At 50.3% G+C, this 45,852-nt stretch carries 44 protein-coding genes and 1 tRNA gene; 9 read left to right on the top strand and 36 right to left on the bottom strand.

Annotated elements, in window-relative coordinates:
• Positions 1-178: 178 nt before the first annotated feature.
• Together ispF and ispD are read right to left on the bottom strand one after the other, a co-directional pair.
• A complete protein-coding gene (gene ispF / locus JHL22_RS06925) occupies positions 179-664 on the bottom strand; it encodes a 2-C-methyl-D-erythritol 2,4-cyclodiphosphate synthase (protein ID WP_200235335.1) in 486 nt (161 codons plus the stop codon).
• Between the two features lie 194 nt (positions 665-858).
• Positions 859-1,557: a 2-C-methyl-D-erythritol 4-phosphate cytidylyltransferase gene (gene ispD / locus JHL22_RS06920; protein ID WP_200235345.1), complete on the bottom strand. Its 699-nt coding sequence runs from the start codon at positions 1,555-1,557 to the stop codon at positions 859-861.
• Between the two features lie 307 nt (positions 1,558-1,864).
• Between ispD and mfd the strand changes: the two genes are divergently transcribed.
• Positions 1,865-5,299 (top strand): transcription-repair coupling factor, encoded by a 3,435-nt coding sequence (gene mfd / locus JHL22_RS06915; protein WP_200235333.1) that lies wholly within the window; start codon positions 1,865-1,867, stop codon positions 5,297-5,299.
• A gap of 57 nt (positions 5,300-5,356) precedes the next feature.
• Positions 5,357-6,202, top strand: a complete 846-nt coding sequence (gene serB, locus JHL22_RS06910; protein ID WP_200235331.1) for a phosphoserine phosphatase SerB — start codon at positions 5,357-5,359, stop codon at positions 6,200-6,202.
• A 214-nt stretch (positions 6,203-6,416) separates the two neighbouring features.
• On the opposite strand, the gene ccmI is transcribed toward serB, so the two are convergent.
• From ccmI to JHL22_RS06765, 29 genes are all read right to left on the bottom strand, one after another.
• Positions 6,417-7,358 (bottom strand): c-type cytochrome biogenesis protein CcmI, encoded by a 942-nt coding sequence (gene ccmI / locus JHL22_RS06905; protein ID WP_200235329.1) that lies wholly within the window; start codon positions 7,356-7,358, stop codon positions 6,417-6,419.
• Positions 7,355-7,879 (bottom strand): cytochrome c-type biogenesis protein, encoded by a 525-nt coding sequence (locus tag JHL22_RS06900; protein WP_200235327.1) that lies wholly within the window; start codon positions 7,877-7,879, stop codon positions 7,355-7,357. Before JHL22_RS06900 ends, ccmI begins: the two co-directional genes overlap by 4 nt.
• Positions 7,876-8,406, bottom strand: coding sequence for a DsbE family thiol:disulfide interchange protein (locus tag JHL22_RS06895; RefSeq protein ID WP_200235324.1), 531 nt, complete (start codon positions 8,404-8,406; stop codon positions 7,876-7,878). Before JHL22_RS06895 ends, JHL22_RS06900 begins: the two co-directional genes overlap by 4 nt.
• The gene (locus JHL22_RS06890; protein ID WP_200235322.1) at positions 8,403-10,421 is read right to left on the bottom strand and encodes a heme lyase CcmF/NrfE family subunit; all 2,019 of its coding nucleotides are present in this window, start codon (positions 10,419-10,421) and stop codon (positions 8,403-8,405) included. The genes JHL22_RS06895 and JHL22_RS06890 overlap by 4 nt, the downstream gene beginning before the upstream one ends.
• Positions 10,422-10,425: 4 nt before the next feature.
• A complete protein-coding gene (gene ccmE, locus JHL22_RS06885) occupies positions 10,426-10,875 on the bottom strand; it encodes a cytochrome c maturation protein CcmE (RefSeq protein WP_200235320.1) in 450 nt (149 codons plus the stop codon).
• The gene (gene ccmD, locus JHL22_RS06880) at positions 10,862-11,083 is read right to left on the bottom strand and encodes a heme exporter protein CcmD (protein ID WP_200235318.1); all 222 of its coding nucleotides are present in this window, start codon (positions 11,081-11,083) and stop codon (positions 10,862-10,864) included. Before ccmD ends, ccmE begins: the two co-directional genes overlap by 14 nt.
• 12 nt (positions 11,084-11,095) lie before the next feature.
• The gene (gene ccmC / locus JHL22_RS06875) at positions 11,096-11,920 is read right to left on the bottom strand and encodes a heme ABC transporter permease CcmC (protein WP_234041168.1); all 825 of its coding nucleotides are present in this window, start codon (positions 11,918-11,920) and stop codon (positions 11,096-11,098) included.
• Positions 11,921-12,580 (bottom strand): heme exporter protein CcmB, encoded by a 660-nt coding sequence (locus tag JHL22_RS06870; protein ID WP_234041172.1) that lies wholly within the window; start codon positions 12,578-12,580, stop codon positions 11,921-11,923. It lies immediately after the preceding gene.
• Between the two features lie 2 nt (positions 12,581-12,582).
• Entirely contained in the window at positions 12,583-13,227 is a 645-nt protein-coding gene (gene ccmA, locus JHL22_RS06865) for a heme ABC exporter ATP-binding protein CcmA (RefSeq protein ID WP_200235314.1), read from the bottom strand.
• A gap of 43 nt (positions 13,228-13,270) precedes the next feature.
• Complete coding sequence (gene torD, locus JHL22_RS06860; protein WP_200235312.1) at positions 13,271-13,957, bottom strand: molecular chaperone TorD; 687 nt, start codon at positions 13,955-13,957, stop codon at positions 13,271-13,273.
• A gap of 77 nt (positions 13,958-14,034) precedes the next feature.
• Positions 14,035-16,560: a trimethylamine-N-oxide reductase TorA gene (torA, locus tag JHL22_RS06855; protein ID WP_200235309.1), complete on the bottom strand. Its 2,526-nt coding sequence runs from the start codon at positions 16,558-16,560 to the stop codon at positions 14,035-14,037.
• Between the two features lie 15 nt (positions 16,561-16,575).
• Positions 16,576-17,811 (bottom strand): pentaheme c-type cytochrome TorC, encoded by a 1,236-nt coding sequence (torC, locus tag JHL22_RS06850; RefSeq protein ID WP_200235307.1) that lies wholly within the window; start codon positions 17,809-17,811, stop codon positions 16,576-16,578.
• A gap of 130 nt (positions 17,812-17,941) precedes the next feature.
• Positions 17,942-18,109, bottom strand: a complete 168-nt coding sequence (locus JHL22_RS06845) for a periplasmic nitrate reductase, NapE protein (protein ID WP_200235305.1) — start codon at positions 18,107-18,109, stop codon at positions 17,942-17,944.
• Between the two features lie 346 nt (positions 18,110-18,455).
• Positions 18,456-18,959 (bottom strand): DUF2818 family protein, encoded by a 504-nt coding sequence (locus JHL22_RS06840; RefSeq protein WP_200235303.1) that lies wholly within the window; start codon positions 18,957-18,959, stop codon positions 18,456-18,458.
• A gap of 12 nt (positions 18,960-18,971) precedes the next feature.
• Complete coding sequence (nuoN, locus tag JHL22_RS06835; protein ID WP_200235301.1) at positions 18,972-20,456, bottom strand: NADH-quinone oxidoreductase subunit NuoN; 1,485 nt, start codon at positions 20,454-20,456, stop codon at positions 18,972-18,974.
• A gap of 9 nt (positions 20,457-20,465) precedes the next feature.
• Positions 20,466-21,947 (bottom strand): NADH-quinone oxidoreductase subunit M, encoded by a 1,482-nt coding sequence (locus JHL22_RS06830; protein WP_200235299.1) that lies wholly within the window; start codon positions 21,945-21,947, stop codon positions 20,466-20,468.
• A gap of 10 nt (positions 21,948-21,957) precedes the next feature.
• Complete coding sequence (gene nuoL / locus JHL22_RS06825; RefSeq protein ID WP_200235297.1) at positions 21,958-23,967, bottom strand: NADH-quinone oxidoreductase subunit L; 2,010 nt, start codon at positions 23,965-23,967, stop codon at positions 21,958-21,960.
• Between the two features lie 13 nt (positions 23,968-23,980).
• On the bottom strand, positions 23,981-24,307 hold the full coding sequence (nuoK, locus tag JHL22_RS06820; RefSeq protein ID WP_200235295.1) for an NADH-quinone oxidoreductase subunit NuoK: 327 nt from the start codon (positions 24,305-24,307) through the stop codon (positions 23,981-23,983).
• Positions 24,304-24,930, bottom strand: coding sequence for an NADH-quinone oxidoreductase subunit J (locus JHL22_RS06815; protein WP_200235293.1), 627 nt, complete (start codon positions 24,928-24,930; stop codon positions 24,304-24,306). The genes nuoK and JHL22_RS06815 overlap by 4 nt, the downstream gene beginning before the upstream one ends.
• 18 nt (positions 24,931-24,948) lie before the next feature.
• A complete protein-coding gene (gene nuoI / locus JHL22_RS06810) occupies positions 24,949-25,437 on the bottom strand; it encodes an NADH-quinone oxidoreductase subunit NuoI (protein WP_169294048.1) in 489 nt (162 codons plus the stop codon).
• Positions 25,438-25,451: 14 nt separating this feature from the next.
• On the bottom strand, positions 25,452-26,546 hold the full coding sequence (nuoH, locus tag JHL22_RS06805) for an NADH-quinone oxidoreductase subunit NuoH (RefSeq protein ID WP_200235291.1): 1,095 nt from the start codon (positions 26,544-26,546) through the stop codon (positions 25,452-25,454).
• The gene (nuoG, locus tag JHL22_RS06800; protein WP_200235289.1) at positions 26,546-28,855 is read right to left on the bottom strand and encodes an NADH-quinone oxidoreductase subunit NuoG; all 2,310 of its coding nucleotides are present in this window, start codon (positions 28,853-28,855) and stop codon (positions 26,546-26,548) included. Before nuoG ends, nuoH begins: the two co-directional genes overlap by 1 nt.
• Positions 28,856-28,864: 9 nt before the next feature.
• Entirely contained in the window at positions 28,865-30,223 is a 1,359-nt protein-coding gene (nuoF, locus tag JHL22_RS06795) for an NADH-quinone oxidoreductase subunit NuoF (RefSeq protein WP_200235287.1), read from the bottom strand.
• Entirely contained in the window at positions 30,220-30,711 is a 492-nt protein-coding gene (gene nuoE, locus JHL22_RS06790; protein ID WP_200235285.1) for an NADH-quinone oxidoreductase subunit NuoE, read from the bottom strand. The genes nuoF and nuoE overlap by 4 nt, the downstream gene beginning before the upstream one ends.
• A gap of 26 nt (positions 30,712-30,737) precedes the next feature.
• Entirely contained in the window at positions 30,738-31,994 is a 1,257-nt protein-coding gene (locus tag JHL22_RS06785; RefSeq protein ID WP_200235283.1) for an NADH-quinone oxidoreductase subunit D, read from the bottom strand.
• A 2-nt stretch (positions 31,995-31,996) separates the two neighbouring features.
• Positions 31,997-32,605, bottom strand: coding sequence for an NADH-quinone oxidoreductase subunit C (locus JHL22_RS06780; protein WP_200235281.1), 609 nt, complete (start codon positions 32,603-32,605; stop codon positions 31,997-31,999).
• 32 nt (positions 32,606-32,637) lie between these two features.
• Positions 32,638-33,123, bottom strand: coding sequence for a NuoB/complex I 20 kDa subunit family protein (locus JHL22_RS06775; protein ID WP_169294041.1), 486 nt, complete (start codon positions 33,121-33,123; stop codon positions 32,638-32,640).
• Between the two features lie 21 nt (positions 33,124-33,144).
• Positions 33,145-33,504 carry an NADH-quinone oxidoreductase subunit A gene (locus JHL22_RS06770; RefSeq protein WP_200235278.1) on the bottom strand — a complete coding sequence of 120 codons (360 nt, stop codon included), beginning with the start codon at positions 33,502-33,504 and terminating at the stop codon, positions 33,145-33,147.
• Positions 33,505-33,693: 189 nt separating this feature from the next.
• Positions 33,694-34,074 carry a porin gene (locus JHL22_RS06765; protein ID WP_200235276.1) on the bottom strand — a complete coding sequence of 127 codons (381 nt, stop codon included), beginning with the start codon at positions 34,072-34,074 and terminating at the stop codon, positions 33,694-33,696.
• A gap of 360 nt (positions 34,075-34,434) precedes the next feature.
• Between JHL22_RS06765 and JHL22_RS06760 the strand changes: the two genes are divergently transcribed.
• Entirely contained in the window at positions 34,435-34,626 is a 192-nt protein-coding gene (locus JHL22_RS06760) for a hypothetical protein (protein WP_200235274.1), read from the top strand.
• On the opposite strand, the gene JHL22_RS06755 is transcribed toward JHL22_RS06760, so the two are convergent.
• The 5 genes from JHL22_RS06755 to JHL22_RS06735 form a co-directional block, all read right to left on the bottom strand.
• Complete coding sequence (locus JHL22_RS06755) at positions 34,627-35,994, bottom strand: porin (protein WP_200235272.1); 1,368 nt, start codon at positions 35,992-35,994, stop codon at positions 34,627-34,629.
• A 479-nt stretch (positions 35,995-36,473) separates the two neighbouring features.
• Positions 36,474-37,358 carry a formylglycine-generating enzyme family protein gene (locus tag JHL22_RS06750; protein ID WP_200235270.1) on the bottom strand — a complete coding sequence of 295 codons (885 nt, stop codon included), beginning with the start codon at positions 37,356-37,358 and terminating at the stop codon, positions 36,474-36,476.
• A gap of 172 nt (positions 37,359-37,530) precedes the next feature.
• Complete coding sequence (gene nirK, locus JHL22_RS06745) at positions 37,531-39,024, bottom strand: copper-containing nitrite reductase (protein ID WP_234041167.1); 1,494 nt, start codon at positions 39,022-39,024, stop codon at positions 37,531-37,533.
• A 589-nt stretch (positions 39,025-39,613) separates the two neighbouring features.
• Positions 39,614-40,969, bottom strand: a complete 1,356-nt coding sequence (locus JHL22_RS06740) for an esterase-like activity of phytase family protein (RefSeq protein WP_407926762.1) — start codon at positions 40,967-40,969, stop codon at positions 39,614-39,616.
• A gap of 303 nt (positions 40,970-41,272) precedes the next feature.
• Positions 41,273-41,349: transfer RNA gene (locus JHL22_RS06735), tRNA-Arg, on the bottom strand.
• A 162-nt stretch (positions 41,350-41,511) separates the two neighbouring features.
• On the opposite strand from JHL22_RS06735, the gene JHL22_RS06730 reads away from it, so the two are divergent.
• The 6 genes from JHL22_RS06730 to JHL22_RS06705 all read left to right on the top strand — a co-directional run.
• Complete coding sequence (locus JHL22_RS06730) at positions 41,512-42,135, top strand: L-threonylcarbamoyladenylate synthase (protein ID WP_200235268.1); 624 nt, start codon at positions 41,512-41,514, stop codon at positions 42,133-42,135.
• A 154-nt stretch (positions 42,136-42,289) separates the two neighbouring features.
• On the top strand, positions 42,290-43,192 hold the full coding sequence (dapA, locus tag JHL22_RS06725) for a 4-hydroxy-tetrahydrodipicolinate synthase (protein WP_200235266.1): 903 nt from the start codon (positions 42,290-42,292) through the stop codon (positions 43,190-43,192).
• 18 nt (positions 43,193-43,210) lie between these two features.
• Positions 43,211-44,347, top strand: a complete 1,137-nt coding sequence (bamC, locus tag JHL22_RS06720) for an NlpB/DapX family lipoprotein (protein WP_200235263.1) — start codon at positions 43,211-43,213, stop codon at positions 44,345-44,347.
• 76 nt (positions 44,348-44,423) lie between these two features.
• Positions 44,424-44,798, top strand: coding sequence for a tautomerase family protein (locus JHL22_RS06715; RefSeq protein ID WP_200235261.1), 375 nt, complete (start codon positions 44,424-44,426; stop codon positions 44,796-44,798).
• A gap of 105 nt (positions 44,799-44,903) precedes the next feature.
• Positions 44,904-45,428, top strand: coding sequence for a helix-turn-helix domain-containing protein (locus JHL22_RS06710; RefSeq protein ID WP_200235259.1), 525 nt, complete (start codon positions 44,904-44,906; stop codon positions 45,426-45,428).
• A partial coding sequence (locus JHL22_RS06705; protein WP_200235337.1) for an IS3 family transposase occupies positions 45,371-45,852 on the top strand: 482 nt, incomplete at its 3' end. The genes JHL22_RS06710 and JHL22_RS06705, both read left to right, overlap by 58 nt.

Genomic DNA, 45,852 nt, shown 5'->3' with positions numbered 1-45,852 from the left:
GTATCCCAGCGGTGCGGTGTTTCCTGATCTGCGATTCTGCCCAAAGGGCGGTTGGAGCAGGGCAGGAAACACCGCACCGCTGCTGCTTATCATTCACTGCCTATGATTCATTGCTGATGATAATTACCGCTTGCCTAATAGCCCCCTGGCCCCCTAGCCATCAAACATTCCCTTCCCATCACCCCTTAGCCAGCAACACCACCACCGTCGCGGCAATCCCTTCTTTTCTACCCAAATACCCCAAATGCTCGTTGGTTTTGCCTTTCACATTCACGCAATCTTCGGGCAAGCCCAAATCACTCGCGATATTAGCCACCATGGCCGGTGCATGCGGCATGATTTTAGGTGCCTGAGCATGAATCGTGGCATCCACGTTTACCGCCTGCCAGCCGGCCTCTTGCACTTTGGCATAGGACGCCCTTAGCAGCACACGGCTGTCCGCCCCCTTATAAGCAGGATCGGTATCGGGAAAGTGCCGGCCAATATCGCCCAGGCCCGCTGCCCCCAACAAAGCATCGGTAATCGCGTGCAACAGGGCATCGGCATCAGAATGCCCCTTAAGCCCGTGCGTATGCGGTATGGTTACACCGCCTAAAATCAAGGGCCGGCCTTCAACCAGTGCATGCACATCAAACCCCTGACCCACTCTGAAAGGTACTGTCATTTCTTTTCCTGTTCAATTAATCTATTTACTTTATTTTCACACTGATTTAACGGCTTTGCCATCTTCCTCTGGCTATCAGAGCCTGTCAAAATACCGGGTACACCAGGCCACTTCGCCAGACCCAGCCATACCAAGCTAACCCAGACTCTTTCAGCCAGGCGGCACCTTCAATACAACTGCTCGCCCGGCCTGCATTATAGCCAGTGCGCCATCATGTCAAAATCACCGGGCCAGGTCACCTTCATATTCTCTAGGCTACCCTTGACCAGCAACGGCGCGTACCCGGCAAACTCCATGGCAGAGGCCTCATCAGTCACTTCAAAACCCTGCGCTTTGGCCATTAGCAGTGCATCACGCAACAGGCCAACCCTGAACATCTGCGGTGTTTGCGCCAGCCATAGGCCATCACGTGGCACCGTGCTTTCAATCACATCCAAACCACTATCCACCACCGCCCTTTTAACCGTATCGGGAACGGGTGTCGCCAAAATACCCCCACGGTCATGCAACAGACAGGTTTGAACCAACGCTGCCAGGGAGTCGGCCCGCAACCCCGGACGGGCCGCATCATGCACCAGTACCCAGTCATGATCAGCCGCCTGGCTGGCCAGCAAGGTATTAAGTACCGTATCGGCCCGGCTGGCACCGCCGCTGCGATGGATGCTAAGCCGTGCAGGCTCTGGCATGACGCAATCAGTGATATAAGCATCGCCAGGTGCCACACCAATATGCACCTGGCTAATACCGGCATGGCTTAACAAAGCCTTAACCGTATGCACCAGCATGGGCACGCCGTTAATCACGCGATACTGCTTGGGGCCCGAATGTCCGCCACCCAGTGCACGCGCACCAATACCCCCGGCAGGAATCAGGGCAATTATTTTTTCATCCATCGCTTTTATATGGAAAAATTCCATCAATACACCAAAACAGCATTATTGCATACACAGGACCACGTCATCACAACGCCATGAACTACCGCCACCTAACCATTAAGGCTCAGGTGGGGAATGCAACGGAATTTACTCAAACAGGCTTTATACTGCTTGCGTAATAAAAGCATTATGAAGATAAAACCAAACCGACATTCCAGCCAGGAAAAGTCACTAATGGTTAAAAACCCAGAGAACAACATTCACCTTAAAAGCACACAACATCGCTGTTAAAATAAACTCTTTGCATCCCCACTTTCCGACTGCTGTGTCTTTACCTTCAACATCCAAACTGCTTTCCAGCCTGAAGCCCGGCCAACGATTCAACCATCCGTGCCCGGCCGGCTCCGGAGACGCCTGGCTATTGGCTGAACTGGCCCGGGCCGCCCAAAAAACCATTGTCGTGCTATGTGCCGACCCGTTACAGGCGCAACGGCTGGCCGAAGAAACCAGACGTTTCGACCCGCAGGTAAAGGCACGCCAGCTACCCGACTGGGAAACCCTGCCCTATGACGGTTTTTCGCCGCACCAGGACCTTATTTCAGAGCGCCTGAAAACCCTGCATGCTCTCATGCTTGAAGACGTGGACATCCTTACCGTACCCGTTACCACGGCACTGTACCGGCTGCCCCCACCTTCATTTCTGGCTGCTTATTCCTTTTCTTTCAAAAAAGGCGATCGCGTTAATGAATCTGCCCTGCGTGAGCAGCTCATGCTGGCCAACTACAGCCATGTCACCCAGGTTACGGCTGCCGGTGAGTTCTGCATCCGAGGCAGCCTTATTGACCTGTTCCCCATGGGCTCAGTGCTGCCTTACCGGATAGACCTCTTCGACGACGAAATAGACTCCATCCGCAGTTTTGACATTGATACCCAGCGCAGCCTGTACCCGGTGAATGAAGTCCAGCTGTTGCCCGGCCGTGAATTTCCCATGGATGAAGCCGCACGCACCCGCTTCCGCTCACGTTTTCGTGAAATATTTGAAGGCGACCCGTCCCGCTGCCTGCCCTATAAAGACGTAGGTAACGGCATTGCCTTTGCGGGCATAGAATACTACCTGCCGCTTTTCTTTGATGAAACCGCCACCCTCTTCAATTACTTGAAGCCTGAAACCATCACGGTAACCCTGGGTGACCTGGAAGACACCATTGCGCGTTTTCACAGCGACACCAGCAGCCGTTATAACTTCATCAAGTCAGACCGCGAACGGCCGGTACTGCCGCCCGAACAGCTATTCCTGTCGCGTGACCAGATTTACCAACAATTCAAAAGTTTTGCCCGCCTTAACCTGGACAGCAAGCAGGCTTCAGAAGAAATCACCGCCGCACCCAATGTCGCTGTTGCCCGCCGTGCCGAGCACCCCTTTGCCAAACTGCAGGAAATGGTAGCCAATGGGCAGCATAAAATTTTACTCTGCGCCGATTCGGCCGGCCGCCGTGAAACCCTGCTGCAAATGCTGCAAGAACACAAGCTGGCTCCCGACACAAGCCAGGAAACCGTCCACGAATTTATTAAATCCGAGTCCGGTTTCGGCCTGGTGGTGGCCCCCATCAATACCGGCTTTCTGGTTAAGCACCTTAATTTTGCCCTGCTCACTGAAAATGACCTGTACCCCGGCACGGCCACCTACACCCAGCGTCGGCGCCGACAACAAGAACGCAGCAGCGATGTTGACGCCATGGTGCGGGACTTGTCCGAGCTGCGCGAAGGTGACCCGGTGGTCCATGTCCAGTACGGCATTGGCCGCTATCATGGCCTGGTCAATATGGACTTGGGCGAAGGCAATGTAGAACTGCTGCACCTGGAATACGCCAACAAAAGCACCCTGTACGTGCCGGTTTCACAATTGCATGTGATTGCCCGCTATAGCGGTGCCGACCCCGAGCAGGCTCCCCTGCACCAGCTGGGCTCGGGCCAATGGGACAAGGCCCGTAAAAAAGCAGCCAAACAAATTCGCGATGCGGCGGCTGAACTGCTTAACCTGTATGCCCTGCGGGCCGCACGCCAGGGTTATTCTTTCAAGCTGCCCTTTAGCGACTACCAAAGCTTTGTGGAAGGCTTTGGTTTTGAAGAAACCGCCGACCAGGCAGATGCCATTGAAGCCGTTCTTAATGACATGACCTCGGGCAAACCCATGGACCGGCTGGTATGCGGTGATGTGGGCTTTGGCAAAACCGAAGTGGCCCTGCGTGCGGCTTTTCTGAGCGTAGCCAATGGCAAACAGGTGGCCCTGCTGTGCCCAACCACCCTGCTGGCCGAACAACACGCCCAAACCTTTGCCGACCGTTTTGCCGACTGGCCTGTTAACGTGGCCGAGCTATCCCGCTTCAGGTCTGGCAAAGAAGTGTCCGCCACCATCGAAGGCATTACCAAAGGTACGGTGGACATCGTCATTGGTACCCACAAAATACTGTCCAAAGACGTCCAGTTCAAGGAACTGGGCCTGGTGATTATTGATGAAGAGCACCGCTTTGGCGTACGCCAGAAAGAAGCCCTGAAGGCACTGCGGGCCGAGGTTGATATTCTTACCCTAACCGCCACCCCCATTCCCCGTACTCTGGGCCTATCGCTGGAAGGCATTCGCGACTTTTCAGTGATTGCCACCGCACCGCAAAAACGGCTGGCCATCAAAACCTTTGTGCGCCGAGAAGACGGCAGCACCATCCGCGAAGCCATTCTGCGCGAACTCAAGCGTGGTGGGCAGGTTTACTTCCTGCATAATGAAGTGGAAACCATCAACAACCGCAAGGCGCGCCTGCAAGAGCTGGTACCCGAAGCCCGCATTGCCGTGGCCCATGGCCAAATGCCCGAGCGCGAACTGGAAGAAGTCATGAAAGGCTTCTACCAGCAGCGCTTCAATGTACTGCTGTGCACCACCATTATTGAAACCGGGATTGACGTGCCCAGTGCCAACACAATTATTATCCATCGTGCCGACCGCCTGGGTCTGGCCCAGCTGCACCAGTTGCGTGGCCGGGTTGGCCGCTCACACCATCAGGCCTATGCCTACCTGTTAACGCCGGGCGAGGATGCGATTACCAACAATGCCAAAAAACGCCTTGAAGCGATCCAGTCCATGGAAGAACTGGGTTCGGGCTTTTTCCTGGCCATGCACGACCTTGAAATTCGGGGCACCGGTGAAGTGCTGGGTGAATCGCAATCGGGTAATATTCATGAGATTGGCTTTTCCATGTATACCGATATGCTTAACGAGGCGGTACGCGCCCTGAAAGCCGGCGAAGAGCCTGATCTGGATTCCCCCTTTGCCCCAGTCTGTGATGTCAAGCTGCATACCTCTGCCCTGCTGCCTTCTGATTATTGCGGTGATGTACATGCCCGCCTGTCCATTTACAAGCGCCTGGCACACGCCAAAAACGAAGACGAGCTACTCACCATACAGGAAGAACTGATTGACCGCTTTGGCAAACTGCCCGAACCGGCCATCATGCTGATGACCACCCACCGGTTACGGATTCTTGCCGAGCCGCTAGGCATTACCCGCCTTGATATTAGTGATGAGCAGGCCATGCTAAACTTTGGCCCTAAAGCCAATATAGACCCGCTACGCATGATAGAGCTGATACAAAAACAAAAACACATCCGCTTTAGCGGTGCCGACAAACTGCGTATGGAACTGGCTAAAATGCCCGATATCAAGCAGCGCGTGAATGCGGTACGCCAGCTGCTGAAATCCTTATCCTGACTGTTTACTTACACTTAAAATTATTCAAGCATAAACCAATTTATTTTAAAACAAGCCATGACCACACACCTTATCTTGCAAACTTCAAGCATTCTGGGCACCCTTATTGAACATGCCGCTGCCATTTCAAGTGCCAACGGTATTCATCACATCAACAGCTGTGCCGCCCGCCTGATAGACGTAGATCCTGCCTGCCGGGAAGAAATCGTGCAATGGGCTGCCGCCAACCGGGTTGATACGGCCTTCATCAATGATTACAAACCCCTTGCCGACATGAAAGTGCTGGCCATGGACATGGATTCCACCTTAATCAATATTGAATGTATTGATGAAATTGCCGATATGGCCGGCCGCAAGCAACAAGTGTCAGCCATTACCGAAGCCGCCATGCGGGGGGAAATCAAGGATTTTTCAGAAAGCCTGCGCCGTCGGGTGGCTTTGCTGGAAGGCGTGCCAGCCAGTGCGCTTGAAAAGGTGTATGAAGAACGCCTGCGCCTGAATCCCGGGGCAGAAAAACTGGTCCAGGGTGCGCAAGCAGCGGGCTTGAAAGTATTGCTGGTTTCTGGTGGTTTTACGTTTTTCACGCAACGTTTGCAAGAACGTCTGGGGCTTGATGAAACGCATGCCAATACACTGGAAATTGAAAACGGTGTGTTAACCGGCCGCGTGTTGGGAGATATTGTAGATGGCCAGGCCAAGGCAAACTATCTGCAGGCATTGGCTCAAAAAGAAAATGCCACACCAGAACAATGTATTGCCATGGGTGATGGCGCCAATGACTTGATTATGATGGGGCATGCGGCTTATTCGGTGGCCTACCGGGCCAAGCCGGTGGTGCAGGAACAGGCGGCTTACAGTATTAATTACTCTGGGCTGGATGCAGTGTTGAACTGGTTTTCTTAATTGCAAAAGGGGAATAATCACCCGCTGGGGGTGCGATTCTGCCCGCAGGGCGGTTGGAGCAACACAAGCGGGTGATTATTCCCCGCTTTATAACGAAGCCGAAATCCCAATCACGGCATACCCCGTTTCATCACAAAGCCGCAATCCTCATTTTGGCCTCACCCTAATCCCATGATGATAGAGCATACTGCCTATTCAAAGATAGAAGCCGCACTTAATTACTTTTCATAAACTTATGTTCAGGAATATCCTCAACAGAACGAATAGGCGGATGCGGTAAATCGTCCATTTCGTCAGCCAGGTCGCCATCTACCGCTTTAGTCGGATCGGCTTCCACGGCTTTGGTATCTTCAATCTGGCGCACTAAATCACTTCTTTCCTCGCTACCTGCCGGTAACAGCGCCAGCAGCTTTTCCCAGGTTTCAATCGCCTTACGGTAATCACCCTTCTCGTAATAAGAACCGCCCAAAAGCAGCAAAGCATCATGGTCTTCAGCATCAATCGCCAAAGCCTGTTTAAGCAACTCATCGGGCTTGCCTTCAAAGCTGCCCCGATACAAGGCCAACACACCGGCAAACAGCGATAATTCGGTTGGATTATCCTTGATCACTTCCCAGGCACGACCATAAGCAGCGACAGAATCGCCATGCCGCCCCATCGCACGATAACTGCGTGCCAGCATCAACTGCTGCGTCAAGTCTTCGGGGTTCGCGGCGGCTTTTTTCTCCAGTTGCTCAACCGCCCCCAAAAACTGTTCTACATTACCATTCATGCCAAAAGTAGCGGCCGGATTAAGTGCGGCCAGGTTACCCAAATAGTAATAACCGGCTGCGGCCACCAGTGGCACGGCCACAATCGCCCACGGCATGTACTTTGCCGAGCTGCCAGCAGGTGCCTGTGGCTGGGCTTCCAGGCGTCGCATATCTTCAACCAGCTGGACTTGCGCTTCAAGCTGCGCCTGCCGGTAATTGTCCTCGCTCATATTGCCAGCGGCCAACTCTTGCTGGAGCTCCTGCAAGGTTTGCTCATGCACCATGTAGCGTTGCTCAAGAGCCCGTTTTTGCAATTTTTCATATTTGCTTTTTTGCATTACCCAAAACAACAAGGCAACCACAATGGCACTAATGAATAGTCCCAGTAAAATTAATTCTGTCATTTTTTATTCCCGAAATCTTTTTCCCAACGTTGTATATCTTTGGCAATATCCTGTTCATCAAGGACTGTCGCTGTCGCCTGCTGAGCCTGACGACGAATATGACGCCACAGGGAAAACAGCAGAAACACCAATAAGGCAAACGGACCCAGCCATAACAAATAGGTTTTTGGGCTGAATACGGGCCGATAGTGAACAAACTCACCATAACGCAGAACCAGATAATCAATAATTTGCTCATCTGTTTTATGGATGGTAATTTGCCCCCGGATTTCCTTGCGCAAATCTTGTGCCAAACCGGCCTGTGAGTCGGCAATCGACTCATTCTGACAAACCAGGCAACGCAATTCTTTCGCTATTTCGCGTAGCCGTTCTTCTTCGGCCACACTCAGTCGTGTTTCAATTTGCGCCCAGCCCGTACCTGAAAAAAACAAACCTTGCCCGGCAAGCAGCAGGGTAGCCCCCAGTAAAGCCAGGGCCAAACCTTGCAGCGGTCTAAAAAAATGTATAAAGAAATTTCTCATGGTGTTTCCAGCGCCTTGGCAAGCATGGGTTTGAGCTTCTTCTCAAGGGCTTCTTCAGTTAAGGCACCGGTAAAGCGCTCAACAATTTCTCCTTGCCGATTGATAATAAACGTCTCGGGCACACCATACACGCCCAGATCAATGCCCACCAGTCCCTTCATGTCAACAGCAATACGGTCATAGGGATTCCCTCCCATATCCACCAGCCAGGCACGGGCAGCGCGTGAGTCATCCTTGTAATTCAGGCCCACCAGATCCACCCCTTCGGGGCGTTGCCACTTAAGCAGCAAATCGTGTTCTGCCTGGCAACTGACACACCAGGAGGCCCAGACATTCAAGACCCAAACCCTGTTTTTAAAATCCTGCCCGGTCACCTGCTTTTGGGTATGCATCAAATCAGGCAAGGCAAACTGGGGGACGGGTTTCCCCACCAAAGCCGAAGGCAAATCCCGTGGGTTCATGCCCAAGCCAACCCCTAACAGCACCAGCAAACCGGCAAACAAAATTAATGGCAACCAACGTTTCATACTTTCACCTGCTTGCTGTCCGGATTCACTATGGTGCTTACTGGCGGCATCGTTGAACTGGCCTGGGTTTTCCTGACACGATAACGCCGGTCACGCAAACTCACCCAGCCACCCAAAGCCATTAACAGGCAGCCTGCCCACACCCAGTTCATTAACGGCTTCCAGTACACGCGAATCAGCCAGGGGCTGGTTTCCGGATTATCGCCATGCATTTCACCCAGAGAAATGTAGACATCCCTGAACAGGCCACGGTTAATCGCGGCCTCGGTCATGGGCTCCCCCCCCGAGAAATACTGACGCTTTTCAGGTTTCAACACGCCAATCGGCTTACCGTTGGCACTTAATACAAAATGACCAATCAGGGCTTCGTAATTTTGTCCGCGATGACCTTGCAAACTGCGAAAACGCACTTCGTAATCTTCCACCTGTACAGTTTGCTGCGGATCAATCATCACATCACGCTCCCACTCATAGGCCGAGACCACGGTGGCACCAATCGCAAACACGGCCACACCGATATGCGCAATATGCATGCCAATAAACGCCCTGGGCTGCTTAAACAAAGTGGGCAAATAGGCGTTGCCAGCCTGGGTAAGCCGGACCCGATGATGAACCGCCCACATACTGGAAGCCACTACCGCCCAGCAAATACACAAGGCCAACGCCACGCCCCAGCGCCACTCACCAAAAAACAGGGGCATGGGCAAACCCAACACCATGCCAGCGACCACAATACCTATAGTGGCCCGACGTATTTTTTGCCATTGATTCTGTTTCCAGTGCCAATGAACGGAAATAGCCATTAGCGCCATCATGGGCAACCAGATAGGCACCAAGACCTGGTTGAAATACGGTGGCCCAACCGAGATCTTGCCCCCGCCAATGGCATCCATCAACAAGGGAAACAGAGTACCCAACAAAATGGTGGCGCAAGAGACAACCAGGAAAATATTATTCAGCAATAAAGCGGTTTCTTTTGAAAACAGACTGAATTTTGCACGACTGCTTAATAAAGGTACGCGCCAGCTATACAGGGCCAATGCCCCACCTACAACCACCATCAGATAAATCAAAATAAACGTACCGCGCGATGGATCGGTGGAAAATGCGTGAACCGATGTCAGCACGCCCGAACGGACCAGGAATGTGCCCAACAGCGACAGGGAAAACGTGGCAATCGCCAGCAGTATCGTCCATTGCTTGAAAATATTGCGTTTTTCGGCAACCGCCAGCGAATGGATCAGGGCCGTTCCCGCCAGCCAGGGCATGAACGAAGCATTTTCAACCGGGTCCCAGAACCACCATCCGCCCCAACCCAGCTCATAATAAGCCCAGGCACTACCCAAAAAAATGCCAATGGTTAAAAAGACCCAGGCAAGAAGGGTCCAGGGGCGGCTGAATTTTGCCCAGGCCGCATCAAGCTGGCCACTAATAAGGGCCGCAATGGCAAAAGCAAAGGCCACCGCAAAACCCACATAGCCAAGATATAAAAATGGTGGATGGAAAATCAGGCCAATATCTTGCAACAAAGGATTCAGGTCAGTGCCATCAGCCATGGGCGGCAACTGTCGCACGAAAGGGTTGGAAGTAAGTAAAATAAACAGTGCGAAGCCAAAAATCAACAAGGCCAACACACCCAATACCAAATTCTGGATATTGGAAGGCAAGGCTTTTGACCCTACGCTAACCGCCCAAGTCCATAAGCCCAACATGAGCACCCATAACAGCAAGGAACCTTCATGTCCGCCCCAGACAGCCGCCACCTTATAAAAAACCGGTAATTGGCTATTGGACTGTTGCACCACATAGCGTACCGAAAAATCGTCTTGTACAAATGCATAGCTTAATAAAACAAAGCTGACGACCAATAAAGCGGCCATTAGTTGTGCGCTCATTCTTACCGAAGGCAGCAGGACATTACGGTGTGTAGCGCCAGCCCAAATTCCCAGTGAACCACTGAACAAGGCAATGGTTGCCGCTAAAATAAGTGAGAAATGCCCCAATTCTACCCACATACGCTTACTGCTCCAATTTTAAAGTTTTAGCGGTTTGATGCTGCTGATCAATCGCCATTTGCGCCTCGGGTGGCATATAGTTTTCATCATGCTTGGCCAGCACCTCTTTGGCCGTAAAAACCTGGCCATTCCAATAGCCCTGTGCAACGGCACCCTGCCCCTCTTTAAACAAATCGGGCAAAATACCCTTGTAGTGCACTGGAATCCGGGTGGCACCATCGTCAATGGCAAAAGCAACCGTAATCCCGTCTGTTTGCCGCTGCAAACTGCCTGCTGTTACCATGCCACCAATCCTGAAATACTCCTGGCTGCCAACTTTACCCTGCTGCACTTCTGTTGGGGTGTAGAAAAACACCATGTTCTGACGTAAGGCTTGCACGACAAAAATGGAAATAATGCCCAATACCGCCACTGCAGCCACTACCCATAGCAAGCGTTTTTTACGTGGACTCATGTTGTTGTACTCCTGTTTTATGCACAACAGTGCCTGTGGCATCCTGTTGCCGATCCAATTGTTGCAGTTTCTTCAGCGCCTGGCGCCGTTCCCTGGCCAAAACCAGTAACTCAAAACCAATCAAACATACGCTTGCCAGCACACAAGACCAGACATAAAAACCATGTCTGCCCATTTGTATGAAATCTGTCCAGCTTTCCCAATACATACTTTATTCCGCCTACTCTTGCTGTTGCGCCACGGTACTGGCATAACGTTGCCGGGCCCAGCGATTGCCGGCCTCGCGCTGCAACACAATGACCCGTGCCCGTGCCAGTGCCACGGCAATGCAATACAGCCAGCTGGCTGCCACCATTAGCAATAAGGCCCAAAACATGCTGTTATGCATGCTCACACCCGATTTGAAGGAGATGGATGCGCCCTGATGCAGGGTATTCCACCACATCACGGAAAAATAAATAACCGGCACGTTAATCGCTCCTACAACCGCCATAATGGCGCCGGCCTGGTCTGCCCGCTTTTGCTGTGTAATGCTGCGTGTTAGTGCAATAAAACCCAGATACAGAAAAAACAGCAAGAGCATGCTGGTTAAACGCGCATCCCAGACCCAATACGTGCCCCAGGTGGGACGTCCCCACAAAGCGCCTGTCAATAATGAAAGCATGGCCATCAGGGCGCCGGTTGGCGCCAGCGCCTGCATCATTACTGCTGCCATTTTAGTGCGTAAAATCCAATATACAATCGCCCAGAAAGCCATGGCCAAATACACAATCATGGCCATCCAGCTACTGGGCACATGCAAAAACAAAATACGATAACTGTTGCCCTGTACCGCATCAGGTGGCAGTATCAACAAGCCCAGCGCCAGGCCTGCCAACGCACATAACATGGCTGCCAGCATCAGGGGCCAAAACAGTTTTCCCACCAGGCGATCAAACATGACCGGACTGGCAAACTGGCGCCAATTTCCCTTTGCTGTGGCAGAATCTGAAGACGCGGAAAGAGAGGGTAAGGACCTTTGGCGATTCATATTTTTCTTCATCATTTACTCAACCGCCAGACGTAATGCCGCTGCCGCCGCAACCGGAATAAAAAACCAGGTTCCCAACAATAAAGCACCCAGCAACCACCATTCGGCAAAACCGTTTTCAGCGCTACTGTAAACGGCGCGACTGGCAAAAATCAAAACGGGCGCACACAAAGGTAAATGCAGTAAAGACATCAGCAGCCCTGCCTGACGTAAACCCAGCGTTAACGCACTACTTAGCGCCCCCAATGCCGATAAAATACCCATCATTAAGACAATGGCAGCAAAAATAGGCCACATCAAACCAGGTGCCAGCTGATATTGCGTATGCAGCAGCAAGGAAACAAGGCTTAGGGGAATACCGATAGTCAGGTAATACGCGATCATTTTAGCCAATACCATCAAGGCATTGGGAATTGGTAACAACAATAATTGCAGCAGGCTCCCGTCCGCCCAGTCTTCCTCGAACAGGCGGTTAAGCGTGAGCAAATTGGCCAACAAGCCGCATACCATAATCACGGCGACCCCAATCTGCTCAAGCAGCTCGGGGCTGGGCTTGATGGCCAAAGGGAACAAGGCCGCCACCACCACGAAAAACACCAGGCCGATACTCACATCCAGGCGGTTGCGCCAGGCCTGGCGAATATCCCGTTGTATCAGACTGAAAAAAACGGGCATGGTCACGCTTCCCCCCCAGGTTTGCCAAAAACCACCTGATGGTTTACCTTCAAATGGCCTGGCCAGGCAAAATGACTGGTGAACAAGACACTGCCGCCTTTTTCACAATGCCGGTTCATCCAGTGCGCCAGTTGGTGGCGTCCGGCTTCATCCAGAGCGTTAAAGGGTTCATCAAGCAACCACACAGGGCGCGGAACAAGCTTGAGTCTCAATAAGGAAGCACGCCGTTTTTGCCCCTGTGACAACTGCAACACCGGGGTGTCCGCCAAAAAAACCAGCTGCATTTCCTGCAGGGCTTCTTCAAGGAAATTATCGGTAACGCTTACCCTACAAAGACGGGCAGCAAGCAAGGCATTTTCAGTCACGCTTAGCGCCTCTTTCAGGGCATTGTCATGGGTGCAATAATGCCATTGCCGACGCACCGCATTACCTGCCTTGGCCAATGCCTGGCCGTGCCAATACACGTCACCCTGCTCGGGTTGCAACAGTCCTGTGACCGCCTGAAAAAAACTGGTCTTGCCACATCCATTAGCGCCAGCCAAATGAACACACTGCCCCGCCTGTAAACGCATCTGCCATTGATGGCAAAGCAGCAACTGGCCTCGCATAAGAGAGAAATTATCAACCGATAAGGCAGCAGGACTCATACAACTTTATGACCACGACCCACAATGAAAGGATGAAAAAGCGTTAATCAGCCTGCTCACCGTCGTCTTGCAGGCAAGACAACAGGTAATCGGCATCTACGGTTACAAAGGCCAGCAAGAGCTGTGTGATGGCCGGATAAAAATCACTGCTGGTGGGAATTAGCTGACTGCGCCGGGCAAACTCGGGCAACCAGACCAACAGCATTTTCTGCACGAAATCATACTGGTCCTGCACGGTTTTACGCCATTGTGCACAAGCGCTGTCATGCGATTGCTCACGCTCGATCCACTGCGCCATGGTGGCCAGAATCACGGCCAGGTGATCGGCAGGCTCATTAAATTCACGCGGAATTTCCAGGCAATTTTCACGCAAAACATCACGCATTAACCGCTCGACAGAGCCATACATTTGTTTTTCGTCCTGGTAAGCAGAAGCATAAGGAATCGCGGCTGATTTGGCATCAAGCAAAAACTGCTGCGCAAAATCCGCCGCCAGTTCGATACGCAAGTGGGCAAAAGCCGGCCAGGCCGCAACAGCCTGACGCACACGTTTCACTTCGGCTTCCAGGCCAGTTTGCCCAAGACTTTCGTACAAGCCATCAAGTTGCCCGCTTTGGTACAACTGCACCTGCTCTTGCGTTAACTCTAACGACAAAAGATTGGAAAACCAGCGATACAACAAGGCGCGACTCTGGCTAACAGAAGTCCAGCTATCTACAACATCTACCATAAAAGGTTTTTATCCTGAGTAAAATTGATCTGCCAAACAACAAGTGCGAGCGCTTACCTGCTCGCACTTGTGGGTGACTAAGCGCGGTCTTTAGGTGCCGGAGAACCATCGGGCAAGACTTCATTGGGTCCGCCAAACGACGTTACCGGAGGTGCCACACCCTCAAACTTCTCTATTTCCACCAGGCAGGTATTTGCACTTGGCCCTTGGGCAAGCTTGGAAGTACCCACATCCAGTGTCAGGGTGTTGGGGTCACCGTAAGTATCCAGCGAGCCAATTTCAGGGCCAACCGGACCATACCACGCGCCCTCTTCAATCCTGATAATCCCTTCGGGGTAGTTATCCGACACCACGGCACCGGCCAGCAGCTGCCCACGGTCATTGTATACACGCACCAGATCACCGTGTTTAATACCACGACGTTCCGCATCTACAGGGCCGATATAAACAGGCTCACGGCCTTGTACTGTATATTCGGCACGCCTTTCCTCGGATTCGCAGGTTTGCGAATGAAGCCGTTCATTGGGGTGACAGGACTGCAGCCACAAGGGGTATTTATCAGAGTTGGGGCCACCATGAGAGCGTTCGGCTTTTTCCATCCAGATTGGATGCCCCTTGCAATCATCGTATCCGTAGCGTGCAATCTTGCGGCTGAAAATCTCGATAAAGCCCGATGGCGTACCCAGGGCATTCACCTCGGGATCTTCACGAAAGTCTGCGTGTCGAACCCATGGCTTGCCTTCGGGAAACAGGACATAACCAATGTCCCAGAATTCTTCAAAGGTGGGCATGGGGAAATCTTTTTTAGCATTATCAATGCGGCAGTCATTATAAAGCTGTTCAACCCATTGCATTTCCGTCATGCCGCGCGAGTATTCAATATCACGCTTGAAGCGTTTGCAGAACTCACGCCAAATATCAAAGTCTGAACGGGAGTGATACAGCGGGTCTACCAGCTTGTGCATGGCAATAACGCCACGGTTACTATAAGAACCGTAGGCATCAATATCGTTACGTTCAAACGGGGTACATGCCGGCAATACAATATCGGCAAAACGGCAGGTCGCCGTCCAGTTGTAATCTACCGCAACGACCGTTTCAATATTACGGTAGGCAAGCTTCATGCGATTGCGATCCTGGTGACGATGCCACTGATTGCTACCGGTAAAGATGCCCATTTTGTACGGCGGCAGTTTTACCTTGTGACCGTTGAAATCAATCTCTTTCCCGGGTTCCAGCAAGGCATCAACGGCACGCGCCACCGGAATCACCGAGCTGTAACCATCATAGTTCGTATTATCGTGCTTGGGGGTACGACCGGTATCCAGGTTAAGCGGGAAAGCACCAGGCATGGAAGCCCCCGAGCTGGAAACACCCACCGAGCTATAGTGGTGAGAGTAACTGACCCCGCCACCCGGCAAGCCAATTTGACCCAGCATAGCCGCTAAAATCGCGCCCATCCAGTACGGTTGCTCACCGTGCTGCTGGCGCTGAATGGCCCAACCAAAGATAATCTGCGTACGGTTTTTGGCAAACAGGCGGGCCAACTCACGAATACGGTCAGCACTCACACCACAAATAGGCGCAGCCCATTCGGGTGTTTTTTCTACCATATCTTCGTTTTCGCCTTTCAGGTAAGGCAGAAAATCATCAAACCCAAGGGTGTAAAGATCCAGAAACTTCTTATCGTATAAATCTTCTTTCCACAGGGTATGAGCCAGTGCCAGCATCAGGGCAACATCGGTCATGGGATTCACGTACTGATGGTCGCAATCCAGATAATTTTGGGTTTTACTCTTGACGGGGTCAATAGAAATAACCTGAATCTCTTTATTGGCGACTTTGTCCTTGAGCTGCTCCAGGTAGGCATAAGCCTCATGGGTTTCGGTATTCCAGCCTACCTGCAAGTTCTTGTTCAAGTCAGTGGCCCACAGCACAATGACGTTACTTTCCTTAAGAATAATATCCCATGAAGTTCCTTGTGAATATACTTCGGTAGAACCCAGGATATAGGGCAAAATCATTTGCCCTGCGCCAGTAGAATAGTCACCTGCGGTACCCACACTACGGCCATGCATACCCACGGCACGCAACATATGGTTGCCACAGCTATGCATCTGCCCTACCGAGCGCCAGCCTACGTTGGCCGTATGTAAAGCCCATGGTCCGTAAGTATTTTGAATGCGCTCCAGCTCATCATAAACCAGGTCCAGTGCCTCATCCCAGGAAACGCGCACGAAGCGGTTATCACCACGCTCGGCGGTATTACTGCGATGACGGTTCTTGAACCAGTCAAGACGAACCATTGGATAACGCACGCGAGACGGGCTGTAAATAACCCCCATCGTGCCTTTTAAAATATCACTGGGGTGTTTGTCAAACTCGAAAGGACGGATTTCCATCACGCGGTCGGCCTCGACCCGGGCGCGGAAAGCCCCCCAGTGAGCGCCTGACATTTTCCAACCTTTAAAATCTTGTGCCGCCGCCGTATTTGCCTTGGCGGGTGTAACCATTAAGGTATTGATTAAAGCGGACGGCAACACGGCGGTTGCACCTAAACCAACCATTCCGGTCAGAAAGCCTCTTCTGCTAACGTTATTCATAATAGCCTCTTTTCCTTATGGCCTAGCCGATTGCACAGTACTTTCTGGGGAGCCTGGAGCTTGTGAGCCAGTGGCAAAATCAGAAGAGTGCATTTGTAAATATTTCAAGACCAATTTCGATGTATCTGCATCCATGTTGGTAAAGCCAACCATCCCGGCAAACAATCCAGGCCATTGGTTAGTATCGTGGCCCGACTCAACCGGTTGACGATGGCACACACTGCAGCTGTTTTGATAGCTGGTACGCGCGATATTCCAGATGGTTTCAGGACTATTCAGCACGGCACCCGTGCTAACCCACCCCTGGACCGCCACTTTTTGCCATTCAAGACCGGTCAGGTCATCAACCTTGGCTTCCAGCACTTCAATAAGAGCGGGATCCTGGGAAACTGTTTTTTCAAGAATGGCGCTGGTAATGTTCAAACCAAACTCACTGTTCAGGACACGACCGAAACCTTTGTTTTTACGCCACAAATCCAGTTCTATTTTCTGGACATCACCCTTGACCTCTACAATACGAACCGGCGTTGCCACTTCAAGGCTACCCAATTTTTGAGTCAGGCCTTCATCAGCAAAAAGATCTTGCGGTGCTGCGCTGTAATAAGTCACGCCAGACTCAACAGAAACACTACGCGCCTCGGACATGAGCGTATCAAAGGCAGGGTTACGTGATCCTTGCAAGTCAGGCAGCGAGTGGGCAATACCACGGTGACAGTCAACACAGCTGGCATCACGCTCGGCAGCGCTACGCATGATCATTTGAGAAGTCACGCGCATTTTGCTGAAATCCATACTGTTGTAATCGTGGCAGTTGCGGCACTCTTTAGAGTTGTTCGCTTTAAAGCGTGCCCATTCACGTTGCGCCAGTACGATACGGTGCTCTTTGAATTTTTCGCGAGTACCGATGGTTCCCGTGATGTGCGCCAGCACCTCGCGTGAAGCCTGCATTTTACGGGCTACCTTGTCGGTAAACTCATGAGGTACATGGCAGTCCGGGCAACGGGCGCGCACACCCGAGCGGTTTTGCCAGTGCACTGTTTTTTGCAGTTCTGGCAACAGGTTGTCTTCCATCGTATGACAGGACAAACAGAATTGTTCCTCGTTGGTTTTATCCATGCCGAGATTAAACATATGCCAGAACAGAGCCCCGGCAACAAAACCACCAGCAACCAATACACCCAAACCGATTTTGGCGGCAGGACGTGTAAAGATATCGTAGGTCCATTTGATAAAATTTATTATAAAGCGCATGGGCTCACCGTTTTTTAAAATTCAGAACAATATCACGTCCCTGAACGCTAACCTTTACGCAAACCATTGCCGTAAAAACGCAACAGATGCAAAAACAAGACATTCAACGTGAAAACCGGGTTGATAAGCGTTAGTTTGGAGGACCCCAGAAAAGAATTTGCATAAACCAGATGATGAAACCGTAAGCACAGACTGCCAATAAAATAGCAATGGGCAGGCCTACAAATCCCAACATGAAAAACCGCTTCCACTCGCCTTTAGCACCAATCTCTGTTGGTGGTTGATAATTTTTTGCCATGGCTTGTTCCCTTTACAAACATTAAACTGTCATGTTTAATGCATTAATTGATTTTATTGAATGAAACCGATACTACGATAACACCGAAAAACAAATGTAAATTAATGTAAATAATATTTAAACACATTAAATTATTTTCATTAATCATAGTAAATATTTATTAAAGCTTATAGTATCACAAGCGCTATTCGAACAGAATAATCAATAGCCTCTCTCAATTCAAAATTGCCACACTAATGAACACGATGATTGACATGCGTCAAACAAATACTATTTATATAAAAACGAAATAAAAAAGCCGGTTATTTTTCAATAACCGGCTTTTTGTTTTCTTATCTAAAAACAACTAGGCATGTTCATGTTTTTTAGGATGCCGCAATAAATGCCGGTATACAAACCCCGGATAGGCCAGCACAATATACAGGCAAGCGAAAATCGCCCAAAACTCCCAACCTTGGGCAATCGGGTTGGTATAGTAAGCCTCAAGTGCAAAACCCACCGCAGCCACCACAAAGAAAAACACAGTCACTTCAATAAGGCGGTTAAAAAAGGTTTTTACCTTAAGGCTTTTGGCCATGACCTGGCCGGGAAAGTAAACACCCGCCACAATCAATACCACGGCGATCACCTGCATAAGGCTATCTACTGCGGGCCGGGACAGCAAATAACAACCTGCCCCAACCACCAGATAACTTAACAAAGCCCGCAGAAAATAAAACAGGCCGTTTCGATCAGGTTCACCCTGCTGCTTCCAGGGAACAAATGCAAACGCCCTTTCGGTTAGGAACGGAAGCAATGCTGTGGCAAAAGCCAGAATAATCAGCAACCAGATGGAAGAGGCAGGAAACATACTTATAAAACCCTAAAATTTCAGTGATGCGTCAATAACCTGTACACATAATGTCATTAAACCGCCTGGCAAAATACCCAACAGAATAATAACCAGACCGTTTACAGACATGACGCCACTACGGAAAGTCAGCTGATTGCCAATAACCGGTGCATCGGCTGCCGGTTCGTCAAAGTACATGACCTTGACAACGCGCAGGTAATAATAGGCACCAATTAATGAAAACAGCACAGCAACGATAGCCAGATACATATGGCCGGCGGCAATGGCAGCCTGCAAGACAACCAGTTTTGCATAAAAGCCCACCAGCGGCGGTATACCTGCCAAAGAGAACATCAGGATAAGTACCCCAAACGCCATCAGGGGACTGCGGCGGTTAAGGCCTTTCAGGTCACTGATTTCTTCGCATTCGAAGCCCTGACGGCTAAGCAGCAAGATAATACCAAAACTGGCCAGCGTGGTTAATACATAAGTAATCATGTAAAACAGGGCTGAACCGTATGCACCAATAGCCAGTGAACCATCCGCATTCACACCCGACAGCAAGCCCAGCAGAACAAAACCAACGTGTGAAATGGTTGAATAAGCCAGCATGCGCTTGAAGTTGGTTTGCATAATGGCGGTCAGGTTACCGATTGCCAGCGACAGAACGGCCAGAATCATCAACATTTGCTGCCAGCTGTCAGCCAAACCATGCAGGCCTTCTATCAGGAAGCGAAGTGTAATGGCCAATGCTGCCAGCTTGGGCGCTGCACCAATGGTTAAGGTAATCGCGGTAGGCGCACCCATGTAAACGTCGGGAAGCCACATGTGGAAAGGCACGGCACCCAGTTTGAACGCCAGACCGCACACCACAAACACCATACCCAGTGTCATGGCCATATAGCTGACATTGCCGGCCTTGATCGCCCCGGCAACACCGGCCAGGTCAATATGACCGGTTGCACCGTAAACCATGGAAATACCATACAGCATGAAACCGGATGCCAGGGAACCCAGCACGAAGTATTTCATGGCAGATTCAACCGCCACCAGCGAATCGCGACGAACCGCAACCAGTGCATACAGGGCCAGTGACATGAGCTCCAGACCCAGATAAATGGTAAGCATGCTGGAAGCGGAAATCATGACCATTTGGCCAACCAGCGCAAACAGGGTTAGAGAATAAAGCTCTCCGCCCTTGACCATGCCACGATCAATCACATACTGGCGGCTGTAAATCAGGGTTGCCATGACCGCCAGGTATGAGGCTACTTTCATGAGGTGAGCAAGCGGATCGGTAACGTAATTACCATAAAAAGTATGGCCAGCCACACCGGCATTCCACTGATACATCGACACCAAAGTGACAATGACCAGTGCGCCCAGCGAGAGCATATAGGTAAGTGACCTGTTTTTGGAAGGAATAAACACATCCACCAGCAGGATCAACGTTGCCAGAATACTTAACGTAATTTCCGGCAAAGCGAGTGCAAAATTAAATTGATTTTCCATCATTGTCCAGACTTACAGTTTAGAAATTGCAACATGCTCCAACAATTGTTGGAGAGAAACGTGCATCACATCGGTGAAGGGCTTCGGATGAATACCCATGTACAGCACAAAAATAGCCAGCAAGCCCAGAATCAGGAATTCGCGGCAATTGATGTCTTTCATTTCACGGACATGGTCATGTTTGATTTCGCCATAAGCCACACGTTTGACCATCCAGAGAGAGTACGATGCACCCCATAACAGGGCGGTTGCGGTTAACAGACCAATCCAGAAGTTGTATTCAACGGCACCCAGAATAACCAGGAATTCGCCAATAAAACCGCTGGTGGCAGGCAAACCGGCATTCGCCATGGAAAACAGCACGAAGAAGGTGACGAATTTGGGCATCACATTGACCACACCACCGTAATCGGAAATCTGGCGGCTATGCACGCGCTCATACAGCAGCCCGATACACAAAAACATGGCGCCTGAAACAAAACCGTGGGAAATCATCTGCATCACCGCGCCTTCAAGACCGGTGATATTGAACATGAAAAAGCCCAGGGTGACAAAACCCATGTGAGCAACCGATGAATAAGCCACCAGTTTTTTCATGTCATCCTGGACAATCGCTACCAGGCCAATATAGATAACCGCAATCAGGGACAGGGCAATCATGATACCAGACAGGCTTTGTGAGGCATCGGGGGCAATCGGCAGTGAAAAACGCAGGAAACCGTAAGCACCCAGTTTTAGCATGATCGCTGCCAGCACGATAGAACCACCGGTAGGGGCTTCAACGTGGGCATCAGGCAACCAGGTATGCACCGGCCACATTGGCACCTTCACGGCAAAGGCGGCAAACAAGGCAATAAAGATCAGTAACTGTGGTGTATAACCCAGTTGGGCTGCCTGCCAGGTGGCAATATCAAAGGTACCGGTAACGGTATACAGATAGATAAAGGCAATAAGCGTAAGCAGTGAACCCAGCAAGGTATACAGGAAGAACTTGAACGCGGCATAAACGCGGTTGGGACCACCCCAGACACCGATAATAATATACATCGGGATCAGGGTTGCCTCGAAGAACACGTAGAACAGCAGGCCGTCAAGCGCCACAAACACACCCACCATCAGGCCTGAAAGAATCAGGAAAGCAGCCATGTATTGGGCAATACGGGTGGTTATCACTTCCCAGCCGGCCAGCACCACAATGATGGTGATGAAGGCGGTTAACAGCACAAACCAGATGGAAATGCCATCAACCCCTAAATGATAGGCAGAATTGAATGCCGCAATCCAGGAAACGTTCTCAACGAACTGCATATTGGCCGTTGAGGAGTCAAACCCGAAGTAAATGGGCAGGGTCACCAGAAAACTGACGATAGCGCCAACCAGAGCCATCTTGCGAGTATAGTCGGCCCGGTCATCTCGACCGAATATCAACACCAGTATACCCGCAACAATTGGCACGAATATCGACAAGGAAAGCCAAGGAATAGTAGTAGTCATTTCGCCCATCTTAGTTTACCAGCACAAATAAAGTAATTAATGCAATCACGCCAGCAATCATCGCAAACGCGTAGTGATAGATATAACCGGACTGCAAGTAGCGGCTGACGGCGGCAATCCAGCCTACCAGCCTTGTACTTCCACCAATAATTGCGCCATCAATAATACCTTTATCACCAACTTTCCAGAAAACGCCACCCAGCCCACGAACAGCACGGGAAACCACGTTTTCATTAAACCAGTCTGCATAGTATTTGTTTTCCAGAATACGGTTGATACCGGAAAACGCCTGATACAGTTTGGCAGGAAGCTTGGGATTAACGATATAGCAGTACCATGCGGTGACCAGACCGGCAATCATTAGCCAGAATGGCGCCGTTTGGAAAGCGTGCAGGCCATAAGCAACCCAGCCATGATAAGTGCTGGCCAGTTCTGCCATCGCAGGGTGTTCGGCCAATACCACAATTGAATTGCCAAAGAAGCCATTGAATAGCAAGGGATCAATTGCCCACGCACCAATGACCACAGAGGGAACCGCCAGCAGGATCAGGGGCAAGGTAACCACCCAGGGCGACTCGTGCGGCACGCCACCGTGATGACCATGGTCATCGTGTTTCTTGCCATGTGTAGGCTTGGTATTGAAACGCTCTTTTCCGTGGAAAACCAGGAAATAAAGACGGAATGAATACAGCGACGTGACAAAAACACCGATTAGCGTAGACCAGTAAGCAAAATTGGCACCCCAGATATTGGCCAGACCAGCGGCTTCAATCACGTGCTCTTTGGAATAGAAACCCGAGAAGAACGGTGTACCGACCAGTGATAGCGTACCAAGCAGGAAAGTAATCCAGGTAATGGGCATGTATTTACGCAGGCCACCCATGTTACGGATATCCTGGTCATGATGCATGCCGATAATGACTGAACCCGCACCCAGGAACAACAGGGCTTTGAAGAAGGCGTGTGTCATTAAGTGGAAAATAGCAACCGGATAGGCTGACGCACCCAATGCCACCGTCATGTAACCCAGCTGAGACAGGGTTGAATAAGCCACCACGCGCTTGATATCGGTTTGAATAATACCCAGGATACCCAGGAACAGTGCACCGATACTGCCAATCACAATAATGAATGACAAGGCGGTTGAGGACAGTTCAAACAAGGGAGAGAACCGGGCAACCATAAAGATACCGGCGGTCACCATGGTCGCCGCGTGAATCAATGCGGAAATGGGGGTAGGACCTTCCATGGAATCGGGGAGCCATGAGTGCAAAGGCACCTGGGCGGATTTACCCATTGCACCAATGAACAGACAGATACATGCAACCGTGATCAGCTTCCAGTCGGTACCCGGAAAAATCAGGGTATCCAGGGAATCGGCCTGGGCAAAAATCTCGGCGTAGTTCATAGAGCCGGTATAGGCAAACAACAGGCCGATACCCAACACAAAACCGAAGTCACCCACACGGTTCATGATGAACGCTTTCATGTTGGCGAAAACAGCGGTATCGCGAGTAAACCAGAAACCAATAAGCAGGTAAGAAACCAGACCCACTGCTTCCCAACCAAAGAACAGCTGTAGCATGTTATTAGCCATCACCAGCATCAACATTGAGAACGTAAACAATGAGATGTAGGAAAAGAAGCGCTGATAGCCCGGATCATCAACCATATAACCAATGGTGTAAATATGAACCATTAATGAAACCGAGGTAACCACCACCATCATGAGGGCGGTTAAAGGATCTATTAAGAAGCCAATTTCAAATACCTTTGTGCCAACCAGGCTCCAGGTATAAATAGCTTGGTCATAATAGGCACCATTCATGGCCACTTCATACAGAACATAAAGCGAGCCAAAGAAAGAAATGGCAACCAGCAAAATCGTTAAGCTGTGCGAGCCTTTGCGACTGACCGAGCGCCCGAGGAATCCTGTGCCAAACAGACCGGTAATAATGGCGCCGGCAAGCGGGCCCAATGCGATCAGGAGTAAAAAGGCACTAGAGAATGTTGGTGTCATGCTGAAATTCCCCTTACCCTTTCAGACGACCAATGTCGTCAACATTAATGGAATTGATTCTGCGGAACAACAGGACCAGGATAGCCAAACCAATTGCGGCCTCGGCAGCGGCAACCGTCAGGATAAAGAACACGAAGATCTGTCCTGAGGTTTCGGGCAAGCCGTTGGCACCAGGATTCCACATGGAAAATGCCACGAAATTGATATTCACCGACAACAGCATAAGTTCGATGGACATCAACAGACTAATAAGATTGCGGCGATTCAGAAAAACACCAAATACACCCAGGGCAAACATGATGGCCCCTAAAATCAGATAATGTGCCAAAGTTAGCGTCATTCTGAATCCCCTTCTTTTACTGGCGCAGCTTCTTCTTTTTCAGATTTCATGCTGACAAGCCTTATACGGTCGGCGGCATTTACATGCAGCTGATCATTGACATTCACGTATTTGCGGTTGCTACGTTCACGCAGGGTCAGTGCAATGGCTGAAATCATGCCCACCAGCAGAACCAGCGCACCCACCTGAATGGCATACGAATATTCGCTGTACATGGCAATGCCCAGCTCAAGTGTATTGTCGTAGGAATCGGGAAGCGGAACCGGCGCTCCTGAACCGTAGTACACCGTACCCAGTACAAAAGCAATTTCCAGCACCATGATGCCGCCAACCACCAGGCCCAACGGCATATAGGTACGGAAACCGGCCCGCAAGGACTCGGGAACCACGTCGATCATCATGACCACAAACAGGAACATGACCATCACCGCGCCTACATAGATCACGATCAGCACCAGGCCCAGGAACTCGGCACCGATCAGAATCCACAGCAATGATGCGGTTACAAATGACAGGATCAAGTGCAACACAGCCGTTATCGGACTGCGCGCGGTAATCACCCGGGCACCGGCCACTACAAGAACAGTAGCCAGAATATAGAACAAAACAGTCGTAAAAGTCATAGTTTGCTCACCTGCCGATTATCTGTATGGCGCATCGGTTGCACGACGTGCAGCGATCTCGGATTCATATTTATCACCTACTGCAAGCAACATATCTTTGGTGAAATACAGGTCGCCCCGTTTTTCACCGTGGTATTCGTGGATGTGGGTTTCCACGATTGAATCCACCGGGCAGCTCTCTTCACAAAAGCCGCAAAAGATACATTTGGTTAAGTCAATATCGTAGCGCGTGGTGCGACGGGTTCCATCGTCACGCTCTTCGGATTCAATGGTAATGGCCATGGCGGGGCACACTGCTTCGCAAAGCTTACAGGCAATGCAACGCTCTTCGCCGTTGGGATAGCGACGCAAGGCATGCAACCCCCGAAAACGCGGAGACATGGGCGTTTTTTCATGAGGATAACGCAGCGTAATCTTGCGCTTGAAGAAATACCTGCCGGTCAGGGCCATTCCCTTTAACATCTCGGTCAGCATGAAACTGCCGAAGAAATCTTTAATAGCACTCATAATTTTCTTCTAGCCTATTTCCAAATATTGAACGGTGTCTGCATCCAAATGGCAACAATCAGCAACCACACACCCGTTAACGGAAGAAATACTTTCCACCCCAGACGCATGATCTGGTCGTAACGATAGCGGGGAAATGAAGCCCGGAACCAAATAAAGAAGGACACGACAAAGAATGTTTTAAGGCCCAGCCACAACCAACCCGGAATCCAGTTAAATGGCGCAAAATCCAGCGGTGATGACCAGCCGCCCAGGAACATGATGGAAGCCATGGCCGACAACAGGATCATGTTGGCGTATTCAGCCAGGAAGAACATGGCAAAGCCCATACCTGAATACTCAACCATATGCCCGGCCACAATTTCAGACTCCCCTTCGACCACGTCGAATGGGTGACGGCAGGTTTCAGCAACAATTGAAATGACATACACCACGAACAGGGGCAACAGGGGCAACCAGTTCCATGACAGAAAGTTAAGGCCACGATCGGCAAACCAGCCCGTTAATTGGCCCTGAACAATACCGTTCATATTTAACGTACCAGACACCAGCAAGACGGTAACCAGTACAACACCCATACCCAGTTCATAGGAAATCATTTGCGCCGAAGCACGCATGGCACCCAGAAACGGATATTTGGAGTTGGATGCCCAGCCTGCGATAATCACGCCATAAACACCCAGCGAGGTAATGGCCATGACATACAGCAAACCGGCATTAACGTTTGCCAGCACGGTTTCCGGACCAAATGGAATCACGGCCCATGCGGCCAACGCTGGCAGCAAAGTCATGATGGGTGCCAGAATATAAAGCACCTTATTGGCTTTTTCAGGAACAATCACCTCTTTCGTGAGTAGTTTGAATACGTCTGCAAAAGGCTGCAAAATACCGCCAGGACCCACCCGGTTGGGGCCACGACGAATATGCATGTAACCAATCATGCGACGTTCCCACAAAGTAAGGAAAGCCACACAAATAATGATTGGCAAGGCGATAACCAGGATTTTAATGATTGACCAGATGACCAACCACGGTGTTGCACCAATCAGATCGGCGCCCCAGGCGTCAAATGCGGCAACACCATCAGTGAACCAAGACCAGATATCCATTAGACGCGCTCCACAGTGAGTTGAGCAAAGGCACTACCCAATGCTGCAGTTTGTTCGAATGCGTGGGAAATACGCACGGTATTGTTGGCCAACGTGTCGTCCTGCTCAAGCTCAAGGATAACTTCACCGCTAGCGGATTTCACTTTTACCTGAATACCGTTAGCCAGTTCCAGTGAGGTCATGGTTTGCGCATTCATGCGCACGCGGGGGATAACACTGGCCGGAGACAGTTGCAAGGACTCGGCACGGCGAACCATGGCGTCGGTGCGGTAAACAGGCACATCAGCCACCCGTTCAAGACCAACAGGTGCCACGGCAGGCACTTGGGGATCTGTCACGACCTTGTTGCCCAGACGCGCAACGTAACCATTTTGCAACACGGCATCGCGAATAGTTTCGGATGTTTCGTCTTCGAAGTCTGACAGTTTCAGGATATTGCCCAGCACACGCAGGACTTTCCAGCCCGGACGGCTTTGGCCTTTTCCGGCCACCACACCCTTGAAGCTTTGGGCACGGCCTTCGGCATTGACAAAGGTACCGGAGGTTTCAGTGAACGGCGCCACCGGCAACATGATGCGAGCCCAGTCCTGGGCCGCTGATTTGAACGGGGTTAATGCAATTGAAAACGCATTGGTCAGCATTTCCTGGGCCTGAACGCCATTATCGCAGTCCAGTTTGGGTTCTGCGTGCAAGACAATAAATGCCTTTAATGGGTTTTGCAACATCTTGGGCAGGTTCATGCCATTTTCTTTAGCCACGGCCCCCGCCAGATAACCGCCCACCGTATTGGCACCTGCAGTTAAAAAGCCCAGTTTGCCGTTAATACCATTGGCCACCGCTTGTGCATAGGCGGCAATATTGGACGCATCGGGGGCAGAAACCGCCGTATTACCCAGTAATACAGCACTATTGCTGCCACTGGCCAGAATTGCCGCTGCTTTCTGAACAGGATCGGTACCATCGGCCTGGGTGCCCTCTTTTTGGGCCACCAGTGCACGGCCAACCTGGGCCAGCGTTGCCGCCAGCTGGCTGGGTGCAACCGTGATACGGGCGGCAACCGGGAACAGTGGATTATCGCCAAAACTGTCTATAAGGACAATTTGTGTGCCATGTTTAGCAGCCTGACGCAGGCGCTGTGCAAACAAAGGATGATCTTTGCGCAGGGTTGACCCAACAACCAATACACGATCAAGGTTATTGAGTTCTGTAATGGGCATACCCAGCCATGGCACACCGTTTAATGCCGCTTCAAAACCGGCATCGTTCTGGCGCAGGCGAAAATCAATATGCTCGGAACCCAAACCGCGTACCAGGCGCCCTAACAACGCCAATTCTTCAACGGTTGAATATTCGGTGGCCAAGGCACCAATCTGACCAATACCCTGGGTCTCGTTAATGCGGCCCAGTGCTTGTGCGGCAGCGGTTAAGGCGTCATTCCAGGAAGCCTCGCGCCATACGTTGTCGTCCCCTTTGATCATGGGGGTTTGCAAACGGTCTTCGCTGTTCAGGCCTTCATACGACCAGCGGTCTTTATCGGTAATCCAGCATTCGTTAACGTCTTCGTTTTCGAAGGGAACCACACGCATGACCTGCTCACCCTTGACCTGCACGACCAGATTGCTGCCCACGCTGTCGTGCGGGCTGACTGAACGGCGACGGGCCAGTTCCCAGGTACGGGCCGTGTAGCGGAAAGGTTTTGACGTTAACGCACCCACCGGGCATACATCAATCATGTTGCCAGACAGTTCGGAATCAATGGAATGACCCACAAAAGTGGTAATTTCGGCGTGTTCGCCGCGGCCAACCATGCCTAGCTCCATAATGCCGCCTACTTCCTGACCGAAACGGATGCATCGCGTGCAATGAATGCAGCGAGTCATTTCTTCGGCTGAAATTAACGGACCCACGTCTTTATGGAAAACCACCCGTTTTTCTTCTTTGTAGCGGGATGCGGATTCTCCATAACCCACGGACAAGTCCTGCAACTGACACTCTCCGCCCTGATCGCAAATGGGGCAATCAAGGGGGTGATTAATAAGCAGGAACTCCATGACTGCCTTTTGTGCAGCAACCGCCTTGGCAGAACAGGTATGAACAATCATGCCCTGCGTAACCGGTGTTGCGCATGCAGGCAAGGCTTTAGGGGCTTTTTCTACCTCAACCAGACACATACGGCAGCTGGCAGCAATAGAAAGTTTTTTGTGATAACAGAAATGCGGCACGTAGACCCCCAGTTCCTGGGCGGCATGCATAACCATGCTGCCTTCAGGCACTGATACGGGTTTGCCGTCTATGGTAAGTTCAACCATTGCTTTGACCTACAAATAGTGAGGAACCACACATTGCTTATGCTCGATGTGGTGCGCGAACTCATCGCGATAATGCTTTAAGAAACCGCGTACGGGCATGGCTGCCGCGTCGCCCAATGCACAAATTGTGCGTCCCATGATATTGCTGGCAACCGAGTCAAGCATATCCAGGTCTTCAGGACGACCCTGACCGTTTTCGATGCGATTGACAATACGGTACAACCAGCCGGTACCCTCACGGCATGGCGTACACTGGCCGCAGCTTTCTTCAAAATAGAAGTAAGACAGGCGCAGCAATGATTTAACCATGCAACGGGATTCATCCATGACGGTAACCGCGCCAGAACCCAGCATAGAGCCGGCCTTGGCGATAGAGTCATAGTCCATGGTGGTATCCATCATGATGTCGGCGGGCAGTACGGGCGCACTGGAACCACCGGGAATAACCGCTTTTAGCTTACGCCCGTTACGCATGCCGCCGGCCAGTTCAAGCAGGGTGGCAAAGGGTGTGCCTAGCGGAATTTCATAGGTACCGGGACGCTCTACATCACCGGTGATGGAAAACAGCTTGGTACCACCATTATTGGGCTTGCCCACCTCAAGGTATTGCTGCCCGCCGTTACGGATAATCCAGGGGACAGCCGCAAAGGTTTCGGTATTGTTAATAGTACTTGGCTTGCCATACAGGCCAAAACTGGCCGGAAATGGCGGTTTGAATCGCGGTTGGCCTTTCTTGCCTTCAAGGGATTCGAGCAAGGCGGTTTCTTCACCACAAATATAGGCACCATAGCCATGATGCGCATGCAGCTGGAAGCTAAAGCTGGAACCCAGGATGTTATCACCCAGGAAGCCGGCCTTGCGCGCTTCTTCAAGCGCTTCTTCGAAACGCTTGTAAATTTCAAAAACCTCACCGTGGATATAGTTGTATCCAACAGAAATACCCATGGCATAGGCACCAATGGCCATGCCTTCAATAACCGAATGCGGATTGAAGCGCAGAATATCGCGGTCTTTAAAGGTACCCGGCTCGCCTTCGTCGGAGTTGCAGACCAGATATTTCTGGCCCGGGAACGTGCGGGGCATGAAGCTCCATTTAAGGCCGGTTGGGAAACCCGCACCACCACGGCCACGCAGGCCGGAGGCCTTGATTTCGGCAATCACGTCTTCCTGGGACAGTCCCGTTGTAAGGATTTTACGCAGGGCTTCGTAGCCACCGCGCTTGACGTAATCGTCCAGGTGCCAGTTCTCGCCATTAATGCCATCAAGAATTTGTGGCTTGATATGACGGCCATGCAGCGCCATGCTGTTGGACAGGTCATTACCCGGATTGGCAATTAAACCGTGGGAGTATTTATCAAGGAAACTCATGCCTGTGCCTCCTTGAGCATATCAGCCAGCATTTCATCAATTTTTTCCTGTGACATGCGCACACACATATGGTGATTATTGACTAGCAAAATAGGTGAATCGCCACAGGCGCCCATGCACTCGCCCTCTTTCAGGGTAAAGGCGCCATCAGAAGTAGTTTCACCAAAACCAATGCCCAGTTTTTCTTTGATATATTCGGCGGTTTTCACACCATCACGCAGGGCACAGGGCAAATTGGTGCATACCGTAATTTTGAATTTGCCAACGGGTTTCATATCAAACATGTCGTAAAAGGTGGCAACCTCTTGGACTGCAATGGGTTCTACCCCGATATAGCCGGCTATTTCGGCGATCAGATCGCTTGACAGCCAACCGTTCTCTTCTTGTGCAATACGAAGGGAAGACATGATGGCAGACGAACGCTGATCGGCGGGATACTTTGCCAGCTCTTTATCAATCTTTGTATAAGCCTGTTCAGAAAGCAACATTTTTACTATCCAGTTATTCGCCAGTATTAGCGATCAATTTCACCGAACACGATATCTTGTGTACCGATAATGGTTACGGCATCAGCCAGCATGTGACCACGAGACATTTCATCTAGGGATTGCAAGTGGACAAAGCCGGGCGCACGGATTTTAAGGCGATAAGGCTTGTTGGCGCCATCGGACACCATATAAATACCAAACTCACCTTTGGGGTGCTCTACCGCAGAGTAAACCTCACCGGCCGGCACCGGGAAGCCTTCAGAGAACAGCTTGAAGTGGTGAATCAGCTCTTCCATGTTGGTCTTCATGCTTTCGCGTTTGGGTGGCGCGATTTTGTGGTTACTGGTAATGACCGGGCCGGGGTTGTTACGCAACCAGTGCACGCACTGGGCAATAATGCGGTTACTTTCACGCATTTCGGCCACACGTACCAGATAACGGTCGTAACAATCGCCATTGACGCCAACCGGGATATCAAAATCCAGGCGATCATAAACTTCGTAAGGTTCTTTTTTACGCAAGTCCCACTCAACCCCTGAACCACGCAGCATGGGGCCGGTAAAGCCCAGGGCCTTGGCGCGTTCAGGGTCTACCACACCAATACCCACCAGACGCTGTTTCCAGATGCGGTTGTCGGTAAGCAGTGTTTCGTACTCGTCAACACAGCCTGGGAAGCGCTTGGTGAACGCCTCGATGAAGTCCAGCAACGAGCCTTCGCGGTCTTCGTTCATGCGGTCTATGTCGCGCTTGCTGCGGTATTTGGTGTCCATGTTGTTTTTGGGCATGGTATCGGGCAGGTCACGATATACGCCACCGGGACGATAATAGGCCGCGTGCATACGGGCACCCGAGACGGCTTCGTAGCAGTCCATCAGGTCTTCGCGTTCACGGAAAGCATACAGCATGACCGCCATGGCGCCCACGTCAAGGGCGTGGGTACCCACACTCATGAGGTGATTCAGAAGACGGGTGATTTCGTCGAACATGACGCGGATATACTGTGCCCGCAGGGGAACTTCCAGGCCTAGCAGTTTTTCGATGGCCATGACATAGGCGTGCTCGTTGCACATCATGGAGACGTAATCGAGCCGGTCCATGTATGGCAGGGCCTGCAAATAGGTTTTGTGTTCGGCCAGTTTTTCTGTTGCACGGTGCAACAGGCCAATATGCGGGTCAGCCCGCTGGATGACTTCGCCGTTCATTTCAAGAATAAGACGGAGCACACCGTGGGCTGCCGGGTGCTGGGGGCCGAAGTTAAGGGTATAGTTTTTAATTTCTGACATGTTTAACGTCCTGCTCCGTAACCTTCTTCACGAATTACCCTTGGCGTGATTTCACGCGGGTCTATGGTAACTGGCTGGTAAATGACGCGTTTGGCTTCTTCGTCGTAGCGCATTTCAACGTGACCGGAAATGGGGAAGTCTTTGCGGAACGGGTGTCCGATGAAACCGTAGTCGGTAAGAATACGACGCAGGTCGGGGTGACCGTCGAACACAATACCGTACAGATCGAAGGCTTCGCGCTCGAACCAGTTAAGGGTTGGCCATACGTTAATGAGCGAGGCCACCATGGGAAATTCATCATTGGGCGCCCAGGCACGAATGCGCAGACGCCAATTATTGCGTAATGACAGCAATTGAACGGCAACCGCAAAGCGCGCTGGGAATTTTTCGGCGGCGTTAACGGCCGGTGCACCCCAGGTAGAGTAGTCTACACCTGCCAGGTCGATGGCGGTTTCAAAACCCAGTTCAGGCGTGTCGCGCAGACGCGTACAGGTTTCCTGCCATTTGTTGGCCGGGATTTCCAGGGTGAGCTCACCATAGGCTTCGATCAGGTTGAGCTGATCGCCCAGATGGGCAAGCACATTTTGTTTTAAAGTTTGTAAACGAGACATAGGATTTTCGTGAACCTTAGCTTGCCAACATCTTACGCTTCACGCGCAATGGTGTTGGTATGGCGGATTTTATTCTGCAACTGCAACATGCCGTAGATGAGGGCTTCTGCTGTTGGCGGACAGCCCGGAACGTAGATATCAACCGGCACGATGCGATCGCAGCCCCGAACGACTGAGTAGGAGTAGTGGTAGTAGCCACCACCGTTGGCACAGGAACCCATGGAAACGACCCAGCGGGGTTCGGCCATTTGGTCGTAAACTTTACGCAGGGGAGCAGCCATTTTATTGCAAAGGGTACCGGCCACGATCATGACGTCGGATTGACGGGGACTGGGGCGGAAGATGATACCGAATTGGTCAAGGTCATATCGGGCGGCACCGGCGTGCATCATTTCAACCGCGCAGCAGGCCAGACCGAAGGTGGCGGGCCACATGGAGCCGGTTTTGGCCCAGTTGATGACGGCATCGGCACTGGTAACCAGAAAGCCCTGTTTATTTAATACATTTTGATCAGACATAGTTTTTAGACACCGCTTGGATTAATCCCAGTCAAGTGCACCCTTTTTCCATTCGTAAACAAAACCGGCAGTAAGGACTGCCAGGAACACAATGACGGTCCAGAAACCAACCAGACCAACATGCCCGTTGGCAATAGCCCATGGGAAAAGATAGGCGATTTCAAGATCGAACAGAATAAACAGGATGGCAACGAGATAGTAGCGCACGTCAAATTTCATGCGCGCATCTTCGAAGGCCTCAAATCCGCACTCGTAGGGTGAGTTTTTTTCAGGGTCTGGCCGGTTGGGACCCAGAAAACGCCCCGCTAGCAACAGAAATGCACCCAAACCACCCGCAACGAGAATAAACAGTAATACTGGAAAATATTCAGCTAAATTCATGTTACGCAGCCACCTAAATTGAAAACTTGATTAAATTTCTTAAACCTTCTGATTGTATCATTTCATCGGCAGGTTGATACCCAATCACTTAGGGAAAACGACATATTTCATGTTTTTTTATTTTTATTAATGTTAATTGCAAAACCACTTGACAGGGCAAGTAGTTTTTATTAATTGAATATTTTTCTACTATCCACCAATGCCTATTACCCGGGTACCCCTATCACGGCTACGATGTCCGGTGGCAATATCAATTTCTTCTTCCAGCTCAAAAAATATCCGGTTGCCACCACCTATATTATGCGATCCGCGTAGACCTATTTTGCTTTCGTCTTTCAGGCCACTGCCAATCCCACTGTTTTGGGAACGGATGGAAAAGGGGGTTGATTGGCTGGTGCCAGGATGGATGAAATGGCCTTGGGTTTTGCTGGAATGGGAGTAAAAACCGCCATCCAGGGTGCCATAGAGCTGGAGGCTCGTGGCGTGGGTGGTGGCTGGTAAGGTTAAGGTGATGAGTAATATGCCTGCCAGGTGCAGGGCATTCTTAGGGGTTGCTGAGGTAGAAGCCATTGTAAAAATTCCTGTTTCATGCCGTTGGGTGAATGCCTGTCAGTAGTAGAACATGCTTGTTTATTTCGCTCAAGCGGGTATGTTCTTTATGCAGCAAGCTATTCAATGCGTTTTGAGCCAGTATTTTTCTACCATGATATTGGTTTGATCGGGTTACAGGAAGGTGTTTTACAAATTCATTCTATTTGGCAATGCGTTCAGTTATGGAATTTATTCGATTTTAGGATTGGATTCGTTCTTCTTTAGAGCGGCGCGGAAAGTGCAGCCTCCTTTGCTCCGACGCCCCTGCGGGCCGAAGTCGCTGCAGGAGGCTGCACTTTCCACACCTTTTACCTGTTCTAGAAAGTTATGCATACGCCTGTGACAGAGCAAAGCCGCAGAGTGATTGCACGCCGCCAATCAAGAACCCAACATGACACACCTGGAAAATCAAATGCCAATTTAAAACCCAAACAAAAAACCTTTAAAAACCGAGCAGCTATAAAAAAACCACCTGTTTTTACAGGTGGTTTTTTTACTTTATTCAATTACATGGTTAAACCATGTGATTGATTAGAAGCGGTGACGCAAACCAACGTTGATTTGTGTTGCTTTGGTTTTGATACGTCCATTAGCAGAATCGATATCATTTGCACTGTAAACAACTGAACCGTTGCCAGTTACTTTGTATGTACCATAAGAAGCCAGTGCATACAGGTTAGTACGCTTAGACAGGTTGTGTGTATAGCCTAAGCTGAAGATGTTAGTGCGTGATTTTGCATTCCAAGAGTATGCTCCACCAAACCCATTAAGACCTGAGTCACTGTTTTTACCATGTGCACCTTGGTAAGAGAACAGCACTTTACCGGCTTCGCTAACTGGTGCTGACAAACCAACCATCCAGTGAGTTTGTTTGTAACCTTCACCGTAGAAATCACCCAAAAAGCTACCAGCTGTTCCAATCAGATTTGGCAAGGTAGCAGAAGCAGCCGCATCAGTACCTGCCAATGAGCCCAACAAGCCTGAACTACCATCTGAATCACGGATTAGGCCATCACGCTGTTGACCGATACCCAAGTGTAGTTTGACAACATCGAAATCATAGGCGAAGCCCAGGTTCCATGCATCAACGGTAGATTTACTTGTACCAGATACTGAGTTAGAGAAACCACTTGAATCAGACTGAGAAAGAGAGAAACGATCTTTCTGATTCTGATGATCCCATACCAAAGCAGCTTGGATTGGACCGTTATTATAGGCAACACCTAAGTTGAACAGATTATCGTTCTCTTTTGTACGGATAGATTCTGATGCCCAACCACCTGGAGTAGAAACAGTTACATCGTAGTCAGATTTATTGTTAGTACCTGCCCAAGCCAAACCAACTTGGAAGCCGCTAAAGTTTGGAGACAGATATTTAACAGATGAATCGTAACGACCTGACCAGCTTACGCCAGCAGTGTTAGTTACAGCAGCTTGACCGAAGCCTGTACCGAATGGATCAATAGGAGCCAGGAAGTCATCACCAACGTTGTATTGACGACCCAGGGTTACTGTACCCCAGCTTTCGCCAGTCAGACCCAGAATGGCTTTACGACCGAACAAACGATCACCTTGCAGGTGACGACCATTACCCAGGTTGAAACCACTTTCCAGTTGGAAGATTGCGCTGGTACCATTACCCAGATCTTCTGTACCCTTCAGGCCCCAACGGTTGCCTGACTGAACACCGGATTTAACACCGAAGCCACGATCTTTACCGGTTGCTGAAATAGAACCCTGATATACACCATTATAGTATTCAGATACATCGTAATTTGTTTTAACGCTTGTGTAACCAACGCCACCGTCAACCACACCGTACAGTGTTACTGATGATTCTGCGTGAGCTACGCTAGCAAAGCCAGCAACTAGAGCTGCAGTTAGCAAAGTCTTTTTCATTTGTTAAATCTCCGTAGATTTTGAGTGATCAGAGCAGCGATCAAGACATTATGTTCTACCGCTCTATAAAACTCCGCGAAGGGAAGTTGTAGTTATTGCACCAAATTTTTGACTTTCTGGCTACCAACTTCTTCATAAAAACCGTTTTTTGTGGTTTTTATGTTGGTACAGAGCAACAAAGCCGATGCAACAGACCGATTATCAAGCAAGCCATTTTCCCTTCGAAACTGTTAAGCTCACCCAACGAAACACTTTAAGACATACGTCTAAAACCGCATGAATCTTTACTGTACTGCCGATTGGTCAGCACTGCAATTATTAATGCGCGATATGTTGTTTACAACGCAACTACATCAATAAGCCTGCATTTTCCGTGTTGTTAAAATATAACACATTTGTTGTTTTAATACAAAAACGCCCGGCAATGCGGGCGATTAATGTGATCAACAAGCTGCAAATGGTTAATTGCCCTTGTTTATCTAAGGGGTTGCGGCCCCGTCCATGGCACATCTGAAGCCTAATGTGTCTAGTGTAAAGGGGGCTTTCAGGCTAGACCTGAAACCATAGCGCATGAAGGCGGCGTAGTCGCTGGGGTCTGCCACGCCTTCGGCGCCGGCACCACAAAATGCACCCAAGTCCAGGCTTAGGGTACGTCCATCCACTTCAACCTCTTCAAGATTGGATTTTTGCAGCTTGCTAGAGACGGTGGCGTTGAAGTCTTGGGTCCATTCCCAAATAAGACCGTGCATATCGTAAATGCCCCAGTAATTGGGCTGGCCCTGTTTAATGGCAGGTAGACTAGCCGTGGCGGGTTTGGCATACCAGCTTAGGATTTTTTGGGTAAAGTCGTTGTCTTTGGTGGCATCCACCTTGGTTTCGGAAGCGCGGGCCGTGTATTCCCATTCAGCAATGGTAGGCAGGCGCTTGCCTTGGGCCTTGCAGTAGGCCTGGGCCGCAAACCAGGACACATTGGTAACCGGGCTTTGCGCATCAATGGTTTTAGGCAGCCACTGGTCATTTTCTTTTAACCAGTGTTTAAGATAGCCCTCTTCGGCAAACATTTTCTGGATGTTATTGGGCGACCATTGCGGGTGCTGCTTAATGAAGTTGGCAAATTCCAGGTTGGTAACCGGTGTGGTATCTATACGAAATGCCCTGACCCATTCCAGTGGGCTGGCCTGGCTGGAATATAAGGGACGGTATTCACCCTGTGGCAAGCTGGCCATGTCAACTGCCTGCACCTGCATGGCAAAGGCAGACAGGACGGCGGCAATACCGGCCAAAACCGGTTTACAGGCACGGTTTCTTTTGCCATGTGTGGCATTTGCATGTTGAGAAGCCTGCTGGCAATAGGCTGTTGTCATCGTTTACTCTTTAGGTAAAAATACAAAACACTGCCTTGGGTGCACGGGCACCGCAGGCAGTGTGTACGGATTAGGGAATAAGGCATATATATAATAACGTTCATAATATATACAGGACGCTTATCAATACTGCCTTACCCCCACGCCGGCTTTGCACGCCTTGCGGCAATGCTTAGTGCGCGCCGGGTACTGCCTGCGCAGGTTCTGCCTTGCGTTGCGCTGCCACGTCTTCAGGTGAAATTTCACCACCTTTGTTGTCCCAACTGTTTAATACATAGGTAATGACGTTGGCAACGTCATTATCGCTCATTAACATGGCAGGCATCACGCTGTTCCACTTGGTGCCGTTAACGGTAATCTCACCGGACAAACCATGCACAATGGCATTGGCAGCACGTTTGTGGTCAGCATTCAGGTAATCGGATGCGGCCAGCGGAGGAAATGCGCCGGCAATACCGGTACCGCCCGCCTGGTGACATGCCTGGCAGTTGGCCTCATAAACGCGCTGGCCAAACTTGATTTTCTCTTCCAGGTTCTGGGCAACGACCGCTGCAGGCGCCGCGCCGGTATCAACCGACTGGATGGCGGAACCTTCTGGCAGGTAGACCGCGTCCATTTGTTTGCCAGAATAAATTTCCTTGTTTTCAGGGCCGGTTACTTTGATATTACCCAGCGCACCTTTGTTAAAGGCACGGAAGATGGAGTGATCAACCATGACCAGGTCACCGGGCACGTCTACCTTGAATTCAACCATGGTGGCGCCACCGGCCGGAACCAAGGTGGTCTGGATATGTTCATTCACCAGTTTGCCACCTTCAACATAGACTTTGTCGAAGATTTCACCAATCACGTGAAAGGAAGACACCAGGTTGGGACCACCGTTACCCACGAACAGGCGAACGTTTTCACCTACTTCCGCTTTCAGGGCGTTTTCACCCGCCAGGGCACCTACGGAACCGTTGAAGACCACATAATCGGCGTGTTCGTCAATGGCTTTTTTCATGTCAAAAGGCTGCAGACCGGGTTCACCATAGCCACCCTTGGTATAGAAGTCACCTTGCATGACATAGTATTCGCGATCAACTTCAGGCAGGCCATCTTTGGGCTCTACCAGAATCAAGCCATACATGCCGTTGGCAATATGCATGCCCACCGGCGAGGTGGCACAGTGGTAAACATACAGGCCGGGGTTAAGCGTTTTAAAACTGAATACAGAGGTATGCCCAGGCGCGGTTAATGAAGAGGCCGCACCGCCGCCAGGGCCGGTAACCGCGTGCAAGTCAATATTGTGTGGCATTTTTGAGCTGGGGTGGTTGGACAGGTGAAATTCAACCGTGTCACCTTCGCGCACACGCAGGAAGGTGCCTGGTACGGTGCTGTCGAATGTCCAGTACATATAGTCTACGCCATCGGCCATTTTCATGACTTTTTCAACGGTTTCCATTTCTACCACCACGCGGGCCGGATGCTTGCGGGTAATGGGTGGCGGCACCATTGGGGGCGCAACACGCACGGCCTGCTCGATGGGCAATTTTTTGATGGCCTCGGAAGCGGGTTCCTCTAGAGCCACTTTAACAACCGTGGCATTTTGTGCCAGGGCAACACCAGACACCATACCCAAACTTAATGCCATAGAGACCGCTGCAACTAATTTATTCACTTTCATTTACTTCTCCTGGATAAAAAAATTTCCCGGCATTGCCCTGAGGAATAATTTCCCGTTATTCATATTCGGGACATCCGTTAATGGAAATTCTACGGGTTAATTCTGATCAACTTCTGATTTAAATCAAACAACCAATCTAAAAGATATATTTAAGATGTATCTTTTGAAAACTCCTTGATCTGTGTTGGTTTTTAAAAGCGTTTTAATGATTTATCCTGTGTTTTTTTAGATACAAATTTTTAAATAATGATGAAAAATTGCGATACAAGCCGGGATTAAGTCAGTTTCGGGCGCCTTTAAAAATTAACGAAAAGCAAAAAAACAATGTAAGCAATTGATTAATAAAGCATTAAAGCTTTAAATATAAAAAATTAAGCGTTTTTTAAGGAATGTTACCAAAATGATATAGAGTATAGGAAGAAAAAGCCATGTTTTACCTATGAAAACAGGCAAAAAAAACATGAAAATATAAGGTATCAAACCATGAAAACAGCCAGGTTTTCACCTGGCCGTTATACTGGCAAGCACGGGCATTTATTATTCATTAATAGCTTTATTACGCCCTACCCGCCTATCACCCTGCTACCGCTTATTTGGCTTGCAGCAGTTCTTTTACATTAAGCAGAATCAGCTCATTATCATCCTGCTGGTTGGGCTCGCGGCTTGAAGAGAACGGATAGTTATTATCATTACCCACCACAATGCGCTCACCATCAATCACATCCACGTTTTCAATAGTAAAAAACGGGAATTGCAAGACACCATTGCTTAATGGTTTACGAGCCAGTTTGTTGGGATCCTGAATGTTCAGCAAATCAATGTAGGCAATTTTACGGGCATCCTTGCCAGCGGTTTCAGGGCTGAACTCCACTTTGTAGACTCGCTTGAACTTGGGCAAATCGGCAAAGCATTGGGTGGGGTCTTCACCGTCTTTACACGCTTTATCGGGTGTGCCTTCGCCGTTGTCACGCTCAATAATCAGGGCGGTGGTGGCATCAATCATATTGAAGTCACCAATGGCGTGGTGACTGGCTTCCAGGGGGTAAAACCAGGAACGGCCCGTCCACTTTTCAGCCCCCACATCAAATTCCAGCACGCGCAAAGCGGTTTTATCGCCCGACTTTTCCCAATCTTTGGTGTTTTCGTCCCAAACCGGCCCTTCCAGTAGCGGATACAGGAATTTGCCATCCACCGAGGCCGCCATGCCTTCGTAACCCTTGGATCGCTTCAGGTTAACGGTTTTATAGGTTTCACCGGGCGCACCGGGGGTAGCAACCAGATAGTTGTCAGGAGACTGGATTTTCTTGCCATTTACTTCGGTTTCAAAAACCGCCACCACGTGACCGTTTTTATCTGCCTTAATCAGGAAAGGACCAAACTCTTCGCCAAACCAGAGGTTGTCGCCAATAATTTGCATGCTTTCCAGGTCAAAGTCGGAACCGGTCAGGTAACGCTCTTTGGTATCCTCATGAATAATACGGAAAGGCACTTTTTTATTCGGATCGCTCAGGAAGACGGTTTCAAGGTGCTTGAATTCACCGGTTTTCCAGTCGATGTTGTAGTGATTGGCGTACAGCATGGAATCGGGCGAGTTGGCTTTATTGCCAAAACCGTTATCGGTCACAATCCAGACACTGCCATCGTCCATAACCTGGATACCTGAATGGCCCTGCAAAGGTTGGCCCTTAAAAGGCACCTTATGGCCGGTATCACGGCCATTGGATTTACCCATGAGACTGCCCAGTTCCTCTACACGGGCACGGGTGGTATATTTTCCGGCCACTTTCAGGTCTTGGGGTGCATTGTCTGGTGCCTGGATCACGCTGTTGGCTGGTAAAACGGCATGACCTTCCAGTACCGCCGGCATTTCTTGCTGCGCATGAGCAGAAAAAGAAATGGCGCTTAATACCAGGCTTAAGATAGATAAACGAAACGACTTCTTCACAATACTATTCCTTTGAGGTTTGAATAAGGTACGGGAAGAATAGCCAAGCTTTATGACTGGTATATTAAAGAAAAAATTAGGCGCTATTAATTAAACATGAAAAGTCTATGAACTTTTCTGTCGCAGTAAAAAGAGCGTACCAAGGAGATAGGCCATTTCCCAGGAAAAAATAAAAAAACCGCCCAATTTGATAGGCGGTTGAGATATTTTTTTTCAGGGCAATTTTCGTTGCATTGGGCATCCCTTTCGGGGGTGTCCAGCGTCTAACCTTTTTTTATAAGGCGGTGTGGTGTAATATTTGAATGGTGCCTCCGGCGAGAATCGAACTCACAACCCCCCGCTTAGAAGGCGGGTGCTCTATCCAGTTGAGCTACGGAGACTACACAAGCCCGCTATTCTAACCCGAGTTAATAATATTTGCACTAATTTAGCGACAACAACCCATAAATTTATTACCAACAACCCATAAATTTATTAGCAACAACCCATAAATTTATTAGCAAAAAATTTATCACCAAAAATTCCAACCAAGAGGGTCTAATATGGCAATTTTATTTGATGTTCATCCACAAAATCCACAAACTCGCTTACTGAAACAGGCAGCACAAATGATTAACGACGGTGGGCTTATCGCGGTTCCCACCGATTCCAGCTATGCCATTATGGCCCGCCTTGACGACAAGGATGCGGCGGCACATTTACGGCGCATCCGCGGCCTTGACGAACGCCATCACCTTACCCTGCTTTGCCGTGACCTGGCAGAAATCGGTCATTTTGCCCGGGTCGACAACCAACAATACCGTCTGTTGAAGGCTGCAACGCCAGGGCCCTGGACGTTTATCCTGGAAGCTAGCAAAGACGTACCGCGCCGGGTATCCCACCCTTCTCGCAAAACCATTGGCATCCGCGTTCCCGATCACCCCATTACCCTGGCCCTGATCGAGGCGGTTGGCTCACCCCTGCTTTCCACCACATTAATTCCCAAGGACGAAACCGATCCGCTGAATGACCCGGAAGAAATCATGGCTCATTACAGCCACGAGCTGGCCGGTGTGATTGACAGCGGCAGCTGCCCCGGCACCCCCACCACCGTGATAGACTTGTCTTCCGGCACGCCAGAAGTGGTACGAATGGGTGCGGGCAACCCCGCCAGTCTGGGGCTATAAAGCATGAGAAAGCCGGCAAAAATGCCGGCAAAACCTTTTTTTGTGTTTTTTTTCAACAATATTCCCATCTATCTCCTTTAATTCTCTTAAACTATCCGCAAAAAAGCGTTATGCTTAGTGGTTTGTATTTATCCCTGTTCAGGACTTTTTAATTATGGCAGTCGACAGTTCTTCATATCCTATTTTTACAGGCAGTATTCCTGCACTAATTACCCCTATGTTGCCCAATGGCAAGATTGACTATGAAGCCTACAAGAAGCTAATCGACTGGCATGTACAGGAAGGCTCTGACGGGCTGGTTGTAGTGGGCACCTCGGGCGAGTCGCCAACGGTAGATTTTGATGAGCACACCGAGCTTATCCGCGTTGCCGTAGCCCATGCCGCCGGCCGTATTCCCATTATTGCCGGCGTGGGTGCCAACGCAACCGATGAAGCCATTTACCTGACTAAACAGGCCAAAAAAGTAGGTGCACAAGCCGGTCTTTCAGTGGTGCCCTACTACAACAAACCCTCACAAGAAGGGCTTTTCCTGCACTTTAGCGCGATTGCGCAAGAAGGCGATTTGCCCATTATTTTGTACAACGTACCCGGGCGCACCGTTGCCAACTTAAGCGATGAAACCATTTTGCGCCTGGCCAATGTACAAAACATTATTGGTATCAAAGACGCTACCGGCGACATCGCCCGTGGCGGCCTGCTACTGGCTAATAAACCCGATCATTTTCAGGTTTTCAGTGGCGACGACCCAACCGCTGCCGCCCTTATTTTGCTGGGTGCCAACGGCAATATTTCGGTAACCGCCAATGTCACGCCAAAACTCATGCACGAATTATGCGTTGCCGCCCGCATGGGCGATGTACCCACAACACGGGAACTGAATGCTAAACTGACGCAATTGAACAAAGTGCTTTTCATTGAAGCCAACCCTATTCCTGTCAAATGGGCGGTTGCCCAGCTTGGTTTGTCACAACTGGGCTATCGCCTGCCCCTGTGCGGACTCAGTGAACAAAACAAGACTCCGGTTACCCAGGCCCTTCAAAACCTGGGCCTTATTTAATATCAAGGATCAAGATTTATGCGCATCAATGCACGCCATCTTACAGCATCGGGTTTAATTGCAGCTGCAACCCTGCTTGCCGGATGCAACGCCGTTTCTGAACTTATGGGAGATGGAGAACAGGTTGATTACAAAAGCACCGTTCGCGGTGACCCGTTAAGCATTCCACCCGACCTGTCCAGTGCCGACATCAAGCCCCAATACACCGCACCAGGCGGTGCTGCTTCGGCAAGCACCTATAACCAGTCTGTGGCCGCCGCCAATGCCGCCAATGCCCAGGGTGTCAACGTGCTGCCAACCATTGATGGCATTGAAGTGCGCCGCAGCGGAGACCTGCGCTGGCTGGAAATCAGTCAAGACCCCAACATCGTCTATCCCAAACTGGTTGCTTTCTGGACAGACGAAGGCTTCACCATTAACCGTGACAACCCCAAGGCCGGCATTATTGAAACCGACTGGGCTGAAAACCGTGCCAAGATTCCAGGAAACTTCCTGCGTCGCGCACTGGGTTCCATTGTAGACATGGTCTCGGACAGTGGCGAACGTGAACGTTTTCATACCCGTCTTGAGCGCGTTAATGGCAAAACAGAGGTTTACATTAGCCATGAACGCATGGTAGAAACCCAAATGGACCGCGATGGCACCGAGTTCAAATGGTTGCCGGCCAACGAAGACCCCGGCCTGAATGCCGCCATGATGTCCCGCTTAATGGTTTACCTGGGTGCAGACAAAACCAGGGCCGAGCAGCAAATCAAGCAATCTGCGGCCGCTGCACCCGCTATTAGCCAGCCCAAAATAGCCAATTTTGTTGAAGGCTCCACAGCCCTGTCAGTAAACGAATCACAAGACCTGGCATGGCGCCGGGTAGGTAATGCGCTATCTGCTTCAGGCTTCAAAATAGAGAACTCAAACGCCTCGGCCGGTACTTATGTTATCCGTTACCTGGATACCGACACCGGTGAAAAACGTCAGGAAGCCAATTTCATTACCCGTTTGTGGGGTGATAAGGGCAATCTAACACCCCTACCCTACACCATCGAAGTCAACGGGCAAGGTGCCCAGTCTTTGGTAACGGTACGTGACTATAACGGCAACCCCGATTCCAGCACGACGGCGCGCCGTATCTTAACCGTGATTGCCCAAAAAATGAATTAATCTGTTTTCAATTAGTTTGATATACCTTCCCCTTGCCTGCCAAGGGGAATTTTTTGCCCAATACCAAAGGAAAATCATGCCATTTATTCACGCACAAATTCTAAGCGGTCACAGCACGGAACAAAAACAGGCGTTGTTGAAAAACGCCACTACAGCGGTGCAGGAAAGCATTGGCGCTTCGGTTGCCAGCATCCGCGTTACCATTCAGGAGTTCCAGCCTTTTGAAGTGATGATTTCCGGCCAGGAAGGTCAGGCGTTTGCCACCGTTCATGTTCATTTAATTGAAGGCCGCACCGAAGCCCTGAAGGCAGCCCTGATTGCCGCTCTAAGCAAGGCAACCAGCGACAGCCTGGGTATTTCTCTTGACGATGTGCGGGTGATGGCCATTGATATACCCAAAGAAAATATGGGCGTGGCCGGTGGCATTAGTGCCAAGGCGGCAGGCCGCTAAGCGCCTCCGTCGCACGACTGACGAATACTCGTTCTCTTACTCGTTCCCACGCTCTGAACTGACCCCAAAAAGTTGGACACCTCTTCAACTTATTGGGGTTTTTCAATGGCAAAATATGATGTGCAGTTCAAAGTCAAATTAGTAAAGGAGTATCTGTCCGGAAATAGTGGTTATCGGTTAATAGCCGATACCTACAGGGTGGATATTTCTCAATTGCGCTATTGGGTAGCGAGCTACCAGCATCATGGCGTGTCCGGCCTGGAGGACAAGCGCGCCACATACAGTGCCGAGTTCAAGCAACAGGTGCTGCAACACATCGAGCGGGAGGGGTTATCCGACCGGCAAGCCGCAGCACTATATGATATCCGCAGCATAGGGACTATAGGGAAGTGGCGTCGCGCGTATAATACGAGCGAACCTGGGGCTTTGAGGCCCCCGCATAAAGGTGAAATTCAAATGCAAATGCCCAAAAAACATCTCCCCAAGGCGCCTGCGCCTGACGAAACACGTACGCAGCAAGAGCTGCTGGACGAGCTGGCCTACTTGCGTGCGGAGAATGCCTACTTAAAAAAATTAGGGGCCTTAATCGAAGCGAAACAGGCTGCAGCGCTGCAGAAAAAGCGCAAGTAGTCCAGGGGTTAAGGCCAGATCATTCGCTACACCTGCTATTACAGATAACAGGCCTGTCGCGCAGTACGCTCTACTACCATCTCAAGGCGCAGACGGTAGGGGACAAATACGCGGCCACTAAAAGGAAGATTCGTTGTCTTTATAGGTGGCACAAGGGCCGCTATGGCTATCGGCGTATCACGCAAGCGTTACGTAACGCCAGGAAGAAGGTGTTGATCAACCATAAAACCGTGCAGCGCCTGATGCAGGAGCTCGGTTTGACGTCGTTGGTGCGCATCAAGAGATATCAATCTTATAAAGGAATCACCGGAGAGATTGCACCGAATGTGCTCCAGCGCAAGTTCGATGCCGATAAACCGAATCAAAAATGGGTAACTGATGTGACTGAATTCAAAATCAAAAACAGCCAAAAGCTGTACCTCTC

It is taken from the genome of Advenella mandrilli, assembly GCF_016595155.1.
GTDB lineage: Bacteria > Pseudomonadota > Gammaproteobacteria > Burkholderiales > Burkholderiaceae_B > Advenella > Advenella mandrilli.
This window is presented reverse-complemented; position numbering and strand designations above follow the sequence as displayed.

Coding starts and splice junctions, on each gene's coding strand:
- ccmI (WP_200235329.1), bottom strand. CDS start 7,358: ATGACAGAATTAATTTTACTGGGACTATTCATTAGTGCCATTGTGGTT.
- nuoE (WP_200235285.1), bottom strand. CDS start 30,711: ATGTTGCTTTCTGAACAGGCTTATACAAAGATTGATAAAGAGCTGGCA.
- bamC (WP_200235263.1), top strand. CDS start 43,211: ATGCGCATCAATGCACGCCATCTTACAGCATCGGGTTTAATTGCAGCT.
- JHL22_RS06840 (WP_200235303.1), bottom strand. CDS start 18,959: ATGTTTCCTGCCTCTTCCATCTGGTTGCTGATTATTCTGGCTTTTGCC.
- nuoH (WP_200235291.1), bottom strand. CDS start 26,546: ATGGATATCTGGTCTTGGTTCACTGATGGTGTTGCCGCATTTGACGCC.
- JHL22_RS06815 (WP_200235293.1), bottom strand. CDS start 24,930: ATGACTTTTACGACTGTTTTGTTCTATATTCTGGCTACTGTTCTTGTA.
- dapA (WP_200235266.1), top strand. CDS start 42,290: ATGGCAGTCGACAGTTCTTCATATCCTATTTTTACAGGCAGTATTCCT.
- JHL22_RS06770 (WP_200235278.1), bottom strand. CDS start 33,504: ATGAATTTAGCTGAATATTTTCCAGTATTACTGTTTATTCTCGTTGCG.
- JHL22_RS06765 (WP_200235276.1), bottom strand. CDS start 34,074: ATGGCTTCTACCTCAGCAACCCCTAAGAATGCCCTGCACCTGGCAGGC.
- nuoL (WP_200235297.1), bottom strand. CDS start 23,967: ATGACACCAACATTCTCTAGTGCCTTTTTACTCCTGATCGCATTGGGC.
- ccmC (WP_234041168.1), bottom strand. CDS start 11,920: ATGATGAAGAAAAATATGAATCGCCAAAGGTCCTTACCCTCTCTTTCC.
- nuoN (WP_200235301.1), bottom strand. CDS start 20,456: ATGATGGAAAATCAATTTAATTTTGCACTCGCTTTGCCGGAAATTACG.
- JHL22_RS06750 (WP_200235270.1), bottom strand. CDS start 37,358: ATGACAACAGCCTATTGCCAGCAGGCTTCTCAACATGCAAATGCCACA.
- nuoF (WP_200235287.1), bottom strand. CDS start 30,223: ATGAGTTTCCTTGATAAATACTCCCACGGTTTAATTGCCAATCCGGGT.
- JHL22_RS06785 (WP_200235283.1), bottom strand. CDS start 31,994: ATGTCAGAAATTAAAAACTATACCCTTAACTTCGGCCCCCAGCACCCG.
- nuoI (WP_169294048.1), bottom strand. CDS start 25,437: ATGAGTGCTATTAAAGATTTCTTCGGCAGTTTCATGCTGACCGAGATG.
- JHL22_RS06780 (WP_200235281.1), bottom strand. CDS start 32,605: ATGTCTCGTTTACAAACTTTAAAACAAAATGTGCTTGCCCATCTGGGC.
- JHL22_RS06845 (WP_200235305.1), bottom strand. CDS start 18,109: ATGGCAAAAAATTATCAACCACCAACAGAGATTGGTGCTAAAGGCGAG.
- nuoK (WP_200235295.1), bottom strand. CDS start 24,307: ATGACGCTAACTTTGGCACATTATCTGATTTTAGGGGCCATCATGTTT.
- JHL22_RS06895 (WP_200235324.1), bottom strand. CDS start 8,406: ATGAAACGTTGGTTGCCATTAATTTTGTTTGCCGGTTTGCTGGTGCTG.
- JHL22_RS06830 (WP_200235299.1), bottom strand. CDS start 21,947: ATGACTACTACTATTCCTTGGCTTTCCTTGTCGATATTCGTGCCAATT.
- torD (WP_200235312.1), bottom strand. CDS start 13,957: ATGGTAGATGTTGTAGATAGCTGGACTTCTGTTAGCCAGAGTCGCGCC.
- JHL22_RS06730 (WP_200235268.1), top strand. CDS start 41,512: ATGGCAATTTTATTTGATGTTCATCCACAAAATCCACAAACTCGCTTA.
- JHL22_RS06870 (WP_234041172.1), bottom strand. CDS start 12,580: ATGCCCGTTTTTTTCAGTCTGATACAACGGGATATTCGCCAGGCCTGG.
- JHL22_RS06715 (WP_200235261.1), top strand. CDS start 44,424: ATGCCATTTATTCACGCACAAATTCTAAGCGGTCACAGCACGGAACAA.
- JHL22_RS06775 (WP_169294041.1), bottom strand. CDS start 33,123: ATGTCTGATCAAAATGTATTAAATAAACAGGGCTTTCTGGTTACCAGT.
- ccmE (WP_200235320.1), bottom strand. CDS start 10,875: ATGAGTCCACGTAAAAAACGCTTGCTATGGGTAGTGGCTGCAGTGGCG.
- torA (WP_200235309.1), bottom strand. CDS start 16,560: ATGAATAACGTTAGCAGAAGAGGCTTTCTGACCGGAATGGTTGGTTTA.
- ccmD (WP_200235318.1), bottom strand. CDS start 11,083: ATGTATTGGGAAAGCTGGACAGATTTCATACAAATGGGCAGACATGGT.
- nuoG (WP_200235289.1), bottom strand. CDS start 28,855: ATGGTTGAACTTACCATAGACGGCAAACCCGTATCAGTGCCTGAAGGC.
- ispD (WP_200235345.1), bottom strand. CDS start 1,557: ATGGATGAAAAAATAATTGCCCTGATTCCTGCCGGGGGTATTGGTGCG.
- serB (WP_200235331.1), top strand. CDS start 5,357: ATGACCACACACCTTATCTTGCAAACTTCAAGCATTCTGGGCACCCTT.
- JHL22_RS06755 (WP_200235272.1), bottom strand. CDS start 35,994: ATGAAAAAGACTTTGCTAACTGCAGCTCTAGTTGCTGGCTTTGCTAGC.
- JHL22_RS06900 (WP_200235327.1), bottom strand. CDS start 7,879: ATGAGAAATTTCTTTATACATTTTTTTAGACCGCTGCAAGGTTTGGCC.
- JHL22_RS06890 (WP_200235322.1), bottom strand. CDS start 10,421: ATGTGGGTAGAATTGGGGCATTTCTCACTTATTTTAGCGGCAACCATT.
- ispF (WP_200235335.1), bottom strand. CDS start 664: ATGACAGTACCTTTCAGAGTGGGTCAGGGGTTTGATGTGCATGCACTG.
- ccmA (WP_200235314.1), bottom strand. CDS start 13,227: ATGAGTCCTGCTGCCTTATCGGTTGATAATTTCTCTCTTATGCGAGGC.
- JHL22_RS06710 (WP_200235259.1), top strand. CDS start 44,904: ATGGCAAAATATGATGTGCAGTTCAAAGTCAAATTAGTAAAGGAGTAT.
- nirK (WP_234041167.1), bottom strand. CDS start 39,024: ATGAAAGTGAATAAATTAGTTGCAGCGGTCTCTATGGCATTAAGTTTG.
- torC (WP_200235307.1), bottom strand. CDS start 17,811: ATGCGCTTTATAATAAATTTTATCAAATGGACCTACGATATCTTTACA.